The sequence below is a fragment of the Microbacterium hydrocarbonoxydans genome (genome assembly GCF_023715885.1).
Lineage (GTDB): Bacteria > Actinomycetota > Actinomycetes > Actinomycetales > Microbacteriaceae > Microbacterium > Microbacterium hydrocarbonoxydans_C.
Window position 1 is genome coordinate 1 of sequence record NZ_JAMBOY010000006.1, and the last position, 55,922, is coordinate 55,922.

The following is a 55,922-nucleotide window of genomic DNA, read 5'->3' on the forward strand; positions in this document are numbered from 1 at the left end:
TCGAGAGTTCTCCAGCGATGATCTTCAACACCACGACCCGATGCTTCGACGACATGCCCCACTGTCGCCTATGACGCGACTCACGTGTCGCCGATCACGTGTCGCCTATGTCCTGAACCCAGACACCCTCAGGTCCACCATGTGATGAGTCGGGACATATGTCTCAGATGAGTCGCGAGTTATGTCACTCAGCGCGCCGGTTGGCGGCGATTCCGGCCAACTCGTCGGAGAGCACTGCGAATCTCTCGTCGTGCAGCACTGTGGAGACTGCCCCTGCTCGGGGAGAACTCGTTTGGACCGCTGGGCAGCGGTCTCCTGGCGTCGGGAGTGCTCGCCATGACGATCCGCGAAATCCAGGCAGAGCTGTCCCGCCGTCTCCGACTGATCCGTAGGGGTCCGAAACCTCGATCTGCAAGAGGCGTGCCGTCTCAACAGTGGGTTTGCGAGGGTGGCCCGGTCAGCGGCGTGGCACCTCTGAGGTGGAGTACTGCGGACGGGCACGCACCGGTGGGGCTGACGGCCGCACGCCTCTTCTGAAAGACGTGTGAGGCATCAAAGTGGAGGCTCACTAGATCAATCAGGCGCCGTATATGCGGGGCCACGGGAGGCCACCTTCGTTGAGCTACAGGAAGATCGCGCGGGTTGACTTGGCTCTGCTGCCTGAACCGGCAACTATCCGTGCAATAGACCCGGTCACTACACTCTCTTTATCCGTCAACAACAGGGAGACTTCAGTGGCAACCGACCTTCCCTACATGCCTAGTGTCGGCAACGTCGCGTTGATCCTGGAGAAGATCAAGGGAGCGGGCACCCCGCCGAAGTTCACGGTCGAGTTCGTAAAATCGACCTTAGGCTTCACGGCCTCACAGGACAGGTCGTTCCCGCGCATGCTAAAGCAGTTGGGGTTCATCGCCACCGATGGAACTCCGCTACAGCGGTACAACGAGTTCAAAGCGGCTTCGACGGCTGGCCGCGCGATGGCGGATGGCCTGCGCGAGGGTTGGTCGCCGATCTTCATGGCAGACCAGGCCGCACACACCCGATCGGCCACTGAGTTGACCGATATCTTCAAGACCGTCACCGGCCAGGGAGACGCGGTGGCAAAGAAGATGGCATCTACCTTCAAGGCCTTCGCTTCACATGCCGACTGGTCGGTCGCGGCGGGCGCAGCCACCCCTGTGAGCTCTGAGACGAGCGATCCGGATGGCGCGGCGGCATCGAACGGCTCGTCGCGGGCTACGCAGACCGCCGGAATCGCGAGTCTTGCTAGCTCTCTCAGCCTGCATCATGACATCCACCTTCACCTACCCCCCAGCTCCGACGTCGCCGTCTATCGTGCGATCTTCAGGGCACTTCGGGAGGAACTGCAGTGACGCTCGATTCCGCGATTCGTGACTGGCTATTTAAAGGAATGGCCGTGGAGGACCTCCTAGACAGTTTGGAGTCAGAGGGGATCTCCGTCAGAGCAGCCGAAGACCCCGGTGCAGTGCAGCGAGTTCTGCCTCTAGAGGACTTCTCTCCGGCGGTCCGGCGCAGCGCCGTCCAGGCTTTGCCTGCGTATCTTGCGCTTTTTTGTCTCGAGAACTCGATCCGTGAATTGGTCGTCGAACGGATGCAGGACGCGCTCGGGTCGGATTGGTGGGAATCTGGAGCGTCGTCCGAACTCCGGAAAAAGGTCGATCAGCGCCAAGACAAGGAGGGTGCCAACCGTTGGCACATCCGCCGTGGAGCCCAGGAGATCTACTACACCGACTTCGGCGACTTGATTGCGATCATTCGACGCAACTGGGAAGCCTTCGAAGACCTGTTCCCAGATCAGAACTGGGTCATCAATCGACTCACCGAACTCGAGGCGTCTAGGAACATCGTCGCCCACAACAACAACCTCGATGACCGTGAGCTGCTTCGCATCCGAATGTACCTGCAGGACTGGACCCGCCAGGTTGGGTGACCTGCTGCTCTGCGCATGGCGTGAGTGGCACGCCGCCAGAACCGGTTCGCCAGCGGTCTCTAGAAGTGCGTCACTTCGTCGCCCCGAGAACAAGTCCTAACCTGCCAACGATCGCGCCGTCATTCGTCAGAAAGCGGGAGCGATCGGTTTTTCGGCTGCCGCCACCCTTCGGGCACTGGGTCGTCGGCGATGCCCCGGTTGGGCGACGGTAACTGCCGCTCCTCCATGCTTGCCACATAGCGGTGCCATCCGATGCCGCTTTGAAATCGCGCCAGCTGAACCGTTGAAGAACCCTGTCGATCCTGCGCGTCACGTGTGGAGCGACCGCGGAACCAGACGTCCGAGATTCCCTCCGGAAGCACCAGGTCCTGGACGGGCTCAGAGGGGGCGTCACCGCAAGAGTCAGAGAGTCTGTAGAAATAGTGCAATATGTCGTGGCCTCGGCCGAAGAGGAACAGGTGCCTCTCGTCCGCAGCCCGCGCGAGGAGTTTATCGAGATTCTCCTGCGCCCAGTCTTCCGCGAGCATCTCGGTGCAGACCTCTGCGAGTTCACCGAAGCGCGTGGGCACTGATCCGCTCTCGCTCTGCGGTGTACCGTTACGTTTCGCAGTTGCCCATTCACTCATCAGGCTCGTCGCCGGGGGTGAAGTGATCTCGACGATTCCTTGCCGACCTTCACCGCCGGGGTAGATCCAAGCCCCGTCGGGTACCTTGTTGCCAGCGCCCGCGTCCGCAAGCTGGATTTGGATACCGAGCACTTCTTCCATAGCGAGGAAGGCGATCTCTTCTTCTCGGCTTGCCTGGGCACCGACCACGTTGCTCATGCCTTTGAGATTACCCGCGCCCGGCTCGTGACTACGTTTGCTCGACATCCGGGAAGCATGAAGCATCGGGTGTTGGACATGACCCGCGACGTTGCCCCGCCATCGACGCGGGTCGTCTGGCCCGATCGGCTACTCGTGTGGCGACAGCACCAGCTTCCGGCTGCCGAATGTAGCCGTGACTTCGACGGTGCCGCCGAGGGCTTCGACGTAGGACTTCAAAGTGGCGAGCCCGGAGCGATCGAGGTTACCTGCTTCGAGGGCTGAGATGGTGGGCTGGGTGATGGCCATGCGGTCGGCGAGTTCCTTCTGCGTCACGCCCTGCTCTTCGCGGATCTCTCTTAGTCGGTAGGCGCGCTCCTCGGCCTCCATCCGGGCAACATGCTCGGCAACCGCAGCCTGGTCGACGGGGCGCTTAGCGCGCACGTCGCTCCATGCGGTGGTCTTTGTCTTGGTGCTCATCTCACTCCTCCTCACTCGTCAGCCACTCATCGAACCTGTCATCGGCTATCGGGATGTTCTGCTCGTACCACTGCTTCCATCTGCCCGCTTTGTCTCCGGCGATGAGCAGGATGGCCCTGCGTTTCGGATCGAACGCGAACAGAATCCTGATCTCACTGCGCCCTGCCGAACCGGGCCGCAGCTCCTTCATATTGTGATGACGCGAACCCTTGATCCGATCCGCTGTAGGCCGCCCGAGCGTCGGCCCTTCGGACTCCAGCCGAGTGATCGCAGCCGCGATCAGGTTGTAGGTCTCGTCATCCAGCCCCAGGACCCACGACTCCACGTCTTCCCAGAGTCGCACGTCCCAAGACATGCCTTCAGTATAGATCAGGGACGATATCGACTCAAGGCTATGTCTACTGCGGTCGTTTCGACGGGTCATGACGCATCCGAGTCAGAGCATTGCGTCGCTCGGGCCGTCTTCTCCCACGCCGTCATCCGGCTCACCTCGAACCGCTGGGCGATCGACGTTACACTCTCGCCGCTGTCTCGGGACGTGTGAATCGCTTCTATCTGCTTGGTCGTTAGAGGTGTTCGAGTCCGCCTTTTTGGTTCCGTGATCGCTCCGTCGAGCCCCGTGTCAGCTGCAGAGCCCGACAAGCCGAGGCCCCGCTTCGCCAGCTCCCACACGGCTTCCCGCCGTTCGACGTGCTTCCACTCATGTGACTGGAGTCCGCCCTGGTCCACCAGAAGACGTCGAGGTCCCGCGGGACCTCGACCTCTGTCGTTTCCGCACCTCCTCGACTCGGCGGGCTCCCGGCACGTGCCGCACGGATAGCGCCGCACGGCTGCCACGTCAACCCGGCCACGCCCCTCCCCTGCCCTCCGTAGGGTGGGAGGAGAGCATGGACGGACGTCCGTGCGGTGACGTCATGGGAGGCGCACGGATGCCGGAGCTGTCGGTCGATGCGGGGCACCTCCGGACCTCGGTGGTCATCCCGGTCAAGGACGACGCCCCGCTGCTCGCCCGCTGCCTCGACGCGCTCGCCGCGCAGACGGTGGCACCCGACGAGGTGATCGTCGTCGACAACGGCTCGACCGACGACTCGGCCGTCGTCGCACGCGCTGCGGGCGCCCGCGTCATCCCGTGCCCCGTACCCGGCATCCCCGCCGCTGCGTCGACCGGCTACGACGCCGCGCAGGGAGACCTCGTGCTGCGCCTGGACGCCGACTGCGTGCCCGCGCCGACCTGGGTCGCGGAGGTGCGCGACGCCTTCTCGCACGCCGAGCAGGTGGCCGCGTTCACGGGACGCGCGCACTTCACCGACGGCCCGCGCGCCCTCCGCGCACCGCTCGCGCTGCTCTATCTCGGCGCGTACGCGGCGATGACGGGGATGGCGCTGGGGCATCTGCCGCTCTTCGGCTCGAACCTCGCCTTCCGCCGATCGGCCTGGGAGCAGGTGAAAGACGATGTGCACCGCGACGACGCCGAGGTGCACGACGACCTCGACCTCGCCTTCCACCTCGGCGACGCGTTCACGATCGCCCGACTGCCCGGATCGTCGATGGGCATGTCGATGCGACCCCTGACCCAGGGCGCCTTCGGACGTCGCGTGCATCGAGGGTTCCGGAGCGTGATGCTGCACTGGCCCGAGGACTTCCCCCCGCGCCGCTGGCGTCGTCTCGTCGCACGGCGTCGCCGCACCTCGCCTGCGCGTACGTCGGCCGGGATCGCCGCATGACGGCATCCGACCCCGCGATCCCCGCCCGGTCGAGCGATGGACCTGCGGGACCGTCCGATCCCGACGATCTGCACGTGATGACCTTCAATCTTCGTCGGCCGACCAACCGCATCCTGCAGCGGCGGGCGGATCGCTGGAGCACGAGGGCTCCGGCGGTCTCGGCACTGCTTCGTGCGAGCCGTCCCGCTGTGCTCGCACTTCAGGAGGCACTGCCGCACGCGATGCCGACCGTCCGCACGGCTCTGGGCGACGCCTACCGCAGCCTCGGTCGCGGGCGCGGACCCGAGGGGCGCGGCGAGGGCACTCCCCTGCTGTACGACAGCACCCGTCTGACCGTGCGGGCATGGAGGCAGGAAGCCGTGTCCGACGAGCCGGACCGCGCGGGATCTCGGGATCGGGGAACCCCGTTCCCGCGGATCCTCGTGTGGGCGGAGTTCGAGGACCGCCGAACGGGATTGGTGTTCCTCGCGGTGAACACGCACCTCGATCCGCTGTCAGTCCGCTCTCGGGATCGGTCCGTCGACCGCATCCATTCCCTGATCGGCGCCCGGGCGCTGCCGACGATCGTGCTCGGTGACTTCAACGCCGGCCCCCGCTCGAACACCCTGCGGCGGATGCTCCACGACGGGCTGCTCGTCGACGCCTGGACGGCCGCTCAGACCCGGCGCTCGCCGGAGTGGGGCACGCACGCGAACTACCGGCCGCCACGGATCGGGGCGAGACGAATCGACGGGATCCTCACCACGCCTGACATCGACGTCCGATCGACAGCTGTCGACGCTCGGCGCTTCTTCGGCGTCTTCCCGTCCGACCATCTGCCCGTGCACGCCATCCTGCGCATCGGAGGCGCAGCGTGAAGGACGACTTCCTGCGACCGCCGACGACGCTCGGCGAGTGGCTCGCGGACGCCCTCCGTCTCGTCGGCGTGCTCGGAGTGCTCGCCGCCGCGATCTGGCTGAAACCCACGGATGCCGGAATCGCCGCGCTCGCGCTGCCCGCGCTCATGCTTCCTCGGATGCTCGGCCTCGCCGCCTGGTTCGACGTCACGGCGTGTGCGACGGTGCTCGTCGCGGCGTGGAGCAACGTGTTCGACCTCTACCGCACCGTCACGGGCTGGGATCTCGTGCTCCACTTCCTGTGCACCGGAGTGCTGGCGGTCATCGCCGCGGTCATCCTCACGCGCACGAGCGTCGTCCGCCTCGTGACGGCGGTCGACGGGAGCGGGCACACGCTGAGCCGCCGCACGCCGATCGTCCTCCTGCCGCTGCTGGCGCTCGCCATCAGCGCGGTGTGGGAGATGATCGAGTGGCTCGGTTGGAGATACATCAGTGACGACATCTTCGTCACCTATCAGGACACCATCGGCGATATGGTGCTGGGTGGACTCGGCGGCGTCGCGGCCGGCATCCTCCTCGCCCTCGTCCCGGTGGGCCGTCGTACTCGTCCACACATGCTCTCCCCCGACGCCCGGAAGGTCCGACCATGACACTCTCCGACACCGACCTGACCCACCTCCGACGCTGCATCGAACTGGCGCGCGAGGCACTCGACGACGGCGATGAACCGTTCGGATCGGTGCTCGTCTCGGCCACCGGCGAGACCCTGTTCGAGGACCGCAATCATGTCGCTCACGGTGACGCGACGCGCCATCCGGAGTTCGAGATCTCTCGCTGGGCGGCCATGAACCTGGATGCACAGGAGCGCGCCGCAGCGACTGTGTACACGTCCGGCGAGCACTGTCCGATGTGCTCGGCGAGCCACGGATGGGTGGGACTCGGCCGCATCGTCTACGTGGCGTCGTCGCGGCAGCTGAGCGGGTGGCTGCGCGAGTGGGGCGTCGGCCCGTCGCCCGTCGCACCCCTCGCGATCACCGACGTCGTGCCGGCCGCGATCGTCGACGGCCCCGCGCCCGAGCTCGAAGCCGAGATCAGGGAACTGCACCGCCGCCGGTTCGCCTGATCCGAAGAACCGGCGCCGCGCCGCACAGGACGCGGCGCCCGGTGCTTACCGCTCGGGAAGGCGCACCGTCTCGTTCTCGGCGTCGTACTGCTCGCCTGTGACCTTCGACTTCACGAAGCTGAACAGCGAGGCGAGCTTGCCTCCGGGGCTGTCCCAGTACTCGGCGGTCTCCGCCGTGAACTTCAGCAGGCCGACCTCGGGATCGTCGGGTCCGTCGGTGAACCACGCCTCGACGGTCGGGCTCCACAGCTCGTGGATCTTGGCCCGATCCTCGACGAGCTCGGCGTGCCCCGACAGAGAGACCCACGAGTCGTTCGAGCTCAGCGAGACGCCGACCCGATCGTCCGCGCGCAGATCGGTGACGAACGTGGCGCCCTTCGCGACGAGGAACCACAGGTCGCCGTCGAACTCGGCCTCCTGCACCGTGAGCGGGTGGGCGACGAGCCGGTCCTCCGCGTTGCGGGTCGTAAGCATGGCGAAGCGGAAGTCCTTGATGAGCTCCGCAACGCGCTGGGTGGGGGTCTGGTCGGTCATTGGTGTCGTCCTCTCCCGCCGCTTCGATGGCGGCATACGAGAATCGTGCGGCTTCCGCGACCCGCGCGCCAGGGGCTTGCTATCGGCGGCGGGCCTGGATAGAAAGACGGGGCGATCGTTCGTCATTCCGGCGTCGGCGCGGACAGCGGGAGGCGCACGTGATGGGACTGTTCCGACGACCGGAGCCGACGACCGCGGACTCGACGACACCGGACGCGGGGAGCCTCTGGGCCCGAGGATGGGGCTTGGCGGCGACGCGGAGCCTGCAGACCCTGGCGGTGCTCGCGCTCGTGGCGGTCGGCGTACTCGTCATCACGCAGCTGTCACTCGTGTTCATCCCCGTGACGATCGCCCTGATCCTCGCGAGCGCCATCCATCCGCTCGTCGCCCTCATGAGGCGCCGCGGAGTGCCGTCGATCCTCGCGACCTGGATCGCGCTGATCGGCATCATCGTCGTGCTCGGCGGCGTGATCTGGGTGATCGTGCTGACGGTCCGGTCCCAGTGGGACGACCTCGTCGACTCGGCGACCGACGGCATCACACAGGTCACAGCGTGGCTCGACACCCTCCCGTTCGACTTCGCGTCCATCGACCTCGACGAGGTCTGGGCGAGTGCCGGCGACTTCCTCACCAGTGCCTCATTCGGTCGCGGCGCGCTCGCCGGCGTCTCCGCGACCGCGAGCTTCTTCACCGGACTCGCGCTCATGATCGTCGTGCTGTTCTTCTTCCTCAAGGACGGCCCGCGCATCTGGGAGTTCCTGCTGCGCCCCTTCACGGGCGAGAGCTACGAGCGGGCTCGCCGCATCGGCGACAAGACCGTCGACGTGTTCGGCGGGTACGTGCGAGGCACGTCGATCGTCGCCGCGGCGGATGCTCTGGGAATCGGCATCGGCCTGGCGATCCTGCAGATCCCCCTCGCCATCCCCCTGGCGGTCATCGTCTTCCTGACCGCGTTCATCCCGCTCGTCGGAGCGACAGCAGCGGGCATCCTCGCCGCCCTCGTCGCGCTCGTGACCCACGGCCCCGTCGCCGCGTTGATCGTCGTCGGCATCGTCGTGCTCGTGAATCAGCTCGAGGGAAACTTCCTGCAGCCGGTCGTCATGGCCCGCTCGCTCAAGCTGCACGCCCTCGTCATCCTGCTCGCCCTGACCACCGGGACGATTCTCGGCGGAATCGTCGGCGCCGTGCTGTCCGTCCCCATCGCCGCCGTCGCCTGGGGAATCATCACCGTCTGGGATGGGCCGCACACGCCGGCACGACCCTTCCGCAAAAAGCGACCCGAAACGGTCTGACCTCCCCGCCTAGCCCCGCCGGACCGCGCCGTCAACCGACTCCCCTCGCGTCGGATCGCGTCGTACCGTGGCAGCACTCACGACGAGAGGAGCAGGCAATGACCAGCAACCCCCCACCCCCGATCCCTCCGGTTCCGCCGCTCGGCGACGGTGACGAGTCGCCGGAAGAGCCGACACGCGAGGTCGAGGGCGAGCGCGAGCTCGACCCCGATGCGAATCCGGACCTCATCGACAGCGCCGACGCCGACCGCATCGCCGCGGAAGGCGACTGATCCCATCGAGCCGGGCCGGCGGGCGACCGCCCGTCGGCTCAGCTCGCTCCGGCTGACGCGACCTGGCCGCGCCACCACGGCGTCTCGATGAAGCCGCGCTTCATGAACACGAGCTCCATGGCCGCATCCCACCCCTTCACGCCCTTGAGCTGAGCGATCGTCCCGGTGAGGAAGTCGTGCAGCGTCTCAGTGCTCGGGAGGATGATCTCGCAGTAGAGCGAGTTCTCCTCGAGCACGGCGGCGAGGAACCGCACCGAGACGTGCTGCGACAGCGTCTGCGCGACCGAGGCCAGGCGCGACGGCTCGACCCGCAGCATGAGCAGCGTCTCGGCGCTCATGCCGAGGGCGGATGCCGGCACCATCGTCACCGTCGTGAGGCACCCCGCCGATCGCATCCGCTCATACCGCCGACGGACGCTGCTCTCGTTCATGTCGAGCGTGGCCGCGATCGAGAGGAACGATGCACGCCCGTTGTCGCTCAGCTCGCGCACGATCGCTCGATCCGCATCGTCGAAATGCGACGGATCGCACGTATTGGGCGCGGGCATGTACGACTGCGGGTCGGACGTCGCCTCGGCGTGCGAGTCGTACAGCTGACGCCCCCAGTCGAAGCTCACCTTGTAGGTGTGCACCACCAGGTCGCTGCGCCAGCGCTCGACGCCGGGGATGGCCTGCAGATCCGTGAGGACATGGGCGTAGTTCGCGGAGTCCCCGGGGATGACGACCTCGGCGAACACATCGAACTTCCCGGTCACCAGGGTGACGAATCGCACGTACTGCGACCCGATGAGCGCCTCCGCGACCGTGAGCTGCGAACCGGGCGTGCAGTTGATCCGCACGAAGAACGTCTCGACGTGCCCCTCGCTCCCCAGCGTCGGCACGATGCCGACCCGCACGATCCCCTCGGCGAGCAGCTGCTGCCCGCGCCTGGTCACGGTCGACACCGAGGCTCCGGCGAACTCGGCGATCGAGGTCCAGCTCGCCCGTCCGTCCTGCTGCAGGGCGACGACGATGCGCCGGTCGAGGTCGCTGACGTCCCTCACGAGTGGCGCGCTGCTCATGCCGTCGGCGGGTACACCCGGTGCAGGAACGTGCGCACCGTGTCCGTCCACGCCTCTGCCTCCTCGATCTGCGGGGAGTGCCCCGACTTCTCGAACACCACCATCTCGGAGTCCGGGATGAGATCGGCGATCGTCTGGCTACACGATACTGGCGTGATCCAGTCCGTCCGGCCCACGGTGATGAGTGTCGGAACCGAGATCTCGGGCAGGCGCGGCTTCAGGTCGTAGTTGGGCAGGTTCACCGAGAACGCGTAGTTGTGCGCCTCGTAACGGTAGGGCGTCGCCTCGACTTTCCGCTCCACGGCATCCGGATCGTAGTGGAAGTCGTACAGCGGGAGGATCTCGCGCCAGCAGTCCTTGAGGTCTTCGTTGTCGCGGACCTTGCCGACGTCGATGCGGTCGAACTTCTCCATGTCGATGCTCACGCGGTCCGACGCCAGCGCGTTCTCGCGCGCCAGATGCGCGTTGGAGTCGTCGGGCGAGGTGTCGCGCAGCACGACGGCCGCCACGCGGTCGGGGTAGCGCAGGGCGTACTCCATCGCCATGAATCCGCCGTAGGAGCCTCCCGCCATGACGATGCGCTCGGCGCCGATCCACTCGCGCAGGCCGTCGATGTCGGCGGCCCACTGCTCGTGGCTGAACGTGCCGTTGCCCTCGCTCTGGCCGCTCCCGCGGGCGTCGAACACGACCACCCGGTACTCGTCGGCGAGGCGTCCGAAGCTCGCGCGCGGCTCTGCGCGCGAACCGAGGCCGGGGGCGCCGTGATGCGTGATGATCGCGGGGGCGCCCTCCGGGCCGAGCACTTCGACGGCGAGGTGATTGCCGTTGATCTCGACCCACTGGTGATCGGTGGTGGCTGCGGCGAACTCGGGTGAGACCGGCGGTGTGGTTGTCATGCGTCGTCTTCTTCCTGTGAGGGTCGGTGCTTCAGAGCGGGATGGTGCAGTCGTCGAGTCCGCGCGGGAACGTGGTGAGGGGCTCCGCTCCGTCGTCGGTGATGAGCATGCTGTCGCTGATGCGGTACCCCGCGTGCCCCGGTACGTAGATGCCGGGTTCGTTGGAGACGACCATGCCGGCCAGCAGCACCGTCGCATCGCCGTCTTCGAGCCAGGGCGCCTCGTGCATGCCGAGCCCGATGCCGTGCCCCTGACGGTGACGGACGTAGTCGCCGAGGCCCGCGCCGCGGATGACGTCGAGGCAGAGCCTGTTCGCCTCCCTGCCCTCGATACCGGCCCTGATCGTCTCGCGACCGAGCTGCTGCGCGGCGTGGACCGTGTCGTGGTAGCGGCGCTGCTCGGCCGTCGGCTCGCCGAGGACGAAGGTGCGCTCCCCCTCGATGAAGCGCCCGCCGACCGCGCATCCGAGCGACAGCATGAACGTATCGCCCTCGCGCAGCCTGTTGACCGAGGGCAGCCCGTGCGGGAAGGCGGAGTTCGCGCCGGAGTACACCAGCCCGCCGGCGAGCAGCGAGGCCACGACGACGTTGCGGTGCTCGGCGTACATGAGGCGGGTGCCCGCGGCGGTGACGTGCCTCTCCAGCTCGGTCTCGGTCGGGAGGTCTCCCCCGGCGGCCACGGCGTCGACCACCAGCTGCACGCCGGCGTCCAGCATCCGGTCGGTGATCCTGGCCGCCTCCCGGTGCAGCACGACCTCCTCGGGGAACTTCACGTACCGAGCACGGATCGTGAGGTCGGAACCCACGAGCTGGGCCGCTTCGAACGCTGCGCGAGCCGCCGCGAGGCGGACGTAGGGCATGGTCGATGCGAACCCCACGCGCCGCGCGGGTGCGACCGCATCGGCGAGCACCTGGAAGGGTGCCACGATGCCCGGGTACTCGAAGAAGGCGACGAGCTCCGCATGGGCGGACTGCGATTCGGCGTACTCCCGCTCGAGTTCCGGGAGCAGCATCACGGTACGCCCCGACGCCTCGACCCACACCGCGACCGGACGCTCGGACGGGTGGTGGAAGAACCCGGTGAGGTAGGCGATGTCCTCGGGGTGATCGGTGAGGAACGCGTCGAAGCCCTCCTCGGCCATCATCGTGCGGACGCGCTCCTGCGTGCGGTCGAAGAACGCGGGGGCGAGTCTCTGATCGAAGTCGTTCATGTCATCCGTTCCGGTCATCGCTTGAGGTGACGGGGATTGCGGGCGTCGTTGTAGGCGATCGAGAGCAGCGTCGCCGACAGCACGAGGATGAGGATCGCGATCGAGGGGAACAGCGTGAGCCACCACGCGCTGACCATCGCACCGGCCTGCTGGGCCTCGTAGAGGATGCGACCCCACGACCATGTGGTCGGATCGCCCAGGCCGAGGAAGGCCAGTCCGGCAGCCGAGAGGACCGCCCGCGAGGCGGTGACGACGACCGAGACGACGACGACCGGGGTGACCGCGGGGAGGAGGTGGCGGGTGATGATCCAGAAGGGCGAGGTCGTCATGAGGCGCGCCGCGTCGACGTACGGCAGTCCGACGACCGTGAGAGCCTGCGACCGCACGAGACGCGTCACCTCGGGCCAGGAGAACGCCGCGACCACGAGGATGATCGTCGTCGTGCTCGGGCCGACGAGCGCCGCGATGAGGATCATGAGCGGCAGCACGGGCAGCGACAGCGTCATGTCGACGATGACGCTGATGATGCCGTCGAGGCGCCGGAAGTACGCCCCGATGACCGCGATGATCGTGCCGAAGATGATCGCGATGACGGATGCCGCGACGGCGACGAGCACGCTCTGCTGCGTTCCCCAGATGACCTCGGAGTACACGTCGCGACCGAGCGCGTCCGTGCCGAACCAGTGACCGGCGCCCGGCGGACGCAGGACGTCGGGACCGTAACTCGCCGGGTAGGGGGCGATCAGCGGTGCGGCGAGCGCGACGACCACCAGCAGCAGGAGCAGCGCGAGCGAGATCATCCCGAGCGGGTCCCGGCGGAATGCGCGCCACGTGTGCGCGCTCGCCCGTTCGCTGCCGACTGCGGCCGGTTCGGTGAGGGGCGCGCCCTCGGCGGTGGGGAGAAGAGGAGCGGTCATGACGTCTTCACTCTCGGGTCGAGGTAGCCGTAGACGATGTCGGTGATGGTGTTCGCGACCACGACGGTCACGGCGAGCATGAGGAAAGCACCCTGCAGCACGGGGAAGTCGAGCTGCGTGACGGCCTCGTAGATACCGCGGCCGATGCCCGGGTAGGCGAACACCGTCTCGGTGAGCACGGCGCCTCCGACCAGGAAGCCGAGCTGCAGGCCGATCAGGGTCGTGGTGGGCAGCAGGGCGTTGCGCAGCGCGTGCTTCCAGAGGATGCGCCGCCCGCGCAGGCCGTTCGCCTTGGCGAGGAGGATGTAGTCCTCACTGAGGGTCTCGATGAGGGTCGACCGCATCGTCAGCACGTACGACCCCACCTGGATCAGCATGAGCGACACGGCCGGCAGCACGAGATGCTGCGCGACACTGAGGTACCAGTCCATCCCGTACGTGTTGTTCGTGTAGGCCCCGCCGATCGGGAACCAGCCGAGGTTCAGCCCGAACACGAAGAGCAGGAGGATCGCCACGCTCGGCACGAAGAGCGACTGGCCCGTCACCCCGAGCACCTGCACGGCCCGGTCGATGAACCGGCCTTTGAAGGATGCCGCGGCCACGCCGAGCGGGATGCCGATGACGATCGTGAGCACGAGCGCCGTCACGGTGAGCAGCAGCGTCCACGGGAGCCGCTGGAGCAGGACGTCGAGCACAGGGATCGACTGGGTGAAGGAGATCCCCAGGTTGCCCTGCACGAGCTGCCACATGTAGAGGCCGTACTGGATGAGCAGCGGCTGATCCAGGCCGTACTGCTCGAGGATGGTCGCCCGGATCTCGTCCGTCATGTTCGGGCTCGCCAGCGCGAGCGCCGGGTCGCCGGGGAGCAGGCGGAGCAGCAGGAACGTCACGGTCACGGCGAACCAGATCGTGAGCAGGCCTCGCCCTGCGCGGCTGAGAATGAACGATGCTCGGGACACCCGGGCGACCTTCCTCGAGAGTGGGGGTTGTTACTCGACCGGGTGCGCGCTCGCGAGCGAGAGCGGGTTCACGATCGAGAGCAGTTCGCTCGGCTTCGAGATGAAGCCGGCCCATTCGTCGCTGGCTGCGAAGAAGAGGTTCTGCGTGTACATGATGTTGTCGTAGACCTGCTCGTGCACGATCTTGTTCGCCTCGCGCATGATCGAGATCTTCTCGTCCTCGTCGAACGTGACCATGCCCTCCTCGATCAGGGCGTTGAGCTCGGGGTCGTCGACGTGGGTGTAGTTGATCGCTCCTCCGGGGAGGTACGACAGCGCGAAGTTCGTGACGGGGTCGTCCATGATCGCGAAGTTGCCGGCGTAGATGTCGTAGTCGCCCGCGTTGGTCATCGAGAGGTACGTGTTCCGCTCGGTGCCCTGCAGCTCGATCGTGATGCCGGCCTCAGCCGCCGTGTCCTTCACCAGCTGCGCCCACTGGCTCGTCACGCTGTCCTGCAGCGAGTAGATCAGCCGGAAGGAGATGGGGAAGACGCCGTCGGCGTCAGCCGTGTACCCGGCCTCCTCCATGAGCGAGCGCGCCTTCTCCGGATCGAACTCGTACTCCTCCACGGAGTCGTCGTAGTACTTGGCGAGCACGGGCATGAGGGCGCTGGAGCCCGTCGACACCGCTTGGCCCTGCAGCACGACCGTGCGGATCGCCTCGTAGTCGACCGCATGGGCGAGCGCCTGCCGCACCTCGGTCTTCGCGAGGTCGGGCTTCTCCATGTTGTAGACGAGGTGGGCGTATCCGAGGCCCGGGGCTTCGATGACCTGCAGCCCGCTCGCGTTGCTGAGCTGCTCGACCTGCGCCGGCGGCAGCGCGTTCGCGATCACGTCGATCTCACCGCTCTGCAGGGCGAGGATCTCGGTGTTCACGTCGGGGTACACGCGGTAGACCACCTCGGCCGGTCCCGGCACCCCGCCGTCGACGAGCGGGTAGTCCTCGACGCGCTTCAGCGTGTAGTGCTGCCCGACCTGGAAGTCGTCGAGGATGAACGGCCCCATGCCGACCCAGCCGCCGTCGCTTCCGTCGTTCGCGAACTCCGCGATCGACCCCTTCGGCTCGAAGACGTGCTGCGGAACCACGACGCCCCAGAAGCCGATCTCGTCGATGATCGAGGAGTCCGGCTGGGTCAGCGTCAGCTCGACCCGCGTGTCCGACACCGCCGTGGCCGTGTCGAGGTTGCCGAGCTGGCCGTAGAACGTGCCGGGCGCCTGGTCGCGCTTGACCGCGTTCAGCGTCCACGCCACATCCTCGGCGGTCAACGGCTCGCCGTCGCTCCACGTCAGGTCGTCGCGGATCTCGTAGAACCCGGTGGTGTCGTCCACGTAGCCCCAGTCGGTGGCGACGTGCTCCTCCTTCGTCCCGTCCTCGCTGATGCTCAGCAAATGCGGGTACATCAGGTTGGTGATCCACGAGTCCGTGCGGCTGTTGCCGAGCACCGGGTTGAAGTTGACGACGTCCGTCGTAGTGCCGATGCTGAGCGTCTCGTCGCTCGGCCCGGTGCTGGAGGACGACTCCCCCGGCTCCGGAGCGGATGGGGCGCACGCGGTGAGGCTCACGGCGAGTGCCGCGGCCGCACCGAGGGCGAGGTATCTCTTGTGCTTCATCAGACCCAGACCTCCTCGAGTACGCGCATGGTGTTCCCGCCGACGACCGCGCGGATCTCGTCGTCGGAGTAGTCGTGCTTCACGAGCCAGCCGATGATGTTGTAGAAGGCCTCGGCCGGGTTCTCGATCCCGTCGACGTACGGCTGCTTCTCGTACTCGACGTTGGCGTGAGCCTGGCCGAGGGAGAGGTTCGACGAGAACGCGTCGTGCAGTCCGACGTGGTCGCCGAACAGCGTGTCGGGCCCGAAGCTCACGTGCTCCAGGCCGACGAGGTCGACGCAGTACTGGAAGTGGTCCATGACCGACTCCAGCGAGTGCTTCGGATGCTGCGGCGAGATCGTCGTGTGCGGCGCGGCCTCGATGCCGATGACGCCACCGCGCTTCGCGCACTCGATGATCGTCTCGTCGGTCTTCATGCGGTTCGTGGGCCAGAGACCCCGGGCACCGGCGTGTGTGATGAACACGGGCTTCGTCGAGTGCGCGATCACGTCGAGGCACGTCTGGTCGCCCGAGTGGGAGATGTCGATCGCGATGCCGAGCTTGTTCATGCGCTCCACAGCGCGCTCGCCGAAGTAGGTGAGGCCCCCGTCGCCGCGCTCCTTGAGACCGCCGCCGAGCATATTCGCCTCGGAGTACGCGATGCCCATCTGTCGCACGCCGAAGCCGTAGAGCACGTCGAGCCGGTCGACCTCGTTCTCGATCATGGTCGACGCCTCGAGCGCGAAGATGTGCGCGACGCGTCCGGTCTCGGCCGCGTACCGGATGTCCTTGATCGACTCGGCCTTGATGACGAAGTCCTGATGGGCGAGGTCGGCCATGCGCACGCCCAGGTCGAACAGCACGTCCTGGTACTTCCAGCCGGCGTCGCTCGAGATACAGCAGGTGCCGTCCATGCCGTTGTCGAAGACAGCGGTGAGGCCGGAGCGCGCGAGGCCCTGGTATCCGGTGGGTTCGCGGCCCTGGCGGATGTGGTCGCGCAGCTCGCCCATGTCCTCAGGGAAGACCTGCACGTGCTCGTGCAGCGAGATCACGGTCTCCTCGCGCAGCAGGCGCTCGGTGCGCTCCTTTTGCGCGTCGGTCAGCTCGAGGCCCTCGTAGGCGGGGACGCGGCCGATCTGCTTGGCGTAGCGGAACTCGCGGTAGTCCTTGCCCGCTTCGAGGTACTCGTAGGCGGTGTAGCCGTCATAGCGGTCAGCTTGTTCGAGCACGAATGCTCCTTCGTTTCGGTGGTGCGGGATGCCTCTCCCGTCCGACGAAGGGAGATTTCCTCGAATCTCGATGATTTCGGCGCCGGTGTCAACTACTTTGCGAAAATTCGGCTGAGATGTTTCCTGTTCGAAACAATTCGGGTCGGATGTGGTGGCATGATGTGTCCATGGAGAACACGTCTGCACCCGGAGACGGCACCGTGCTCGAGGTCGCCGGACTCACCGTCACGCTCACCGGAGACGGCCGGAGCAACCGCGTCGTCGACGGCATCGACCTCTCGGTGCGCCGCGGCGAGGTCTTCGCACTGCTCGGCGAATCCGGCTCGGGCAAGTCGATGACCGCCCGCGCGATCATGGGGCTCATCGACGAGGGGGAGGTGCACGCCGACACGCTCGCGCTCGGCGGCACCGATCTGCTGACTCTCTCCCCCGAGGAGCATCGACGCCTACGCGGTGTGAGGGTCAGCCTCGTCATGCAGGACGCCCTGTCGGCCCTCAACCCGGTGTTGAGCATCGGCGATCAGCTCGGCGACCTTCTCCGCGCCCATCGCCGCATGTCCCGCCGCGACGCTCGCGCTCGGGCGGTCGAGCTCCTCACTCTCGTCGGCATCCCCGTGCCCGAGAAACGCGTGCACGACTACCCTCACCAGTTCTCCGGAGGACAGCGCCAGCGCATCCTCATCGCCATGGCGATCGCCCTCGATCCCGATCTCATCATCGCCGACGAGCCCACCACGGCGCTCGACGTCACGGTGCAGGCGCAGATCCTCGACCTGCTGCTCTCCCTGCGCGACCGGCTGGGCATGGGCATCCTGCTCATCACGCACGACCTCGGCGTCGTGATGGAGGTGGCGGACAGCGTCGCCGTCATGCGCCACGGCCGCATCGTGGAGTCGGGCAGCGCCGACGACGTGCTCACCGCACCGCAGCATCCGTACACCACGCAGCTGCTCGACTCGATGCCGAAGGACGTGAGCGCCGCCGTCCAGGACGACGCGTCGACGCCGATCCTGCGGGCGACCGCCGTCGAGCGGACCTTCCGTTCGGGCAGCGGTCGTCGTGCGCACCGCGTCGCCGCCGTGGCCGGAGTGGACCTGGAGTTGCGCAGCGGCGAGATCCTCGCGATCGTCGGCGAGTCGGGCAGCGGCAAGTCCACCCTCGCCAGGATGCTGGTGGGCCTGGACTCCCCCGACGCCGGGACCCTCGTGTATCGCGACAGCGACGTCACCCGTGGTCGCCTGCAGGACCGCAAGACGCTGCGCAGGGGTGTGCAGATGGTCTTCCAGGACCCCTACCTGTCCCTGAACCCCCGGATGACGGTGCAGCAGCTCATCGCCGAGCCGCTCGCGGCCACGCGCACCGGCACGGCGGCGAGCCGTCGGGAGCGCGTCGCGGAACTGCTCGAGCTCGTCGGGCTGTCACCGGAGATGGGCTCGCGCTTCCCCCATCAGTTCTCCGGCGGCCAGCGGCAGCGCATCGGCATCGCACGGGCCCTGGCCCTCGATCCAGACGTCCTGGTCTGCGACGAGCCGGTCTCGGCACTGGACGTCTCGATCCGCGCGCAGATCATCGACCTGCTGTGCGATCTGCGCGAGCGCCTCGGAATGTCGATCGTATTCATCGCGCACGACCTGTCACTCGTGCGCCACATCGCCGACCGCGTGGCCGTGATGTACCTCGGCGACATGGTCGAGGTCGGCGACACCGAGACGGTCTACCGCACCCCGACCCACCCGTACACGCAGTCGCTGCTGTCGGCGATCCCTCCGCAGACCAGGGCCGACCGCGGGATGCTGGCGCGGCGGACCCGCCTCAGCGCCTGACGGGCCGACCGGCAATGGTCGCCCACCTGCGCGAAGGCGGGGCACTCAGGTCGCGAGCAGCGGCGGCAGGTGCGGGATGGCGATCGGACGCGTCGCCCGGCTCGAATCCTGCACGCGCGAGACGTCTTCCAGCACGTCGTACGCGGTGGAGTAGCGGATGGCCAGAGGGAGATCGCGCAACCACACGACCTCCACCTCCGTCTCCGCGTACTCGTACACGCACGCCACGACGTAGCGAGGGTCGTTCTCGGCGTACCGCCGGTCGTTGATCACCCATTCCGACGGGGTGATGCGGTTGAGCACGTATCTCGGCTCCGGATCTCCATTCATGTGACAGTCCTCCAAGACTCTCTCCCCGCGGAGATCATCTCCGGCGCGACGAAGAGAACCGAGCCCCTTGACAACCGCGCCGATCGACGGCAGACGGGTCAGCGGGCGGGCCGGACGGTGAGGTCTGTCAGCGCCGCGTCGGACGGCAGGTCGAGAGCGGTGAGGATGGTCGTCGCGACGCTCTCCGGGGTGATGAAGCGCTCGGCGTCGTACTCACGACCCTCCTGCTGGTGCACGCGCTCCTGCATCGGCGTCGCCGTGCGCCCGGGGTAGATCGAGCTCACGAGCACGCCGTGCTCCGCCTCCTCCGCCCGGAGTGCGTCGGCCAGCGCGCGCAGCCCGTGCTTGGATGCCGCGTACGCGCTCCAGCCGGCATGCGCGTGGAGCCCCGCTCCGGAGTTGACGAAGATCACCCGTCCGCGCGAGACCCGCAGCACGGGCAGCAGCAGCCTGGTCAGCTCCGCCGGACCGACGAGGTTCACGGCGAGCTGCTGCTCCCACAGCGAGGGCGGCAGGTCGGCCACGGGTCCGAGGTCGACGACTCCCGCGACGTGGATGAGCGAGTCGATGCGCTCAGGCAGGGGCTGCTTCGAGAATGCCCACGACAGCCGACCGGGCTGCGCGAGATCTCCGACGAGCGCGGTCGCCCCGGGCAGCGCGGCCGTCATCTCACGGGCGCGACCCGCATCTCGCGCGAGCACGACGACGTCGTCCCCTCGCTCCAGGAGACGCTGCGCGACGACGGCGCCGATGCCGGAACCGGCACCCGTCACCAGATGGGTGGGCATGTCAGCTGCGGTCGGCGGGCTCGGCCAGCTCGATCGGGATGACCGGGCAGTCCTTCCAGAGGCGCTCGAGCCCGTAATAGACCCGCTCCTCCTGGTGGAAGACGTGCACGATCAGGTCCCCGAAGTCGAGCAGCACCCAGCGTGCCTCCGCGCGACCCTCTCGGCGCACGCGCTTGTGGCCGGCTTCGATCAGACGATCCTCGATCTCGTCGGCGATCGCGGCGACGTTGCGCTCGCTGTTCCCGGTGACGAGCAGGAAGATGTCGACGAGCGGCAGGGGCTCCGACACGTTCAGGGCGACGAGATCCTCGCCGCCCTTCGAGACGGCGGCCTCCGCTGCGATCTGCAGCATCTCTTCGGCGGTTTCAGGTGATTGCATCAGAAGACATTCGTGGTGATGGCGATCACGACGGCGACCCCGACCGCGAGGGCGAGACCACCCGCCACGATCGCGAGGATGATCATGAGCCGGTTGCCCTTCTCGGGCGCCGGCGGCCGGATGACCTCTCCGGCGGGCTTGATGGTGCTGATCGCCGAGCTGGCGGCGATCGGAGTGGGAGAGGATGCCGGGGGCAGCTCCCCGTCGATGAGGACCGCGTCGACGTCTCTGCCGTCCGTGGTTCCGTGCGCGTGCCCCTGCGATCCGAGTCCCCTCGGCAGCTCGTAGGAGCCGGTGACGAGGATCTCGCCCGTGGAGGCGACGGGGCCGGACAGCGAACCCTCGCCGGGTCCGGGGGTGAAGATCAGGGTGTTCGGTGCGCGGTGCGACCCGGTCGAGTCGCCGACCGTGAGGAGCTCGTCGAACGACGGGGCGAACGGCTTCTGGGGCTCGGGCTCACTGCCGAGCACACCGCTGCCGAACGCCGAGTTCACCGTCGGGCGCTCCCCCTCGGGGACCACGACGTCGTCCGCCTCGTCGACGTCCGCGAGCACGTCGTCCTCCGCATGGTCGTCCTCGTCGCTCTCGGGCTGGGCCTCGACCTCGATCCCGAGCGCGGCGACGGCCGCGGCGGGGTCGTCCTCGTCCTGCTCACCGGCCTCGGCGTGATCGACAGAAGCCTCGTCGGGCTCGACCGATGCGGGCACGAGCGGCACGACGCCCACGGAGTCGACGCTCGTGGCTGCGCTGACGGGGAGGACCGTGAGCTCCTCGTCGACCTCGTCATCATCGTCCGACGACGAATCCCGTGCCCCCGACGGTGTGGGCGGCGCGAAGACGGGCACGGCGGTGACGACGGACTCGTCGTCCGAGGACGCCCGGTCGGGGTCGGCAGCGGAAGCCGCGGCATCCTCATCCGTCGTCTCGCCGGCGGATTCGGTCTGCGCTCCGCCGACCTGCTCCCCGTCGACGACCGGAACGGATGCCGTGCGGATGCGCTCGCGCACCTGACGGCGAGTCAGACGCGTCTCGCCGGTGATCTCGCCGTCGGACTCCGTCTGCTCCGGCGACTCCGTCTGCTCCGGCGACTCCGTCGGCTCCGGTGCCGGAGCGGGCTGGGCGGCGCTCGGCTCAGCACTGGCGGGCGACGTCGCAGCGGCCGCGGCCTCGTCGGGCGTGATGACGGGTGTGGAACCCGTGAGTCGGAGCTCCCTCAGCTGCTTTCGTGTCAGCGGGCCCTGCGCGGGCTGATCCGATGTACTCATGCCTTGCTCCGATACAGATGATGCTTCGCGATGTACTGAACGACTCCGTCGGGAACGAGATACCAGACCGGCTCCCCCTCGCGCACCCGCGCGCGGCAGGCGGTCGACGAGATCGACAGCGCAGGCACCTCCAGCTGGCTGACGTCGTCGCTCGGGAGGCCATCGGTGCTCAGGATGTGACCTGGGCGGGAGACCGCGACGAAGTGGGCCAGCTCCCACAGTTCATCATGGTCCCTCCAACTGAGAATTTGCGCCACGGCATCGGCGCCGGTGATGAAGAAGAGCTCGGCGTCCGGCCTCGCCTTCTTGAGGTCTCGCAGGGTGTCGATCGTGTAGGTGGGCCCCTCGCGATCGATGTCGACGCGGCTGACCGTGAACTGCGGATTGGAAGCCGTCGCGATCACTGTCATCAGGTAGCGATGCTCGCTGGGCGTGACGTCCGACTTCTGCCAGGGGTGACCGGTGGGGACGAAGACGACCTCGTCGAGCCCGAAGGAGTGCGCGACCTCGCTCGCGGCGACGAGGTGTCCGTGGTGGATGGGGTCGAACGTTCCACCCATCACACCGATGCGCGCGGGGCGCGAGGTCGTGTCAGTCATACGGGACTAGTGGCCGTGCCCCGCCTCGTGTCCGTCTTTGCCGTGCCTGGCGGCCCAGGCTTCGGCCTTGGCCGAGTGGCGGTTGGCGACGTTCTTGTAAGACAGGGTGACGAGCGCGAGGAACGCGAACACGATCGCGGCGATCACGCCGAAGATGACGGTCTCGAGAGCGACGTTTCCGTGGTGCTCGGTCTCGGCGGCGGCCATCGCGATCTGTGCGACGAGGTTCATCCTTGCTCCGTTTCGTGGCTGGCGGGTGGGCGCTCGAAGCGCCGCAGCGCCACCTAGTCTAGTCCTCAGCCGCGAGTCTGCCCCGCCCCACGCGCCAGCCACTTCGTGCTGGTCAGCTCGGCGAGTCCCATGGGTCCGCGGGTGTGCAGCTTCTGCGTCGAGATGCCGACCTCGGCGCCGAAGCCGAACTCGCCGCCGTCGGTGAAGCGCGTCGACGTGTTCGCCATCACGACTGCGGAGTCCACCTCGGCCAGGAAGCGCTCGGCGTTGCGGGAGTCGGTCGTGACGATCGACTCCGTGTGGCCCGTGCTGTATCGGCGGATGTGCTCGAGCGCGTCGTCGAGCGTATCGACGACCTTGATCGCGATGTCGAGGCTCAGATACTCGGTGGCCCAGTCCTCCTCGGTCGCGGGGATCACGTTCGAGACGAGACCGGCGACGATGTCGTCACCGTGGATCGCCACGCCCTCGCTCTGCAGGGCACTGGCGACCAGAGGCACGAGACGCGGAGCGGCCTGACGATGCACGAGCACGGTCTCCACCGCGTTGCAGACACTCGGGCGCTGCACCTTCGCGTTCACCACGATGTCTCGCGCCCAGTCGTCCGGAGCACTCTCGTCGAGCACGATGTGCACGTTGCCCGCGCCGGTCTCGATCACCGGCACCGTCGACTCCGTGACCACGGTCTCGATGAGTCCTGCACTGCCTCGCGGCACGAGCACGTCGATGAACCCGCGGCCGTGCATGAGCGCCTTCGCGCCCTCGCGACCGAAGTCGTCGACCGTCTGGATCGCCTCGGGCGTGATGCCGGCCTCGCTCAGGGCGTCGCGCATGACCTCGACGAGCACGGTGTTGGAGTCGCGTGCCGCGCTGCCGCCTCGGAGCACCGCAGCATTGCCGGACCGCAGAGCGAGGGCCGCGATATCGACGGTCACGTTCGGGCGAGCCTCGTAGATGGCGCCGACCACGCCGAAGGGCACGCGCACCTGCTCGAGGGCGACGCCGTTCGGCATCCGATGCCCGCCGACGACACGGCCCACCGGGTCGGGGAGCGCGGCGACCTCGCGCACGGCGGCGGCGAGAGCCGAGACGCGCTTCTCGTCGAGGCGCAGGCGGTCGATCAGGGAGTCGCCGATCCCGTCGGCCTGACCGCGCTCGATGTCGCGGGCGTTCGCGGCGATGATCGTCTCGGCGTTCGCTTCCAGGGCCGAGGCGATCGCTTCGAGCGCACGAGCCTTGTCATCGCTGGTCAGCGCGGCGGTGGCGCGGGACGCCTCCTTGGCGCGCTCGAGGCGCACCTGCGGGGTCTGATCGGTCATCCGCCCAGTCTAGGAGAGCGCCGGCTCGAACCAGGTCCCTATTTCCTCGCCGGTCAGTGCCTGTCCGACGAGATCGGCGCTCGTCACGAGCACGCCGATACCGGATGCCGCGGCAAGGCGTGCGGCCGAGACCTTTGTCGCCGCTCCCCCGGTGCCCACGCTGTTGACGACGGTCGATCCGAATTCGAGTCCGGAGAGGTCGGCGTCCGGCGCGACGACGTCGATCGGCTCGGCTCGGGGATCGGACGGCGGGCGCGTGTACAGGGACTCGATGTCACTCAGCAGCACCAGCGCATCGGCCTGAGTGAGCTGCGCCACCAGCGCGCCGAGCCTGTCGTTGTCGCCGAACCTGATCTCCTGCGTTGCGACCGTGTCGTTCTCGTTCACGATGGGCAGGATGCGGAGACCGAGCAGACGCTCCATCGCACGACGGGCGTTGCTGCGCGAGGTGGGGTTCTCGAGGTCGCCCGTGGTGAGCAGCACCTGGCCGGCGACGATGTCGAAAGGACGAAGCGCCTCCTGGTACCGGTACACGAGGATGTTCTGCCCCACGGCGGCGGCCGCCTGCTGTGTCGCGAGGTCGGTCGGCCTGGCGTCGAGACGCAGGAAGGGGATGCCGGTGGCGATCGCGCCCGAGGAGACGAGGATGACCTCTGCGCCGCGGGCGTGCGCGGCTGCGAGTGCCTCGACCAGCACCGGGATGCGCCAGGACGCCTCACCGCTGATCGACGACGAGCCGACCTTCACGACGATCCGCGCGGCGGTCGCCAGATCCGCCCTGGTGCGAGCTGTCACGCGTCATCCTCGCGCGTCGCGAGACGGCGTTCCTCCGCCTCCGCTCTCGCGACGGCCCTGGCATCCATCCGCTCGTAGTACTGCTCGCGGCGCTCCGAGGTCGTGCGACGGCCGTTCGGGGCGAGACGCGGGTCGGTGCCGCGCGGCGCCGTCATGAGCTCGGCGGCCGACGACATGGTCGGCTCCCAATCGAAGACGATGCTGTCGCCCTCGCCGATGACCACGGTCGAGCCCTGCACCGCACCGAGGCGGAAGAGCTCGTCCTCGACGCCGAGCTTCTCGAGACGATCGGCGAGGTAGCCGACGGCCTCCTCGTTCTGGAAGTCGGTCTGCTGCACCCAGCGCACCGGCTTCTCGCCGATGATGCGGTACACGTTGCCGTAGGTGCCGCCCTCCACGCGGATCGTGAAGTCCTTCTGCGATCCCTTGGGCTTGATCACGACGCGCTCGCGGACCGGAGCGGCAGCGGCCTGATCGGCACGGTGCTGCTCGACGATCTCGCCGAGCGCGAAGGTCAGCGGACGCAGCCCCTCGTGCGAGACCGTGGAGATCTCGAAGACGCGGAACCCGCGGGCCTCGAGGTCGGGACGCACGAGGTCGGCGAGATCGCGCGCCTCGGGGACGTCGACCTTGTTCAGGGCGACGAGCTGCGGCCGCTCGAGGAGCGGCGTCTGCCCCTCGGGGACCTCGTAGGCCGCCAGCTCGGCGAGGATGACGTCCAGGTCGGAGATCGGGTCGCGGCCCGGCTCGAGCGTCGCGCAGTCGAGGACGTGGAGGAGTGCGGAGCACCGCTCGACGTGGCGGAGGAACTCCAGACCCAGGCCGCGGCCCTCGCTCGCTCCCTCGATGAGACCGGGGACGTCGGCGACGGTGTAGCGGAAGTCGCCCTGCTGCACGACGCCGAGGTTGGGGTGCAGCGTGGTGAAGGGGTAGTCGGCGATCTTCGGCCGTGCGGCGGAGATCGCGCCGATCAGGCTCGACTTGCCGGCGGACGGGTAGCCGACGAGTGCGACGTCGGCGACCGTCTTGAGCTCGAGGACCACATCGCCCTCTTGCCCCGGCGTGCCGAGGAGGGCGAAGCCTGGAGCCTTGCGCTTCGGAGTCGCGAGAGCCGCGTTGCCGAGACCGCCCTGACCGCCCTGAGCCACGACGAAGCGCTCCCCCGGCTCGATCATGTCGATCAGCACGTCGCCGGCGGAGTTCTTCACCACGGTGCCGACGGGCACGGGAAGCACCAGGTCCTCGCCCATGAACCCCGCGCGGTGGTCGCCCATGCCGGGGCCGCCGTTGCCGGAGCTGCGGTGCGGAGAGTGGTGGTACGAGAGCAGCGTGCCCGTCTGCGGGTCGGCGACGAGCACGATGTCGCCGCCGTCGCCGCCGTTGCCGCCGTCGGGTCCGCCGAGCGGCTTGAACTTCTCGCGGTGGACGGAGACACAGCCGTTGCCGCCCTTGCCCGCCCGCAGATGCAGCGTCACGGTGTCGACGAAGGTGACCATGTCTCTCTCCCTGAAAAAGCGAATCGGGGCGGGCCGAAGCCCGCCCCGATTCGGATGTCTACTGTCGTGCTGTGATCACTCAGCAGCGGCGACGATGTTGACGACCTTGCGGCCGCCCTTCGCGCCGAACTCGACCGCGCCGGCGGCCAGAGCGAACAGCGTGTCGTCGCCACCGCGGCCGACGTTCACGCCGGGGTGGAAGTGGGTGCCGCGCTGACGGACGATGATCTCGCCGGCGAGGACCTGCTGACCGCCGAAGCGCTTGACGCCCAGTCGCTGTGCGTTGGAGTCACGACCGTTGCGGGTGGAGCTTGCGCCCTTTTTGTGTGCCATGTCCTGGTCTCCTCGGTCTTACTTGATGCCGGTGATCTTGACGCGCGTGAGCTCCTGGCGGTGGCCCTGACGCTTCTTGTAGCCGGTCTTGTTCTTGTACTTCTGGATGACGATCTTCGGACCGCGGAGGTTGCCGAGCACCTCAGCCGTGACCTTGACCTTCGCGAGCTGGTCGGCGTCGGTGGTCACCGTGGCGCCGTCGACGAGCAGCACGGCGGCCAGCTCGATCTTCTCGCCCTGAGCAGCCTGAACACGGTCGAGCTGAACGATCGTGCCGACCTCGACCTTCTCCTGCCGCCCACCGGCGCGCACTACTGCGTAAACCACTTCATACCTGTTTCGTTGGGGAGCGCGGGGCTCCGAGAATCTCACGGGAAGACTGTTGCTTGCATGCGTCGCGGGGCGACGGGTGCGGCTGCAAGACTCTCCGCTCCGACCGTCGAGGACGACGCGGCATGCGCACCAAGGGACTACTTTACCGGATGCCGGACACTGTGGCAAAACGCCGTGGGCTGCGTGTCCGGCTCTAGGCTGGCGGGATGACCATCCTCGTCGACGACCCCGTCTGGCCCGCCCACGGACGACTGTGGGCGCACCTGGTCAGCGACGAGAGCCTCGACGAGCTGCACGCCTTCGCGCGCGCCCAGGAGCTCCCCGGCCGGGCCTTCGACCTCGACCACTACGACGTCCCGGAGGACGCACTGCCACGGCTCATCGCCGCCGGCGCTCAGCACGTCGGCGGCAAGGAGCTCGTCACACGGCTGATCGCGTCAGGACTCCGCGTCCGAGGACGCGACCGGACCCGCTGAGTCGGAGTTCACCGAGACGGGGGTGCCGGTGAGCGCGGCGGTCGTCACGCGGCGGCGTCCCCGACCCTGCCCCGGCGCCTTCGGCTCCGGGAGGGCATCGAGCACCGAGTCGAGCAGCTGCTCGGCCGGCGACTTCGGGCCCTTGCGCTCCGCGCCGCGCTTCTTGCGGGGCTTCTTGGGACGCTCCTGCGGCGCGGCAGGCGCGGCGTCGGGCGCGACCTCGGCCGGCGCGTCCGCGACGGTGTCGGCTGCAGGGGCACGCGTCGACGCGGCGATCTGCGCGAGCGCCGACTTGGCGCCCTCGGGGATGCTGTGCGTCGTCGCGGGCGCAGGGTTCTGACCCTGCCCGTTGCCGTTCCGCTGCCGACGGTTGTTCGACGACGTGCTGCCGTTGCCGTTTCCGTTGCCGTTCGAGCGGTGCTTGACGACGGGGTCGTGGTGCACGATGACACCGCGGCCGGCGCACACCTCGCACGCCTCGCTGAACGTCTCGAGCAGGCCGAGACCGAGCTTCTTGCGCGTCATCTGCACGAGTCCGAGCGAGGTGACCTCGGCGACCTGGTGCTTCGTCCGGTCGCGGCTGAGGCACTCGATGAGCCGACGCAGCACGAGGTCGCGGTTCGACTCGAGCACCATGTCGATGAAGTCGACGACGATGATGCCGCCGATGTCGCGCAGACGAAGCTGGCGGACGATCTCCTCGGCGGCCTCGAGGTTGTTCTTCGTGACGGTCTCCTCGAGGTTCCCACCCGACCCGACGAACTTGCCCGTGTTCACGTCGACGACGGTCATGGCCTCGGTGCGGTCGATCACGAGCGAGCCACCGGACGGCAGCCAGACCTTGCGGTCGAGTGCCTTCTCGATCTGCTCGGTGATGCGGAACGCGTCGAACGGGTCGACCTCGTCCTCGTAGGTCTCGACGCGCTCGAGCAGGTCGGGCGCGACGCTCTCGAGGTACGCGCGGATCGTGCGCTGCGCGTCCTCACCCTGGATCAGCATCTTCGTGAAGTCCTCGTTGAAGACATCACGGACGATCTTGACCAGGAGGTCGGGCTCGGCGTGCAGGAGCGCGGGCGCCTGCTGGCTCTCGACCTGCTTGCGAATGTGCTCCCACTGCGTGGTGAGGCGCTGCACGTCGCGGGTCAACTGCTCCTCCGTGGCGCCTTCGGCCGCCGTACGGACGATGACGCCGGAGGACTCGGGCAGCACCTCCTTGAGGATGCGCTTGAGGCGGGCGCGCTCGTTGTCGGGGAGCTTGCGGCTGATGCCGTTCATGGATCCGCCCGGCACGTACACGAGGTAGCGTCCGGGGAGCGAGATCTGGCTGGTGAGGCGGGCACCCTTGTGCCCGACCGGGTCCTTGGTGACCTGCACGAGGACGCGGTCGCCCGCCTTGAGCGCCAGTTCGATGCGACGCGGCTGGTTGCCGGTCTCGACGCCGTCCCAGTCGACCTCGCCCGAGTAGAGCACGGCGTTGCGGCCGCGGCCGATGTCGACGAAGGCGGCCTCCATGCTCGGCAGGACGTTCTGCACACGACCGAGGTAGACGTTGCCGATCAGCGACGCGTCCTGGTTACGGGCGACGTAGTGCTCGACGAGCACGCCGTCTTCGAGGACGCCGATCTGGGTGCGGCCGTTCTTGGCGCGCACGACCATCTTGCGGTCGACGGACTCGCGACGTGCGAGGAACTCGGCCTCGGTGACCACCGGACGACGACGGCCCGCATCGCGGCCGTCACGACGGCGCTGCTTCTTGGCCTCGAGACGGGTCGATCCCTTGATCGCCTTCGGCTCGGTGATGTACTCGACGACGCGCTGGCGCGGCTGACGGGGCTCGTCGCGCTGGTCGCCCTCGTCCGAGCCGCCGCGGCGGCGGCGACCGCGCCGACCCGAAGACGACTCGTCGCCGTCGCGGTCGAGATCGCGCTCGAATCCGCGGTCGCGTCCTGGCCGCGCCGGAAGCGGCACGATCTCGGGAGCGTAGAAGTGCAAGCGCGTCGAGACCTGGGATACGAAGACCTCGGGGAGCAGTCCCAGCGAGACAGCCGTCACCGGGGCAGGCTTCGCCGGCTCCTCGGGCTCGGACGTCTCCGGCTCGGCGGCCGGATCCTGCTCTGCAGATGGAGCCTCTTCGGCAGCGGGGGCCTCCTCCACGGCGGGAGCTTCGTCGGCCGCAGGAGCCTCTTCAGCGGCAGGAGTCTCTTCAGCCGTAGGAGCCTCGGTAAGAGCTTCTTCCGCAGCAGTTTCAGCGGCGGCGGTCGCGGCATCCATCTCGATGACCGTGTCCTCGGCGGGCGTCTCCTCCGCGGGCGACTCCTCGGGAGTCTCCGCGATCACTGCGGCTGATGCGTCAGCATCCGCAGGGAAGTCGAGGGTAGGGGCGTCATGTTCATTGTTCTCGTCGGCCATCTCTGGCGTACTCCTCGCGCGGTGCACCGGGTGCTCCGCGAATTCTCATGCGGCACCGGGGTGCCGCGAACTCATTCGGTGTGCGACCGGCTCTGGGCTCTGGTCGCGAGGGGCATACGGCCCCGAAGTCTGCGTCGATGCGTGCTACGACGAGGTCGAGCGGTGCATCACAGGCCATTATCGCACCAAGTGGCCGCGAACGCGGCATCGACGGCTTCACCCGCTCCGGAGTTCGATATTCTCCGGTCGCCTCACGCCCGATCCATAGCGACCGCTGTGATAATCCACATATGAGCGAGCAGCGCACCCGCCCCGTCGTCTACGCCGTCTGGCTGATCATCGCGAGCGTCGTCGGCTGGTTCGCCGCCTTCCAGCTCACGATCGACAAGTTCATCCAGCTGGAGAATCCCGACGCGGAACTCAGCTGCAACGTCAGCGTGATGATCCAGTGCGGAAAGAACCTCGGATCCTGGCAGGGAGAGATCTTCGGATTCCCCAATCCCCTGATCGGCCTGAGCCTCTGGATCGCTCCCCTGGTCGTCGGCGTCGCGATCCTCGCCGGTGCCCGATTCCCCCGGTGGTTCTGGGCCGCGTTCGGCGTCGGGGTCACGTTCGCCTTCGGCCTGGTCTGCTGGCTGATCTGGCAGAGCCTCTACGCCCCCAACCTCGGCGTGCTGTGCCCCTGGTGCATGCTGACCTGGTCGGTCACCATCCCGACGTTCTTCGCCACGATGGTGCACCTCACCCGGAACGGCACCTTCACGAGCAACGAGAAGGTCAAGGCGCGCGCCAACAGCCTCATGGCCTGGGTGCCGCTCGCGACCATCCTGGCTTTCGCGATCATCATCCTGCTCGCTCAGCTGCGCGGTCTCGACCTCCTCGGCGAGGTCATCGGCATGATCCTCTGATCCACCGCCGACACGACGAAGCCCGCCGCACCTCGGGTGCGGCGGGCTTCGTCGTGCAACGACTCAGTCGAACCAGATGCCGAGCTCACGGGCTGCGGACTCCGGGCTGTCGGAGCCGTGCACGAGGTTCTGCTGCACCTTGAGGCCCCAGTCGCGTCCGAAGTCGCCGCGGATCGTCCCGGGGGCTGCGGTGGTCGGGTCGGTCGTACCTGCGAGCGAACGGAAGCCCTCGATCACCCGATTCCCGGCGAGGCGGATCGCGACGGACGGGCCGGAGAGCATGAACTCGAGCAGCGGCTCGTAGAACGGCTTGCCCTCGTGCTCGGCGTAGTGGGCGGCAAGGAGGTCGCGGTCGGGCTCGACGAGGCGGATGTCGACGAGCGCGTAGCCCTTCGCTTCGATACGCGCCAGGATCGCCCCGGTGAGTCCGCGGGCGACGCCGTCGGGCTTGACGAGGACGAGGGTTTCTTCGGTGGCCATGTCATTCGCTCTCTGTGTGAGTCTCGGTGGCGGATCCGTCGGGGCGTCGTGCGTCCAGTCGGGCCCCTCCGATCGTCGCATACGCCCACATGCCGCCGAAAATCAGGACGACGAGCAGGATGGCCGGGACGAGGATCGCCGATAGCGCAATGACAGCCTGGATGACCCACCCCGCAGTGATGGCCCACGGCTTCGTGATCATGCCCGCCACCGCGATGCACGCGAGTCCGACGACGCCTCCTCCGACGATCCCCCACCACTGCGGGATGCCGGGTGGCAGTGTCTTGAGGCCGAAGATCGTGAGTCCCGCGAGGAACACCACGATCGACTCGAAGCCGAGCACGATCGGAGCGAGCTTCTGCACGAGGGTACGCGGTGGCCGCGGCGGGCGCTGCCTGCGTGCCGGAGCGGAGTCCGCGCTCACGCGCGCCACCCCGACTTCCAGTCCTCCTCCTCGGAGAGGGCGATCGCCTCGCCGGCGAGCACGACGGACCCGGCGATGAGGACCGCTCGTCGGTCGGACGACGCGGCCCACTCGCGCGCCGCGTCCGCGGCATCCGCCAGCGACTCGTGAACGGTCGCGCGGCGTCCGGTCGCCTCGACGAGATCGGCGATGGCGTCGGCATCGCTGGCGCGATCCGACTCCGGGGCGGTCGCGAAGACGTGGGCTGCCGCCGGGGCGAGTTCGGCGACGATGCCCGCGGCATCCTTGTCGGCGAGGATGCCGAGCACGACGCCCCATTCGTCGAAGTCGAAGCTGTCGCCCATCGCCTGCACGAGCGCGCGGGCACCGTGCGGATTGTGGGCGCCGTCGACGATCACGGTCGGCGAGATGCCGAGCAGCTGGAGCCTTCCAGGCGATGTCGCACCCTGCAGCCCTTCAGCGACGATGTCGTCGGCGATGCGCTGCTGAGCGCCACCGATCAGCGACTCCACCGCCGCGACGGCAAGGGCGGCGTTGTGCCCCTGATGCGCACCGTACTGCGGCAGGTATTCCTCGACGTAGTCCCCCGCGAGGCCGCGGATCGTGATGAGCTGTCCCCCGACCGCGAGGTTCTGCTCGACGAGACCGAAGTCCGCGCCCTCGAACGCGATCGACGCGCCGTGCTCCGCCGCCACACGGCGCAGCACCTCGGCCGCGTCCTCGGACTGCTCGGCCGAGACGACGGCCGCGCCGTCCTTGATGATGCCCGCTTTGACCGTCGCGATCTCGGCGATCGTGTTCCCGAGCCGATCGGCGTGGTCGATGTCGATCGGGGCGAAGACAGCGACGTCGCCGTCGGCCGTGTTCGTCGAATCCCACTCGCCTCCCATGCCGACCTCGAGCACGAGCACGTCGACCGGCGCATCGGCCACGGCGACGAAGGCGAGCACGGTGAGCAGCTCGAAGAACGTCAGCGGCTCCTCGCCCGCGGCCTCGAGCTCGGCGTCTACGATGCCCACAAAAGGCTCGATCTCGTCCCAGGCATCCGCCACCGCCTCGTCGGCGATGGGCTCGCCGTCGATCATGATGCGCTCGGTGAACCGCTCCAGATGAGGACTCGTGAAGAGCCCGGTGCGCAGCCCGTGGGCGCGCAGCAGACTCTCGATCATGCGAGCGGTCGACGTCTTGCCGTTGGTCCCGGTGATGTGCACGACCCGGTAGGTGCGCTGCGGATCGTCGAGCAGCTCGAGCACGCGAGCAGTGCGCTCCTTGCGCGGCTGCACCCAGCGTTCGCCGGCCCGGCTCAGCAGGGTCTCGTAGACGGCATCCGCCCGATCACGAGCACTCATGCGTTCGCCCCCTCACGCACCGCTGACGTGGCGTCGATCGTGACGATGATCGGGCCCTTCGCCGAGCCGAGCGCTCGCGCGCCCGTCCGGAAGACGCCGTCACCCGGACTCTCGACCCCGTCGACCACGGCATCGAGGCCGTCGGTCGCCTGCGCCGCGAAGGCGATCGCGAGGGTCTCGCGGGAGATCAGCTCGGCGTGCGCGGTGAGCGCCGCCGCGTCCTCGGGCGTCGCATTGAGGGCGAGCACGATGCGGTCGCTCACGTCGAGACCCGCGTTCTTCCGAGCCTCTTGGACGACGCGGATCGCGTCACGAGCGAGACCCTCGGCCTCGAGCTCGGGGGTGGTCTGCGTGTCGAGCAGCACGAACCCGCCGCCCGGTACGAGTGCCAGAGCCTCACCGTCGGGACGCCCCGAGGTCTCCAGCACGAGCTCGTACTCCGAGGGCTCCAGCGCGATACCGCCCGCGGTCACGACGCCGTCGACCTCCGACCAGTCACCGGCCTTGGCGGCCTTGATCACGGTCTGGACGTTCTTGCCGAGACGCGGGCCCGCCGCACGGGCGTTGACGCTGAGGCGGTGGCTGATGCCGTAGTCCGCGGCCGTCGTGTCGGTCTGCGCCACGAGCTCGACGGACTTCACGTTGAGCTCCTCGCGGAGGATGTCCTCGAATTGACCGAGCGTGTCGGCCAGCGGCGACACGACCGTGAGGCGCGCGAGCGGCAGCCGGACGCGGAGTTTCTCCTTCTTGCGCAGGGCGTTGCCGACGCTCGACAGCTCGCGCACGGCATCCATCGCGTCGCGGATGTCGTCGGCAGCGGGGAAGGCGTCGGCATCCGGCCAGTCCTGCAGATGCACGCTGCGACCGCCGGTGAGCCCCTGCCACACGCGCTCGCTCACGAGCGGCACGAGCGGAGCGGCCACGCGACAGAGCGTCTCGAGCACCGTGTACAGCGTGTCGAACGCCTCCGTGGACGTGCCCTCCCAGAACCGGTCGCGCGAGCGGCGGATGTACCAGTTGGTGAGAACCTCGGCGAAGTCGCGCAGGCGCGCGGACGCCGTGGTCGAGTCGAGTCCCTCCAGGTCGGAGCGCACGTCGCGCACGAGCTCGCCGAGCCGGGCGAGGATGTAGCGGTCGAGCACATCCGCGGAGTCCGTGCGCCACGACGCCTCGTACCCCCCGTCCCTCGCCGCGTTGGCGTAGGTCGCGAAGAAGTACCAGGAGCTCCACAGCGGCAGGAGGAACTCGCGCACTCCCGCACGGATGCCCTCCTCGGTGACCGCGAGGTTGCCGCCGCGCAGGACCGAGCTCGACATGAGGAACCAGCGCATCGCGTCGGAGCCGTCGCGGTCGAGCACCTCCGACACGTCGGGGTAGTTGCGCAGCGACTTCGACATCTTGTAGCCGTCGCTGCCGAGCACGATACCGTGGCAGCTCACGCCGGTGAACGCCGGGCGATCGAACAGCGCGGTCGACAGCACGTGCATCACGTAGAACCAGCCGCGAGTCTGCCCGATGTACTCGACGATGAAGTCGGCGGGTGCGTGCGAGTCGAACCACTCCTGGTTCTCGAACGGGTAGTGCACCTGCGCGTAGGGCATCGACCCCGAGTCGAACCACACGTCGAAGACGTCCTCGATGCGGCGCATCGTGCTCTTGCCGGTGGGGTCGTCGGGGTTCGGCCGCGTCAGGTCGTCGATGTACGGGCGGTGCAGGTCGACCTCACCCTCCGGGTTGCGCGGCAGCGCACCGAAGTCGCGCTCCAGCTCTTCGAGCGAGCCGTAGGTGTCGACGCGCGGGTACTCGGGGTCGTCGCTCTTCCACACCGGGATGGGCGAGCCCCAGTAGCGGTTGCGGCTGATCGACCAGTCGCGCGCGCCCTCGAGCCACTTGCCGAACTGCCCGTACTTCACGTTCTCCGGCACCCAGGTGATCCGCTCGTTGTTCGCGAGCATGTCGTCCTTGATCTCGGTCACGCGGATGAACCAGCTCGACACCGCCTTGTAGATCAGGGGGTTCCGGCAGCGCCAGCAGTGCGGGTAGGAGTGCACGTAGCTCTGCTCGCGGAGGAGGCGACCTTCTCCGCGCAGCAGGCGGATCAGGGGCGTGTTGGCGTCCATCCACAGCATCCCCGCGACATCGGTCACGTTCGGCAGGAACTTGCCGCCATCGTCGAGCGACAGGATCGTCGGGATGCCGGCGGCGCCGGCGACGCGCTGGTCGTCTTCACCGTAGGCGGGGGCCTGGTGCACGATGCCGGTGCCGTCGCTGGTCGTGACGTAGTCGTCGACGAGGATGCGCCAGGCGTTCTCGGTGCCGTACGTCTCCGCATCCGCGTAGTAGTCGAAGAGGCGGTCGTACGTGACGCCCTGCAGCTCCGAGCCGCGCAGGGTCTGATCGACCGCGGCGAGCGCGTCGTCGGCACTCTCGTAGCCGAGGTCCTTCGCGTAGCCGGCGAGCAGCTCGCGCGCGAGGAGATAGCGGTGAGCCGACGCCTCGACAGCGGCGTCCTCGCTCCCCGCGACGGCGTGCACGTCGGCGGCGCCGCCGGGACCGGCGGGGAGCACCACGTACTCGATGTCGGGCCCCACGGCGAGCGCCAGGTTGGTCGGGAGGGTCCAGGGCGTGGTCGTCCAGGCGAGGGCGCGCACGGCGGTCAGACCCAGAGCCTCGGCCTTCGCGCCGGTCAGCGGGAACGTGACCGTCACCGACGGGTCCTGGCGGTTCTGGTAGACGTCGTCGTCCATGCGCAGCTCGTGCGCCGACAGCGGCGTCTCATCGCGCCAGCAGTACGGCAGCACCCGGTAGCCCTCGTAGGCGAGGCCCTTGTCGTAGAGGGTCTTGAACGCCCAGAGGACGCTCTCCATGTACCCCAGGTCGAGCGTCTTGTATCCGCGATCGAAGTCGACCCAGCGCGCCTGGCGGGTGACGTAGTCCTGCCATTCGTGCGTGTACTTCAGCACCGAGGAGCGCGCCTTCTCGTTGAAGACGTCGATGCCCATGGCCTCGATCTCGCTCTTCTCGGTGATGCCGAGCTGCTTCATCGCCTCCAGCTCGGCGGGCAGGCCGTGCGTGTCCCAGCCGAAGACGCGGTCGACCTTCTTGCCGAGCATGGTCTGGAACCGCGGGAAGAGGTCCTTGGCGTATCCCGTCAGCAGGTGACCGTAGTGCGGCAGACCGTTGGCGAACGGCGGGCCGTCGTAGAACACCCACTCGTCTGCGCCCTCGCGCTGCTCGATCGAGGCGCGGAACGTGTCGTCCTGCTTCCAGACGTCGAGCACCTCGCGCTCGATCTCGGGGAAGCGCGGGCTCGGGGCGACGGAGGCAGCCTGGTCAGCGGCCGGGCCGAAGGAGGATCGCGGGTAGGTCATGTCGTCTCGCAGGAGTCGTGGCGGATGCTGCTGCGAGGACGACCCTCCGGATTCACTCTCCGGATGGACCGCGGTACCACCCCGCGTGCCGCGCCTCACGGCGGGACCACTCTCACTGCGGCTGTGACGGGCCTGCCCCGCTCGGTTCTACTGGGCCCCTCCTGTGCGGGCGGAGCCGTTCTTCCGAGAGCTCCCCGGTGATGGCCGGATCGGTGCTCGTGATTCCATTGTACGTGTGGCCCGGCGCCTCCGGCATCCGCGCTGCCTCTCGCATTTCGAACCGCGATGGGTGCGACGCGTGCGCCTCGCACGGTGTTGTGCGCTTCCGACGGTGAGTCGTGCCGCATCCGACCTTCTGGAGCGCACATCTCCGCCGAACCCGCCTGCCTACCTCGCACGATGCAGTCCCTGCGCCACTGCGCGCATGACGAGATCCTGGACCGTCGGCCAGTCGAACATGATCTGCGCGTACGAAAGTCGGATCACGTGGTACCCCATGAGACGCAGATCCGCGTCGTGCCGGATGTCCTCGGTGCGCTGCGGCCCGACGTGGTGGGCTCCGTCGATCTGGATGACGAGACGATCTCCGATCAGTGTGTCGACGCGGTGTCCGGCTATCCAGATCTGGATGCGGAGGGGCTCGCGGAGCCATCGCAGGCGGATCCGAAGGTACGTTTCGAGCCCGGCATCCGCGAACGGGGTCGCGTGCGCGAGCACAGCTCGAGCGGCGGGCTTCCACACGTGGTTCTGTAGCGCATCGAGGGTGACGAGCGACTTGTTCAGCGCCGACTCCCACGTCGCAAGGGCCTGCTCGAATGGTTCGCACTCCGCTATGTGGGCGAGCACGTTCTCGATCGGGTCGACCAGCTGATCAGGGTCCCGGGGCACCAGCGGGTTCCCCCAGTGCAGACGGGCGTCGATCGGGAGGCGCCTGGTCGAGTGTGGCGGCACTGCGAAATGGGGCGGCCCAGACACGTCATGGACCCAGAGGCCGAGCAGGCTCGCCTGTGTGCGGCAGGTGAGGACGACCCCGAAGCGCGCCGCGGCGGTCAGGGTGCGCTCCGCAGCCGGATCGGCGAGCCATCCGCGACGCGGCCTGACGACGAGGCCGCGTCGCACCGCATCGTCCACGCATCGACGCGAGAAACCCCTCTCGCCTACCCATTGCGCCCGCACGACGCCGCCCCGACTCGCCATAGCGTCGATTAGTTCTTCGGCACTCCGCATCCGCTGAGTGTCCACGACGTGTGCCCGCCCGCGACTCGAACGACCCGTCCGGTGCACAGTCGGTGGAGCACAGCATCCATATCGCATCGGTGGAGGAGGAGTCGCGCGCGCATCTTCAGAGGAGTTGAGCGCGTCGCGCGGTCGTGCAGTCCGCACCGATCCTCGTGAGGCGCACATCTCCGCGGGGGACGAACGCACCACGCACGTGCACATTCGCGGCACGACAAGGTCGGCGCCCCGGCCTACGCTCGAGGCATGGCTCGCACATCCGACGCCCTCGTCGCCCCTCGCGTCTCCCCTCCCGACCTCCCGCCGCAGCTCGACGACGCCCGGCCGGCTCGCGGGGCCGACCTGTTCACGGCACGGCTCGACCTCGACGGCACGGTCGACCTCGCGCACTCGTCGCTCGAGCAGTGCACGATCAGCGCGGATGCCGACAGCATCGACCTCACGGGAGCGACCCTCATCGACGTCGGGATGACGGGCGCCCGCATCGCCTCGCTGCGAATGCGGGATGCGAACGTGCGTCGCGTCAGGATCACGGGCGGGCGGCTCGGCACCCTCGACCTCAGCGGAGCGCGGATCGACGAGCTCGAACTGCGCGGGGTGCGGATCGACTATCTGAACCTCGGCGCGGCGAAGGCCACCGACGTCGAGATCGCCGAGTGCGGCGTCCGCACGTTCGACATGCCGCAGGCCGAGCTCACCCGCGTCCGCTTCGCCGACACGCGCAGCGACGAGGTGGACCCGCGTGGTCTTCGCGCGACGCACGTCGACCTGCGCGGGCTCGACGCCGGCGCCTTCCTCGACGCGAACAGCCTGCGCGGCACGACACTGTCGTCGTTCCAGGTGCAACAGCTGGCCCCGGTCCTCGCGGCGAGCATCGGCATCCGCGTCATCGACTGACCGGACCGCCCGCCTCGAGCAGCTCCTTCGTGAACGGATGCTGCGGCGCAGCGAACACCGCCCCCACCGACCCCTGCTCGACGATCGCCCCGTCCCGCATGACGATCACCTCGTCGGCCACGGCGCCGACCACATCGAGGTCGTGCGACACGAAGATCATGGTGAGGGCGCGCTCGCGCTGCAATCGGAGCAAGAGGCGGAGGACCCGTTCGCGCACCGACGGGTCGAGCGCAGAGACGGGTTCGTCGAGGACGAGCACCTGCGGGTCCGCGGCGAGCGCGCGGGCGATGGCAGCGCGCTGACGTTGTCCGCCGGAGAGAGCGTGCGGTCGGCGACGCGCGAGGCTCGCGTCGAGATCGACCTCGCGTAGCAGCTCGTCCACGCGGCGGGCGCGCTCGGGCCGAGGAACCCCGCCGGCGGCCAGCGCCTCGCGCAGCGAGCGTCCGATGCTCCACCGAGGATCGAACGCTCCGAGCGGATTCTGGTGCACGAGCTGCACACGCCGGGGTGTCGACCACTCCAGGGCACCCTCGTCGGGACGCTCGACCCCGACGATCATGCGGGCGAGGGTCGTCTTTCCCGATCCCGATTCGCCCACCACGCCGAGCGTGCGACCCTCCGCCACGGTGAACGACGCATCGTCGACCGCCGGCACGCCGCTGAACGCCTTCGAGACCCCGCTCGCGACCAGCACAGGAGGCGCGACAGCCGCAGCACTCCTCCGCGGATCGTGGATCGTGGCGGCGATCAACCGGCGCGTGTAGTCGTGCTGCGGGTTCTCCAAGACCTCGGCGACGGGGCCGGACTCCACGACTGCTCCTCCGCGCATGACCAGCACCCGGTCTGCCACCCGGCGCACGGCGGCGAAGTCGTGGCTGATGAAGACGACCGCCGTTCCGGCATCCGCGATGTCGCGCAGCAGGCCGAGGATCCTCGCCTGCACCGTGGCGTCCAGCGCCGTGGTCGGCTCGTCGGCGATGAGCACTGCCGGGTCGGCCGCGAGCGCCGAGGCGATCAGAGCGCGCTGCCTCAGCCCGCCGGACAGCTCGTGCGGGTACTGCCGCGCGCGGCGTTCGGCGTCCGGCATCCACACCCGCTGCAGCAGATCTCGCACGCGGGTCTGTGCTCGATGCCGCCCGCCCGCGAGACCGTGCAGGCGCAACGGCTCCGCGACCGCATCCCCGATCCGCTGCAGCGGGTCGAGGGAGACGAGGGCGTCCTGCGAAACGAGGGCGATGCGTCGGCCGCGCAGGCCCCGCCACCCTCGTTCGCTCAGTGCCCGTACGTCGGCGCCGTCGATCGTCAGCCTCTCCATGCGCACGCGGGCGTTCGTCGGCGTGAGCCCGAGCAGCGCGCGAGCCGTGAGCGACTTGCCCGCTCCGGATTCCCCGACGATGGCGACGCACTCCCCCGCCTCGACGAGCAGCGAGAATCCGTTCACGACAGACTGGGCGCCGAAATCGATGCGGAGTCCCTGCACATCCAGCACAGCGGTCACGTCGTCCGCCCTTCGGCTCGCGCGCGGAGAGTGCGCCCGACGATCGTCGCGGCGACCACCGTCACGGTGACGGCGATCCCCGGGAACACGGCGATCCACCACGCCTGCCCGAGCACGTTGCGTCCTCCGGCGAGCATGAGACCCCACTCGGGCGTCGGCTCTGACGGCCCGAGACCCAGGAAGCTCAGCCCGGCCGCCGCGAGGATGCTGGATCCGATGCCGATCGTGGCGAGCACACTCAGCGATCCCAGGACGCCCGGCGCGACGTGACGCACGAACGCCCGAACCGGCGTGACCCCGAGGATGCGCGCAGCCTCGACATGCTCCATCCCGCGCAGCACCCGGGTCTGCACACGGGCGAGACGGATGTACACGGGCACCGCGGCGAGGGTCACCGCGATGGCGATGTTGACCGCCCCTGGTCCGAGCACGGCGATGACGACGAGCGCGACGAGGAACTCCGGGAACGCCATGAGCACGTCGTTCACACGCATGAGACCCGCGTCGACGGCTCGCGGTGCGACACCGGCGAGCGCTCCGACGACGAGTCCGGCGACGAGCGCGATCGCCGTCGCGAGCAGACCGATGCCGATCGAGCGTCCCGCCCCGTAGACCACCCGGGAGTATACGTCGCGGCCGCTCTGGTCCGTGCCGAACAGGTGCTCGGCGCTGGGCGCCTGCAGCGCCGCGCGTACATCGGTCTGCAGCGGGTCGTGCGTCGACAGCAGCCCGGGGAACAGCGCGGCGAACGCCAGCGCGGCGAGGACGGCGACCGCGCACCACAGCAGCACGGTCTGGGCGCGCCTCATCGGAGCACCGCCGTCGACGTGCGCCGCGTGGGACGCGAGTGCTGCGTGCGCAGCCGAGGGTCGAGGAGCGGATGCAGCAGCTCGACGATCAGGTTCACGACGACGAACACGACGGCGCTGAGCAGGATGATGCCGGTGATCACGGGCAGATCCCTGTTGCTGATCGCCGCGAGCGTGACCCGCCCGAGTCCCGATCGCGCGAACACGGTCTCGACGAGCACCGCACCGCCGAGAACGGAACCCGTGAGGTAGGCGGCGAGGGTGATCGCTCCGGCCGCACCGTGGCGCAGTCCGTGCCGCAGGGTGAACCATCCGGCGCTCGCGCCCCGGGCACGGACGGTCTCGGCGAACGGCATCCGCTCCGCCTGGGTGAGCCCGTCGCGGAGGACCTGGCTGAGCAGCGCCGCGACCGGGAGTGCCAGGGTGACCGCCGGCAGCACGATCGTCGCCGGGTTGCGCGCACCGGAGACGGGGAACCAGCCGAGGCCGAACGCGAACACGCTCAGCAGCACGAGGCCGATCCAGAACACCGGGGACGACAGGATGACGAGTTCGACGCCGGCGGCGATCGAACGCCCCACTCGGCCGCGCACGAGCACCGTGACGACGAGCGCCAGGATCACCGCGATGAGCAGCGCCAGCGCCGACAGTTGCAGCGTGGCGCCGAGCTGACGCCCGATGACCTCGGTCACGGGCATACGCAGCTGGTACGACTCCCCGAGGTCACCCCGGGCGAGCTGGCCGATGAAGGAGAGGTATTGCTCGAACGGGGGACGGTCGAGTCCGAATTCCGCGCGGATACCGTCCTTCACGGCCTCGCTCACCTGGGCCTGCGGTCCGAGCATGACCGACACCGGATCCCCGGGGATCACCCGGAACGCCAGGAACGCGAGGGTGGCGGCTCCCCAGAGCACCACCACGACGGATGCCGCGAGCCCCGCGATCCGGAACAGCGCAGCCTTCACGTTCGTCCCGCTCCGATCGCTCAGCGACCGATCCCGGTCAGTCGACGCTCACATCGTAGAACAGGGGCCGTCCGTACAGGTCGTACTGCAGGCCGCTCACGCGCTCGCCGACGGCGGTGATCGCCGACGGCACGTACAGCGGCACGATCGCCTGATGCGTCGCGTTCCACTGCTGCAGCTGCATGTACAGCGTGTCGCGCTGGCCCTGGTCGCTGGTGGCGACAGCCCGCTCGAGCAGCCCGTCGACCTCGGGGTCGGAGACCTGAGAGGCGTTCTGGAACCCGTCGGTGTGCAGGTGGTTGCGCAGCAGGTCGGGGTCGACGCCCGAGAAGCCCCAGTCGGTCAGGTCGAAGGTCTTGGGTCCGTACTGCTCGTTGTACGCGCCGGGCTCCAGGACCTCGCGGACGACATCGATGCCGATCGCCTTGAGGTCCGACTGGATCGCGTTGGCGAGAGCCGCACGGTCGTCGGGCACGGGCGTGTAGGCGATCCAGCGCACCGAGAGCGGCTGACCGTCCTTCATGCGGATGCCGTCGGCGTCGCGCTCCGTCCATCCGGCCTCGTCGAGCAGCGCGTTCGCCGCCTCGGGGTCGTAGGGCCAGCTGTCCTCCAGCGCGGCGTCGTAGCCCGGCGTGGTCGGGCCGAGGATGCTCCACGCCCGCGGGAACTGACCGAAGAAGATCTCCTCTACCGCGGCGTCGATGTCGATACCCTTCGCGAAGGCCTGACGCACCTTCTCATCGGCGAAGACCCCGTACTTCTCGTTGAGGTACAGCGAATAGGGCAGGCCGGGGTACTCGACCGAGTCGACAGTGATCGCGTCGCCGAGATCTCCGGCGAGGTTCGGCGGGATGTTGCTGGCGATGTCGGCCTCGCCGCTCTGCACCACCCCGGTGCGCACCGACGCTTCCGGCTGGATCTCGACGCGCAGGGTCTCGACCTCGGGTGCCTTCTCGCCGTGCGGACCCCAGGCGTAGTCGTCGTTGCGGGTGTACACGATCTCCTGATCGGGCGTGTACTCGGTGAGCTCGTATGGGCCGGTGCCCACCGTGATGCCGGGGCCACCCGCCTTGAGCTGGCCCGCGGATTCCTCGAGCACGGCCGGCGAGTAGAACCCGAGCTGCGGTGTGCTGGCCGCCTGGAGGAACGGGGCGTACGGCTGCGTGAACGACACTTTGACGGTGTGCTCGTCGATGACCTCGGTGCCCTCGTAGAAGTCGGCGCCGAGCATGCTCGCGGCCTGGGCGGACTCCGTCTCGGGGTCGACGATGCGGTCGAAGTTCGCCTTGACCGCCTCCGCGTCGAAGGGCTCGCCGTCGGTGAAGGTCACGTCGTCACGGAGAGTGAAGGTGTACTCGGTGCTGTCGTCCGACACCGTCCACTCGGTTGCGAGCCAGGGTGTGAACGATCCGTCCTCCTCCTGGAAGACGAGGGAGTCCAGCACCGCGCGCTGCACCATCCCCGACACGTCGAGCTGGCTCACCTGCGGGTCCATGTGCCCGGCCGCCAGGTTCGCGCCCTCGATCGACCAGACGAGCTCGGCACCGGCGGAGTCGGACGAACCGGCGGAGCACGCACTGAACGCCAGTGCGGAGACGGCGGCGAGCGCCACGACGGGGAGAACGCGACGCGCGGGGTGTGCAGGCATGACTATTCCTCGGAAGAACGGGTCGGGATGAATCCAGTCTAGGGCGGATTCTTGGACTCGGTCGATGTGGCCGTCGGGCTCGTGCACGACCGCGGTCGGTACACTGGAGCCACACCCCACACTCAGGCACGCTCACACAGTGCCGCATACATCGCTCGAGGAGACCTCCATGTCCGAGTCCGCACTCTCTCAGATCCCTGACAAGCCCGTACTCGAAGGCCTCGAAGCGAAGTGGGGCGACGCATGGTCCGAGCAGGGCACCTACCTGTTCGACCGCATCCGCGCCGCCCAGTCCGGCCGCGAGGGCGTCTACTCGATCGACACTCCCCCGCCGACCGCGTCCGGCAGCCTCCACATCGGCCATGTGTTCTCGTACACCCACACCGACGTGAAGGCCCGCTACGAGCGCATGCGCGGCAAGACGGTGTTCTACCCGATGGGCTGGGACGACAACGGCCTGCCGACCGAGCGCCGCGTGCAGAACTACTACGGCGTGCGTTGCGACCCGTCGCTCCCGTACGACGCGGAGTTCACTCCCCCGTTCGAGGGCGGCGACAACAAGTCGAGCCGCGCCGCCGACCAGGTGCCGATCAGCCGCCGCAACTTCATCGAGCTGTGCGAGCGCCTGACGGTCGAGGACGAGAAGCAGTTCGAGGCGCTGTTCCGCCAGCTCGGCCTCAGCGTCGACTGGACCCAGACGTACCGCACCATCTCCGACGACACGATCCGTCAGAGCCAGCTCGCGTTCCTCCGCAACCTCGAGCGCGGCGAGGCCTATCAGTCCCTCGCGCCCACACTGTGGGACATCGACTTCCGCTCCGCGATCGCGCAGGCAGAGCTCGAGGACCGCGACCAGCAGGCCGCGTACCACACGATCGATTTCCCCTTCGCCGACGGCTCGGGCTCGATCACGATCGAGACCACCCGTCCCGAGCTGCTCCCCGCGTGCATCGCGATCGTGACGCACCCGGAGGGTCCGCACAAGCACCTGATCGGCACGAAGGTGCGCACACCGTTCTTCGGTGCCGAGATCGAGATCCACGGCCACCACCTCGCCCAGCCCGACAAGGGCACGGGCGCCGCGATGGTCTGCACCTTCGGCGACGTGACCGACATCATCTGGTGGCGCGAGCTGCGCACCGCCGACGGTCGCGACCTGCCCAACATGACGACGATCGGTCTCGACGGACGCTTCCTTCCGACCGCCCCGTCGATCGTGGCGAACGCCGAGGCGGCCGACTGGTACGCCGCCGAGCTCGCCGGCAAGACCGTGTTCTCCGCGCGCAAGGCGATCGTCGAGAAGCTGCAGGAGACCGGCGACATGACCGCCGTCGGCAAGCCCTTCAACCACGCCGTGAAGTTCTTCGAGAAGGGCGACCGCCCGCTCGAGATCGTGTCCACGCGTCAGTGGTACATCCGCAACGGTGCCCGCGACAGCGAACTCCGCGACGAGCTGCTCGCGCACGGCAAAGACGTTGCCTTCCACCCCGACTTCATGCGCGTGCGCTACGAGAACTGGGTCGGCGGCCTCACGGGCGACTGGCTCGTGTCGCGTCAGCGGTTCTTCGGTGTGCCGATCCCGCTCTGGTACGGCCTCGACGAGAACGGCGAGCGCGACTACGACCGTGTGCTCACACCCGATCACGCCGCACTGCCGATCGACCCGACCACCGATGTGCCCGCGGGCTACTCCGAGGACCAGCGCGGCGTACCCGGCGGGTTCGACGCCGAAGCCGACATCCTCGACACGTGGGCCACGTCGTCGCTGACGCCCCAGCTCGCCGGAGGATGGCAGCGCGATGAGGAGCTGTGGCAGCTCACCGCGCCGTTCGACCTGCGCCCGCAGGGGCAGGACATCATCCGCACCTGGCTGTTCTCGACCATGCTGCGCTCGACCCTCGAAGACGGCCGCTCGCCGTGGCGCAACGCCGCGATCTCGGGCTTCATCGTCGACCCCGACCGCAAGAAGATGTCGAAGTCCAAGGGCAACGTGGTGACTCCGGCCGACATCCTCGACGCCCACGGATCGGATGCCGTGCGCTACTGGGCCGCGTCGAGCCGCCTCGGCATGGACGCGGCGTTCGACCCGCAGAACCCGACGCAGGTGAAGATCGGCCGCAGGCTGGCGATCAAGGTGCTCAACGCCGCGAAGTTCGTGCTCTCGTTCCCCGTGCCGGAGGGCGCGCAGGTGACGCATGCCCTGGACGCGTCGATGCTGACGGCGCTCGACGCCGTCGTGGTAGAGGCGACCAAGGCGTTCGAGAACTACGACCAGGCCAAGGCCCTCGAGGTCACCGAGGCCTTCTTCTGGACCTTCTGCGACGACTACCTCGAGCTCGTCAAGGAGCGCGCCTACGACCAGACGAACGTCGGCCAGGCCTCGGCCGCGCTCGCGCTGCGCCTCGCCCTGTCGACACTGCTGCGCCTGCTGGCGCCGGTCATCTCCTTCGCGACCGAGGAGGTCTGGTCGTGGTTCGAAGAGGGATCCGTTCACACGGCATCCTGGCCCGAGCCCCTGTCCATCGACGGCGACACCGCGGTGCTCTCCGCGGCGAGCGAGGCTCTGATCGGCATCCGCCGGGCGAAGACCGAGGCGAAGGCCTCGCAGAAGACACCGGTCTCGCGCGCCGAGATCGCGGCGCCGGCGGCCAAGCTCGAGGCGCTGCGCGCCGCGGCCGACGACCTGCGCGCGGTCGGACGCATCGCCGAACTCGAGTTCACGGAAGCGGCGGAGTTCGCCGTCGCGATCGAGCTTGCTGCGGCCGATGAGGCATGATGCAGCTGGGCACCCGCTGGTCGACCGGGGCGGAACCGCCGGCGTCCGTCCCCTCGATGCTCCACCCCGCGATCGCCGAGGTGGAGTCGAAGGGACTCACGGGTCAGTGGACCCTCACCTGGCTCGAGGGCCGGGCGATCGCCGAGCTCGACGCCGGCTGGGAGGTCGTCCAGACCGCATCCGGCGACGTCGTCGCCCGCCCGTTCGAGGACTGAGCCTGGCCGGGTCGCCCGCACCACCCGCGGGTCGTTGAGCGAGGGAGCGCAGCGACCGAGACGAAACGCGCTGCACTCCGGTCGGCTCAGCGCCGCGGCACGCCCATCTGCGCGAGCAGGTGCTCGACGGCTCGCGGGTCGTGCCGTCGGGCCTGCTGCTCGCGGAGGATGTCGAGGGCGATCTCCCGGCGCTCCGCGCGCGCCGCGATCCGGCGCTCGACGAACGCCTCGAGGTGCCGGGCGAGGGTGAGGATGCGTCGCTCGACGAGAGTCGGCGCCGTCAGGCGCAGGGCTGCGCTGGTCATGATTCCTCCGTCCGTGCGGCGGTCGGCAGGTCGAACAGCTCCGTGCGGAGCGTCACTCGGCGTACCTCCGGTCCGGTCTGGCCCTGATAGCGGTCGACGACGCGATCCACGACCGCGCCCAGTTCAGCTTTGAGCTCTGCCATCTGATCGGCAGTCAGGTCGAGGTAGGTCGTCATGATGACGCCCGCGTCGCGCCACTCCTCGGGAATCTCCGCCTCCGACCGATTGAGATAGGCCATGAGGGTCTCGTGACGCAGCCGGAAGAACTCCGAGGTGACGATCTGCGCCGAGGCGCGGTTCGACGGGGTCATGGTGTCATCAGGACCCGGCAGATTGATCCGTCCCTTCGGGCGCTCCCACCACCGTTCCCGGGCGGTGCCTCGACCTTCGACCTCGCGGATCAGGTCATGCGCGGCGAGGGCTCGCAAGTGGTAGCTCATGGAGCCCGAGGTCTCCCCGACGAGCGCGGCGAGCGTGCTGGCGGTCTGCGGACCGCGCTCGCTCAGGAGATCGAAGATGCGCACCCGCAGTGGATGCGCGAGCGCCTTGAGCGCGCCGGCATCCAGGCTGCGGGACTCTCTCTTGTCGGCCATGCATGCAAAGATACTCTTGCAAAACTATCTTTGCAAGCATTTCTTTGCAAATGGATCTTTGCGACTGGTCAGCTCACGGCTGCACGCGCGGCGACGAACGCCGAGACGCACTGCTCGACCTGCTCAGGGGTGTGGGCTGCCGACAGCTGCACGCGGATTCGCGCGAGCCCGCGCGGCACCACCGGGAAGCTGAACGCCGTCACGTACACACCCTGGCGCTGCATCTCGGCGGCGATGCGCGCGGTGAGGGCGGCGTCGCCGAACATCACCGGGATGATGGGGTGCTCCCCCGGCAGGAGGTCGAAACCCTCCTCCGTCATCCGCTCGCGGAAGAGGGCCGCGTTCTCTCGCAGCCGAGCCCGCAGATCGGCCGATCCCTCGACGAGGTCGAGAGCCGTGAGCGTACCGGCGACGATCGACGGCGCCAGCGTGTTCGAGAACAGGTATGGGCGCGAACGCTGGCGCAGCAGCGCGACGACGTCGGCGTGCGAGGCGACGTAGCCGCCGGACGCGCCGCCGAGAGCCTTGCCGAACGTACCGGTGTATATGTCGACGCGGTCCGCGACTCCGCACAGCTCGGGCGTGCCTCGACCGTTCTCCCCCACGAAGCCGACCGCGTGGGAGTCGTCGACGAAGACGAGCGCGTCGTACCGCTCCGCGAGGTCGCAGATCTCGGCGAGCGGTGCGATGTACCCGTCCATCGAGAACACGCCGTCCGTGACGACGACACGGAAGCGGGCATCGGATGCCGCCTTCAGCTGCTCCTCGAGATCGGCCATGTCGCGGTTCCGATAGCGCAGGCGGCGGGCCTTCGACAGCCGGATGCCGTCGATGATCGACGCGTGGTTCAGCTCGTCGGAGATGATCGCGTCCTCCGCGGAGAACAGCGTCTCGAAGACTCCGCCGTTGGCGTCGAAGCAGGAGGAGTAGAGGATCGCGTCATCCGTGCCGAGGAAGCCCGCCAGGCGGCGCTCGAGCTCGAGGTGCTGCTCCTGAGTACCGCAGATGAAGCGCACGCTCGCGAGACCGTAGCCCCATTCGTCGAGCGCCGACTTCGCGGCGTCCAGGATCCGCGGGTCGTCGGCGAGACCGAGGTAGTTGTTGGCGCAGAAGTTGAGAACCTCCTCCCCGTCCGCGGTGATCTCGGCCCGCTGCGGACCGCGGATTCCGCGCTCGCGCTTCGTGAGGCCGGCCTCGTCGATCCCGGCGAGCTCCGCCGCCACATGCTTCCCGAAGGTCCCGTACATCACAGCTCCGTCCAATCGAGGATGATCTTTCCCGTGCCGGCGGACTCCGCCGCCGCGAAACCGCGCTCCCAGTCTCTCGCCGGGAGCACATCGGCGATGACGCGGCCGATCGACTCGCGCAGCGTCGCGCTCGTCTGCAGCATCGCGCCCATGGCGTTCCATGTCTCGAACATCTCGCGGCCGTAGATGCCCTTGATCGTGAGCATGTGGGTGACGAGCTTGCCCCAGTCGATGCCGAAACCGTCGCTGGGAAGGCCCAGCATCGCGATGCGTCCTCCATGGTTCATGTTCTCGATCATGGCCGGAAGCGCGGAGGGAGCCCCGCTCATCTCGAAGCCGATGTCGAATCCCTCGCGCATGCCGAGGGTGTGCTGGGCGTCGCGGATGTCGCGCTGCGAGACGTCGACGACCTCGTCCGCGCCCATGAGGGTCGCCATCTCGAGCCGTGGCGCACTCACATCGGTGGCAGTGATGAACCGCGCTCCGGCGTGCCGGGCCACCGCGATCGCCATGAGGCCGATCGGCCCGCATCCGGTGACCAGCAGGTCCTCGCCGACAAGCGGATAGGTGAGGGCCGTGTGCACCGCGTTGCCGAGCGGGTCGAAGATCGCGCCGAGCTCGGGCGTGACGTCGGCGTGATGCACCCACACGTTCGTCGCCGGCAGCGCGAGGTACTCGGCGAACGCTCCGTCGCGCTGCAGACCGAGGCCGATCGTGCGGATGCACATCTGCCGTCGACCCGCCCGGCAGTTGCGACAGGTACCGCACACGATGTGCCCCTCACCCGAGACGCGGTCGCCCACCGCGATGTCGTGCACGAGCGGTCCGACCTCGACGACCTCTCCGTAGAACTCGTGACCGGGGATCAGCGGGGCGTCGATCGCCGATGCGGCCCAGTCGTCCCACCGGTGTATATGCAGGTCGGTGCCGCAGATACCGGTGCGAAGCACGCGGATGACCACCTGGTCGGGCGCGGCGACGGGATCCGGTCTCTCGACGAGTTCCAGGCCGGCGGCGCGTTCACCCTTGAACAGAGCTCTCATGTATCGATCACATCGCGGCGGACGATTTAGAACAAGACGACATCTCTGCATAGTCCGTGTAGCGCTCACTAAGCTATGGATGTGGAGATCCACCAGCTGCAGATTCTGCGTGAACTCGGCGCCCTCGGCAGCGTCGCCGCGGTCGCCGATGCCCTGTCGGTGACACCGTCCGCCGTGTCGCAGCATCTCGCCGCCCTGCAGCGCGGCTTCCGCACTCCCCTCACCCGGAGGGAGGGTCGGCGTCTCGCACTCACGGCCGCCGGGCAGGTGCTCGCTGCCGCGGGCGCCGAGGCGATCGATGCGATCGCGGCGGCGCGCACCTCGATCGACGACTTCGAGAGCGACCCCGCCGGAATCGTCACGGTGAGTGGATTCCACAGCGTCGGTCAAGCCCTCTTCGGCGAACTGTTCCGCGAGCTCGGCGATGACGCACCCACGGTCGAGCTCACGGATGAGGACGTCGCGCAGAGCGAGTTCCCCGGTCTCACGGCTCGCTACGATCTCGTGCTCGCCCACCGCATGGAGCACTCCGCCCCGTGGCCCTCGCAGGGGATGCGCAGCATGACGCTCGTGAAGGAGCCTCTCGACGTCGCGGTCGCGGCAGCGCACCCGCTCGCCCACCGCTCGCGCGTGACGCCGCTCGACGTGGTCGACGGCCCCTGGGTGACGAGCCGAGCCGGCTACTCCCCCGACGACGTCCTCGCGGCAGTGGCGGCGGTGGCCGGTCGACCCGTCGAGATCCGGCACCGCATCAACGACTACGGCGCCGTCGCCGCGGTCATCGCCGCAGGAGGGGTCATCGGCATGCTGCCCCGCTACACCTCCCGCACGGTCGACGACCACGACATCGTGAGGCTGCCGCTGCGCGGAGTGTCGACGCATCGCCTCATCGACGTGCTCGCCCGTCCGGAGAATCTGCGCCGCCGCTCCGTACGTCTGGTCGTCGAGGCCCTCGAGCGCGCGATGGCTAGGCTCAGAGGATGACCGACGCCCCCAACCCGCTGCTGCAGCCGTCGACTCTCCCGTACGGACTCCCCGACTACACCCGCATCCGCCCGGAGCACTATCTCCCGGCGTTCCGCGCCGCGTTCGACGAGCACCGCCGGGAAGTCTCCCGCATCACGATGGTGCGCTCGATGCCGACGTTCGAGAACACCATCGAGGCACTGGAGCGCTCAGGCGAGCTGCTCGAGCGCGTCTCGCACGCGTTCTACACCGTGAGCTCAGCCGACGCGACACCCGAGATCCAGGCCGTCGACGAGCAGCTGGCCCCCCTGATGGCCGCTCACCACGACGCCGTGACGCTCGACGGCGCACTGTACTGGCGCGTGCAGCAGGTCCACTCGCAGCTCGACGACCTCGACCTCGACGCGGAGCAGCGGTACCTCGTGGAACGCCACTACCGCGAGATGACGCACGCCGGTGCGGCGCTCGACGACGAGGCGAAGGCACGACTGACCCTCCTGAACCAGCAGCTCTCGACGCTCAGCAACACCTTCGAGCGGAATCTGCTCAATGACACCAACGACCTGGCCGTCGTGTTCGAGACCGAGGACGAGCTCGCGGGACTCGGCGCGGGCGAACTCTCCGCGGCGGCGCGCTCCGCCGCGGAGCGCGGTGTCGACGGCTACGTGGTCTCGCTGCCCCTCTTCACCGGCCACCCGTATCTGTCGCAGCTGAAGAATCGCGAGTCGCGCCGGCGCATCATGGAGGCGTCCCGGAGCAGGGCGTCGCGGGGCAACGCGAACGACAATCGATCCGTGCTCATCGAGATCGCCCGGCTGCGCGCGGAGCGCGCGGCGCTGCTGGGGTACCCCTCGCACGCCGCGTACGTCACGGCCGACGAGACCGCCGGCACACCGGAGGCCGTCGAGCGGATGCTGCGCGAGCTCGCCGCACCGTCGGCGCGTAACGCGTCCACCGAACGGGCCGCGCTGCAGGAGATCGTCGACGAGCTCGAACCGGAGCCCTTCCCCGTCGAAGCCCATGACTGGGCGTTCTACACCGAGAAGGTGCGCGCGGCGCGCTACGACATCGACACGGCGGCTCTTCGGCCGTGGTTCGAGGCCGAGCGGGTGCTGCACGACGGCGTGTTCTTCGCTGCCACCCAGCTGTACGGCGTGACGTTCGCGGAGCGCGCCGACCTCGTGGCGTACCACCCGGGCGCCCGAGTGTTCGAGGTGCGCAATGACGACGGCTCGGAGCTCGGGCTGTACGTCCTCGACCTGTACACGCGCGACTCGAAACGGGGCGGCGCATGGATGAACCCGATCGTGAGCCAGTCACGACTCCGCGGCACGCGTCCGGTCGTCGTCAACAATCTCAACGTCCCCCAGCCCGCGGACGGCGAGCCGACTCTGCTCACGCTCGACGAGGTCACCACCCTGTTCCACGAGTTCGGTCACGCCCTGCACGGATTGTTCGCTGTGGTCACGTACCCGCACTTCGCCGGGACCAATGTCTTCCGCGACTTCGTGGAGTTCCCCAGCCAGGTGAACGAGATGTGGATCCTGTGGCCCGAGGTCCTCGACAACTACGCCCGTCATCACGTCACGGGAGAGCCCCTGGATGCCGCGGTCATCGAACGTCTGCGCTCCGCCGAGACGTTCGATCAGGGGCACGCCACGAGCGAGTACCTCGCCGCCGCATGGCTCGACCAGGCGTGGCACCGGATCGGCCCGGACGAGAGCGTGACCGACGCGGCGGCGTTCGAGGCATCGGCCCTGTCTGAGATCGGCCTCGACGACCCCGCCGTCCCCACCCGGTACTCGTCCGCGTACTTCGCCCACGTCTTCTCCGGCGGATACAGCGCCGGGTACTACTCATACATCTGGAGCGAGGTGCTCGACGCCGACACCGTCGACTGGTTCCGAGAGAACGGCGGCCTGACCAGGGAGAACGGCGACAGGTTCCGACAGCGGCTTCTCGGCGTGGGCGGGTCGAAGGATCCGCTCGAGGCCTACCGGGACTTTCGGGGACGGGATGCCGAGATCGCCCCGCTCCTCAAGCGCCGCGGGTTGACGCCCTGAGTCAACTGTGTCAGCCCAGCGTTCGCACCTCGATGGGGTCCTCGATCACGCCGTCTCCCCCGCGGCGGACGCGGAAGGCCGTACGCCCCGCCCGCTCGGCGACGGCATCGGTCAGCACTCCATCGCGGAACACGAGCGCGGTGAAGTCGTCGGCGGCGTATCCGCCCGCGAGGTCCCCGCGGCGCACCCAGTCGAGGTACTGATCCCGCCGACCCGGTTCGCCGAGATAGTGCGGGCAGGCGCTGCCCTCGATGAACCCCAGTCCGTCGCGCAGCGGAGCGAGCGGTCCGAACGAGTCGGTCGAGCTCTGGTCGAACCAGCAGTTCATCCCCGCGCTGATCCCTGCCAGGATCGTTCCGTTCTTCGCGGCCTCGCGGAGGATGGCGGGGAGCCCGTGCAGACCCCAGACGGCGAGCAGGTTCGCGGTCGACCCACCGCCGACGTAGATCACGTCTTGATCCAGCAGGACCCGCGGATCGCGGTACCCGTGCGGCGGAGTGGCGAACAACGACAGCACCGAGGTCTCGGCACGACCCGCGAACGCGTCGGCGAAGCGGCGGCTGTAGTCGGACGAGTCCCCGCTGGCTGTCGGCACGAGGCACACCCGTGGCCGGTCCACACCTGTCAGATCCAGGAGGTGGTCGTCGAGAGCGGAGCCTCCCTCATCCGACATCGAGAACCCGCCGCCCCCGAGCGCGACGACGGTTCCGAGAGCTGCAGGTTGCCGGGTCGTCATCGTCCGGCCGCCGTGGTCTCCCGAGCGATCCAGTCTCTGGCCTTGAACCAGGTCAGCTGGTGGTAGCTCTGACGCAGCTGCTCACCCAGTGTCTCCATCGGCAGGATCTGCACCGAGATCGTCTCGTTCTCGTCGGGCTCCGGGTCGCCGACGACACGGCATCCTCGAGCGAGGAAGTGGTGGACTCGGTTCGTCTGGTGTCCGAAGTTCGCCCACGTCGCACCGAGGTCGACGATCTCGGCGGAGGCGTAGCCGGTCTCCTCGCGCAGCTCCCGTGCGGCCGCTGCAGCCGGGGTCTCGCCGACTGCGACCCCGCCGCCGATCGTGCCCAGTGCGATCACCCCTCCGCCGTGACGGTACTCGTCGACGACGATCGCCTGGCCGTCGCGATCGAGCGCCAGGACCGACACCCAGTCGGGATACTCGAGCACGTAGTACGGCGCGATCGACCGACCGCCGCTCGCACGGCAGTCATCGGCCCGGAGGCGGATCCAATCGTCCTCGACGAGCACGCGTCGGGAGAGGACCTCCCACGGCTCCGGTCGCACGATCAGGCGCTCTTGCGCTTGCGCTCCATGACGATGGTGGGCGGCGCGCCCTCTTCGACGGCCGCGCGGGTGACGATGACCTTGGCGACGTCTTCGGCCGAGGGGATCTCGAACATGATCGGCCCGAGCACGTCTTCGAGGATGGCGCGCAGCCCGCGGGCGCCTGTCTTGCGCTCGACCGCGAGGTCGGCGATCGACCGGAGGGCATCATCCTCGAACTCGAGCTCGACGCCGTCGAGCTCGAACATACGCTGGTACTGCTTGACCAGGGCGTTGCGCGGGCCGGTGAGGATGTCGATGAGAGCATCCTGGTCGAGCGGCGACACGTTCGTCACGACGGGGAGACGACCGATGAACTCGGGGATCAGGCCAAACTTGTGCAGGTCTTCCGGCAGCACCTCGCTGAACAGGTCGAGATCCTTGCCCTTGTCGTGCAGCGGAGCGCCGAAGCCGATGCCATGCTTGCCGACGCGCGCCGAGACGATGTCCTCGAGTCCGGCGAAGGCTCCCGCGACGATGAACAGCACGTTCGAGGTGTCGATCTGCAGGAACTCCTGGTGCGGGTGCTTGCGACCGCCCTGAGGCGGGACCGACGCGACCGTTCCCTCGATGATCTTGAGAAGCGCCTGTTGCACGCCCTCACCAGACACGTCGCGCGTGATCGACGGATTCTCGGCCTTGCGGGCGATCTTGTCGACCTCGTCGATGTAAATGATGCCCTGCTCAGCGCGCTTGACGTCGTAGTCGGCTGCCTGGATGAGCTTGAGGAGGATGTTCTCGACGTCTTCGCCGACGTAACCGGCCTCCGTGAGCGCGGTGGCATCGGCGACCGCGAACGGCACGTTCAGACGCTTCGCCAGCGTCTGCGCCAGGTACGTCTTGCCGCAGCCCGTCGGCCCGATGAGCAGGATGTTGCTCTTGGCGATCTCGACGCTCTCGGCCTTCTGCTCTGCCGGCTGCAGCGTGCCGTGCGCGCGGATGCGCTTGTAGTGGTTGTAGACCGCTACGGCCAGGGCCTTCTTGGCGGGCTCCTGTCCGACGACGTACTCCTCGAGGAAGGAGAAGATCTCGCGGGGCTTCGGCAGTTCGAAGTCCGCGGTGCCCTCTGCGGACGATTCCGCCATGCGCTCCTCGATGATCTCGTTGCACAGCTCGACGCATTCGTCGCAGATGTACACACCGGGGCCAGCGATGAGCTGCTGCACCTGCTTCTGGCTCTTCCCGCAGAACGAGCACTTGAACAGGTCAGCGCTTTCACCGATACGGGCCATGCGCGTCCTCCTCGAGGGATCCAGAGATCGTCTACTGAGCCTAACCGGTGCATCCGACACAGGGACGCATTGGCGCGTGCCCGGGGCTCCGCGAGTTCGGACGCCGCTCCGTCGGCGCAGAGCGGATGCGGCATCTGTCACTCGACGCCCCTGCTGATCGCCGAAGCCCCTGCTTATTCGCGTGAATCAGCAGGGGCTTCGGCAGCAGACAGGGGCGTCGGCTCGCGAGCGGGCGTCAGACCATGCTCTTGGTGTGCCAGACCGTCTTCACCTCGGTGAACGCGGCGATCCGCTCGGGCGAGGCGGCGACAGCTCCGGGCGCCAGGACGCGCTTCAGCGTCTCGGCGGCGGCGATCTGCATGTCGACCCAGTCCAGATCCCCGGCTCCGGCGAGATCGAGCGCGTTGACGTCCTGGTGCGAGGCGAGCCACGGCGCGATCTCGGCCGGCGATCCCGTGAGCACGTTCACGACGCCACCGGGCACGTCACTCGTCGCGAGCACCTCCGCGAGGCTGATGGCCGAGAGCGGATGCCGCTCGCTGGCGACCACGACCACGGTGTTCCCGGCGACCAGCGCCGGGGCGACGACCGACACGAGGCCGAGCAGCGCGGAATCCTGCGGAGCGACGATCGCGACGACGCCGGTGGGCTCGGGCACCGAGATGTTGAAGTACGGACCTGAGACCGGGTTCGCGTTGCCGGCGACCTGCGCGTACTTGTCGCACCAGCCCGCGTACCAGACCCACAGGTCGATCGCCTCGTCAACCTGGGCGGACGCCGCCGACGACGAGAGCCCCTCCTGGGCCGAGATCTCGTCGATGAACTGCGCGCGACGACCCTCGAGCACCTCGGCGACACGGTAGAGCACCTGGCCGCGGTTGTACGCGGTCGCGCCCGACCAGCCCTTCACCGCGGCGCGCGCGGCGACGACGGCATCCCTGGCGTCCTTCCGCGACCCCTTCGCCGCGTTGGCGAGGAACGCGCCCTTCGCCGAGAGAACCTCGTAGGTGCGTCCGGACTCGCTGCGCGGGAACGCCCCGCCGATCGCGAGCTTGTACGTCTTCGGAACACTGAGTCGCTTG

General features: G+C 68.4%; 56 protein-coding genes (1 of these 56 running past the window's edge). 16 read left to right on the forward strand and 40 right to left on the reverse strand.

The annotated features are described in order from the left end of the window. Positions 1-734 precede the first annotated feature (734 nt). Positions 735-1,373 (forward strand): DUF5343 domain-containing protein, encoded by a 639-nt coding sequence (locus M3195_RS14575; RefSeq protein WP_251588668.1) that lies wholly within the window; start codon positions 735-737, stop codon positions 1,371-1,373. Further along, positions 1,370-1,951 carry a Swt1 family HEPN domain-containing protein gene (locus M3195_RS14580; protein ID WP_251588669.1) on the forward strand — a complete coding sequence of 194 codons (582 nt, stop codon included), beginning with the start codon at positions 1,370-1,372 and terminating at the stop codon, positions 1,949-1,951. Before M3195_RS14575 ends, M3195_RS14580 begins: the two co-directional genes overlap by 4 nt. A 119-nt stretch (positions 1,952-2,070) precedes the next feature. On the opposite strand, the gene M3195_RS14585 is transcribed toward M3195_RS14580, so the two are convergent. The 3 genes from M3195_RS14585 to M3195_RS14595 all read right to left on the reverse strand — a co-directional run bounded on the left by M3195_RS14585 (position 2,071) and on the right by M3195_RS14595 (position 3,589). Then, positions 2,071-2,775 carry a hypothetical protein gene (locus tag M3195_RS14585; protein WP_251588670.1) on the reverse strand — a complete coding sequence of 235 codons (705 nt, stop codon included), beginning with the start codon at positions 2,773-2,775 and terminating at the stop codon, positions 2,071-2,073. 129 nt (positions 2,776-2,904) lie between these two features. After that, positions 2,905-3,234: a helix-turn-helix domain-containing protein gene (locus M3195_RS14590; RefSeq protein ID WP_251588671.1), complete on the reverse strand. Its 330-nt coding sequence runs from the start codon at positions 3,232-3,234 to the stop codon at positions 2,905-2,907. Position 3,235: 1 nt separating this feature from the next. Next, a complete protein-coding gene (locus M3195_RS14595; protein ID WP_251588672.1) occupies positions 3,236-3,589 on the reverse strand; it encodes a type II toxin-antitoxin system RelE/ParE family toxin in 354 nt (117 codons plus the stop codon). Positions 3,590-4,121: 532 nt separating this feature from the next. Between M3195_RS14595 and M3195_RS14600 the strand changes: the two genes are divergently transcribed. Genes M3195_RS14600 through M3195_RS14615 form a run of 4 tightly spaced genes read left to right on the forward strand, consistent with a single transcriptional unit; the run spans position 4,122 to position 6,917 of the window. Further along, entirely contained in the window at positions 4,122-4,958 is an 837-nt protein-coding gene (locus M3195_RS14600; RefSeq protein ID WP_308211598.1) for a glycosyltransferase family 2 protein, read from the forward strand. Continuing rightward, positions 4,955-5,815: an endonuclease/exonuclease/phosphatase family protein gene (locus M3195_RS14605; RefSeq protein ID WP_251588673.1), complete on the forward strand. Its 861-nt coding sequence runs from the start codon at positions 4,955-4,957 to the stop codon at positions 5,813-5,815. Before M3195_RS14600 ends, M3195_RS14605 begins: the two co-directional genes overlap by 4 nt. Further along, entirely contained in the window at positions 5,812-6,444 is a 633-nt protein-coding gene (locus tag M3195_RS14610; protein ID WP_251588675.1) for a hypothetical protein, read from the forward strand. The genes M3195_RS14605 and M3195_RS14610 overlap by 4 nt, the downstream gene beginning before the upstream one ends. Next, positions 6,441-6,917, forward strand: a complete 477-nt coding sequence (locus M3195_RS14615; protein WP_251588676.1) for a nucleoside deaminase — start codon at positions 6,441-6,443, stop codon at positions 6,915-6,917. Before M3195_RS14610 ends, M3195_RS14615 begins: the two co-directional genes overlap by 4 nt. Positions 6,918-6,962: 45 nt before the next feature. Here the strand turns inward: M3195_RS14615 and M3195_RS14620 are convergent, their stop codons facing one another. Continuing rightward, positions 6,963-7,451, reverse strand: coding sequence for a pyridoxamine 5'-phosphate oxidase family protein (locus M3195_RS14620; protein ID WP_251588677.1), 489 nt, complete (start codon positions 7,449-7,451; stop codon positions 6,963-6,965). 161 nt (positions 7,452-7,612) lie between these two features. Between M3195_RS14620 and M3195_RS14625 the strand changes: the two genes are divergently transcribed. Both M3195_RS14625 and M3195_RS14630 read left to right on the forward strand, forming a co-directional pair. Then, positions 7,613-8,743: an AI-2E family transporter gene (locus M3195_RS14625; RefSeq protein WP_251588678.1), complete on the forward strand. Its 1,131-nt coding sequence runs from the start codon at positions 7,613-7,615 to the stop codon at positions 8,741-8,743. 98 nt (positions 8,744-8,841) lie between these two features. After that, positions 8,842-9,015 (forward strand): hypothetical protein, encoded by a 174-nt coding sequence (locus tag M3195_RS14630; protein ID WP_251588679.1) that lies wholly within the window; start codon positions 8,842-8,844, stop codon positions 9,013-9,015. 38 nt (positions 9,016-9,053) lie between these two features. On the opposite strand, the gene M3195_RS14635 is transcribed toward M3195_RS14630, so the two are convergent. Genes M3195_RS14635 through M3195_RS14665 form a run of 7 tightly spaced genes read right to left on the reverse strand, consistent with a single transcriptional unit; the run spans position 9,054 to position 16,916 of the window. Continuing rightward, entirely contained in the window at positions 9,054-10,076 is a 1,023-nt protein-coding gene (locus M3195_RS14635; protein WP_251588680.1) for an Lrp/AsnC family transcriptional regulator, read from the reverse strand. Continuing rightward, positions 10,073-10,972: an alpha/beta fold hydrolase gene (locus tag M3195_RS14640; protein WP_251588681.1), complete on the reverse strand. Its 900-nt coding sequence runs from the start codon at positions 10,970-10,972 to the stop codon at positions 10,073-10,075. The genes M3195_RS14635 and M3195_RS14640 overlap by 4 nt, the downstream gene beginning before the upstream one ends. 31 nt (positions 10,973-11,003) lie before the next feature. Then, a complete protein-coding gene (locus M3195_RS14645) occupies positions 11,004-12,200 on the reverse strand; it encodes a M24 family metallopeptidase (protein WP_251588683.1) in 1,197 nt (398 codons plus the stop codon). Continuing rightward, the gene (locus M3195_RS14650; RefSeq protein WP_251588685.1) at positions 12,197-13,099 is read right to left on the reverse strand and encodes an ABC transporter permease; all 903 of its coding nucleotides are present in this window, start codon (positions 13,097-13,099) and stop codon (positions 12,197-12,199) included. Before M3195_RS14650 ends, M3195_RS14645 begins: the two co-directional genes overlap by 4 nt. Further along, a complete protein-coding gene (locus M3195_RS14655; protein ID WP_251588686.1) occupies positions 13,096-14,058 on the reverse strand; it encodes an ABC transporter permease in 963 nt (320 codons plus the stop codon). The genes M3195_RS14650 and M3195_RS14655 overlap by 4 nt, the downstream gene beginning before the upstream one ends. A gap of 30 nt (positions 14,059-14,088) precedes the next feature. Then, positions 14,089-15,708 (reverse strand): ABC transporter substrate-binding protein, encoded by a 1,620-nt coding sequence (locus M3195_RS14660; RefSeq protein WP_251588688.1) that lies wholly within the window; start codon positions 15,706-15,708, stop codon positions 14,089-14,091. Next, positions 15,708-16,916: a dipeptidase gene (locus tag M3195_RS14665; protein ID WP_251588690.1), complete on the reverse strand. Its 1,209-nt coding sequence runs from the start codon at positions 16,914-16,916 to the stop codon at positions 15,708-15,710. The genes M3195_RS14660 and M3195_RS14665 overlap by 1 nt, the downstream gene beginning before the upstream one ends. A 167-nt stretch (positions 16,917-17,083) precedes the next feature. Here M3195_RS14665 and M3195_RS14670 point away from each other — a divergent pair, with 167 nt between their 5' ends. After that, on the forward strand, positions 17,084-18,739 hold the full coding sequence (locus M3195_RS14670; protein WP_251588691.1) for a dipeptide ABC transporter ATP-binding protein: 1,656 nt from the start codon (positions 17,084-17,086) through the stop codon (positions 18,737-18,739). Between the two features lie 45 nt (positions 18,740-18,784). Here the strand turns inward: M3195_RS14670 and M3195_RS14675 are convergent, their stop codons facing one another. The 11 genes from M3195_RS14675 to rplU all read right to left on the reverse strand — a co-directional run bounded on the left by M3195_RS14675 (position 18,785) and on the right by rplU (position 26,601). Continuing rightward, positions 18,785-19,069: a hypothetical protein gene (locus M3195_RS14675; protein WP_096715580.1), complete on the reverse strand. Its 285-nt coding sequence runs from the start codon at positions 19,067-19,069 to the stop codon at positions 18,785-18,787. Between the two features lie 98 nt (positions 19,070-19,167). Then, complete coding sequence (locus tag M3195_RS14680) at positions 19,168-19,857, reverse strand: SDR family oxidoreductase (protein WP_251588692.1); 690 nt, start codon at positions 19,855-19,857, stop codon at positions 19,168-19,170. A 1-nt stretch (position 19,858) separates the two neighbouring features. Continuing rightward, positions 19,859-20,236 (reverse strand): ribosome silencing factor, encoded by a 378-nt coding sequence (gene rsfS / locus M3195_RS14685; RefSeq protein WP_251588693.1) that lies wholly within the window; start codon positions 20,234-20,236, stop codon positions 19,859-19,861. Then, the gene (locus tag M3195_RS14690) at positions 20,236-21,501 is read right to left on the reverse strand and encodes a hypothetical protein (RefSeq protein ID WP_251588694.1); all 1,266 of its coding nucleotides are present in this window, start codon (positions 21,499-21,501) and stop codon (positions 20,236-20,238) included. The genes rsfS and M3195_RS14690 overlap by 1 nt, the downstream gene beginning before the upstream one ends. After that, a complete protein-coding gene (gene nadD / locus M3195_RS14695) occupies positions 21,498-22,100 on the reverse strand; it encodes a nicotinate-nucleotide adenylyltransferase (RefSeq protein ID WP_096715584.1) in 603 nt (200 codons plus the stop codon). The genes M3195_RS14690 and nadD overlap by 4 nt, the downstream gene beginning before the upstream one ends. Positions 22,101-22,106: 6 nt before the next feature. Next, positions 22,107-22,331, reverse strand: a complete 225-nt coding sequence (locus M3195_RS14700) for a hypothetical protein (RefSeq protein WP_096715585.1) — start codon at positions 22,329-22,331, stop codon at positions 22,107-22,109. 65 nt (positions 22,332-22,396) lie between these two features. Beyond that, positions 22,397-23,650 (reverse strand): glutamate-5-semialdehyde dehydrogenase, encoded by a 1,254-nt coding sequence (locus M3195_RS14705; RefSeq protein WP_251588695.1) that lies wholly within the window; start codon positions 23,648-23,650, stop codon positions 22,397-22,399. 9 nt (positions 23,651-23,659) lie between these two features. Further along, positions 23,660-24,445: a glutamate 5-kinase gene (gene proB, locus M3195_RS14710; protein ID WP_251588696.1), complete on the reverse strand. Its 786-nt coding sequence runs from the start codon at positions 24,443-24,445 to the stop codon at positions 23,660-23,662. Beyond that, positions 24,442-25,941 carry a GTPase ObgE gene (obgE, locus tag M3195_RS14715; RefSeq protein ID WP_251588697.1) on the reverse strand — a complete coding sequence of 500 codons (1,500 nt, stop codon included), beginning with the start codon at positions 25,939-25,941 and terminating at the stop codon, positions 24,442-24,444. The genes proB and obgE overlap by 4 nt, the downstream gene beginning before the upstream one ends. A 75-nt stretch (positions 25,942-26,016) precedes the next feature. Continuing rightward, positions 26,017-26,274 (reverse strand): 50S ribosomal protein L27, encoded by a 258-nt coding sequence (gene rpmA / locus M3195_RS14720; RefSeq protein WP_017202370.1) that lies wholly within the window; start codon positions 26,272-26,274, stop codon positions 26,017-26,019. 18 nt (positions 26,275-26,292) lie between these two features. After that, positions 26,293-26,601, reverse strand: a complete 309-nt coding sequence (rplU, locus tag M3195_RS14725; protein WP_179297631.1) for a 50S ribosomal protein L21 — start codon at positions 26,599-26,601, stop codon at positions 26,293-26,295. A 212-nt stretch (positions 26,602-26,813) separates the two neighbouring features. On the opposite strand from rplU, the gene M3195_RS14730 reads away from it, so the two are divergent. Further along, positions 26,814-27,083 carry a DUF4031 domain-containing protein gene (locus M3195_RS14730; protein ID WP_251588699.1) on the forward strand — a complete coding sequence of 90 codons (270 nt, stop codon included), beginning with the start codon at positions 26,814-26,816 and terminating at the stop codon, positions 27,081-27,083. Here the strand turns inward: M3195_RS14730 and M3195_RS14735 are convergent. After that, complete coding sequence (locus M3195_RS14735; protein ID WP_374209331.1) at positions 27,045-29,492, reverse strand: Rne/Rng family ribonuclease; 2,448 nt, start codon at positions 29,490-29,492, stop codon at positions 27,045-27,047. The two genes, M3195_RS14730 and M3195_RS14735, sit on opposite strands and share 39 nt — an antisense overlap. Positions 29,493-29,782: 290 nt before the next feature. Here M3195_RS14735 and M3195_RS14740 point away from each other — a divergent pair, with 290 nt between their 5' ends. Next, on the forward strand, positions 29,783-30,400 hold the full coding sequence (locus M3195_RS14740; RefSeq protein WP_251588700.1) for a vitamin K epoxide reductase family protein: 618 nt from the start codon (positions 29,783-29,785) through the stop codon (positions 30,398-30,400). A gap of 63 nt (positions 30,401-30,463) precedes the next feature. Here the strand turns inward: M3195_RS14740 and ndk are convergent, their stop codons facing one another. From ndk to M3195_RS14765, 5 genes are all read right to left on the reverse strand, one after another. Next, positions 30,464-30,880: a nucleoside-diphosphate kinase gene (gene ndk, locus M3195_RS14745; RefSeq protein WP_067120383.1), complete on the reverse strand. Its 417-nt coding sequence runs from the start codon at positions 30,878-30,880 to the stop codon at positions 30,464-30,466. A 1-nt stretch (position 30,881) separates the two neighbouring features. Beyond that, positions 30,882-31,304, reverse strand: a complete 423-nt coding sequence (locus tag M3195_RS14750) for a DUF4233 domain-containing protein (protein WP_251588702.1) — start codon at positions 31,302-31,304, stop codon at positions 30,882-30,884. After that, positions 31,301-32,653 carry a bifunctional folylpolyglutamate synthase/dihydrofolate synthase gene (locus M3195_RS14755; RefSeq protein WP_251588704.1) on the reverse strand — a complete coding sequence of 451 codons (1,353 nt, stop codon included), beginning with the start codon at positions 32,651-32,653 and terminating at the stop codon, positions 31,301-31,303. The genes M3195_RS14750 and M3195_RS14755 overlap by 4 nt, the downstream gene beginning before the upstream one ends. Then, positions 32,650-36,024, reverse strand: a complete 3,375-nt coding sequence (gene ileS / locus M3195_RS14760; protein WP_251588706.1) for an isoleucine--tRNA ligase — start codon at positions 36,022-36,024, stop codon at positions 32,650-32,652. Before ileS ends, M3195_RS14755 begins: the two co-directional genes overlap by 4 nt. Before the next feature lie 387 nt (positions 36,025-36,411). After that, entirely contained in the window at positions 36,412-37,155 is a 744-nt protein-coding gene (locus M3195_RS14765) for an endonuclease domain-containing protein (RefSeq protein ID WP_251588708.1), read from the reverse strand. 351 nt (positions 37,156-37,506) lie between these two features. Between M3195_RS14765 and M3195_RS14770 the strand changes: the two genes are divergently transcribed. After that, positions 37,507-38,157 carry a pentapeptide repeat-containing protein gene (locus M3195_RS14770; protein ID WP_251588710.1) on the forward strand — a complete coding sequence of 217 codons (651 nt, stop codon included), beginning with the start codon at positions 37,507-37,509 and terminating at the stop codon, positions 38,155-38,157. Here the strand turns inward: M3195_RS14770 and M3195_RS14775 are convergent. Genes M3195_RS14775 through M3195_RS14790 form a run of 4 tightly spaced genes read right to left on the reverse strand, consistent with a single transcriptional unit; the run spans position 38,147 to position 43,077 of the window. Beyond that, positions 38,147-39,655, reverse strand: coding sequence for a dipeptide ABC transporter ATP-binding protein (locus M3195_RS14775; protein WP_251588712.1), 1,509 nt, complete (start codon positions 39,653-39,655; stop codon positions 38,147-38,149). The genes M3195_RS14770 and M3195_RS14775 overlap by 11 nt on opposite strands. Then, positions 39,652-40,464 (reverse strand): ABC transporter permease, encoded by an 813-nt coding sequence (locus M3195_RS14780; protein ID WP_251588714.1) that lies wholly within the window; start codon positions 40,462-40,464, stop codon positions 39,652-39,654. The genes M3195_RS14775 and M3195_RS14780 overlap by 4 nt, the downstream gene beginning before the upstream one ends. After that, complete coding sequence (locus tag M3195_RS14785; RefSeq protein WP_251588715.1) at positions 40,461-41,429, reverse strand: ABC transporter permease; 969 nt, start codon at positions 41,427-41,429, stop codon at positions 40,461-40,463. Before M3195_RS14785 ends, M3195_RS14780 begins: the two co-directional genes overlap by 4 nt. A gap of 37 nt (positions 41,430-41,466) precedes the next feature. Beyond that, the gene (locus M3195_RS14790; RefSeq protein ID WP_251588716.1) at positions 41,467-43,077 is read right to left on the reverse strand and encodes an ABC transporter substrate-binding protein; all 1,611 of its coding nucleotides are present in this window, start codon (positions 43,075-43,077) and stop codon (positions 41,467-41,469) included. A 169-nt stretch (positions 43,078-43,246) separates the two neighbouring features. Here M3195_RS14790 and valS point away from each other — a divergent pair, with 169 nt between their 5' ends. Both valS and M3195_RS14800 read left to right on the forward strand, forming a co-directional pair. Continuing rightward, the gene (valS, locus tag M3195_RS14795; protein ID WP_251588717.1) at positions 43,247-45,853 is read left to right on the forward strand and encodes a valine--tRNA ligase; all 2,607 of its coding nucleotides are present in this window, start codon (positions 43,247-43,249) and stop codon (positions 45,851-45,853) included. After that, entirely contained in the window at positions 45,853-46,068 is a 216-nt protein-coding gene (locus M3195_RS14800) for a hypothetical protein (protein ID WP_251588718.1), read from the forward strand. Before valS ends, M3195_RS14800 begins: the two co-directional genes overlap by 1 nt. Positions 46,069-46,154: 86 nt before the next feature. Here the strand turns inward: M3195_RS14800 and M3195_RS14805 are convergent, their stop codons facing one another. The 4 genes from M3195_RS14805 to tdh all read right to left on the reverse strand — a co-directional run bounded on the left by M3195_RS14805 (position 46,155) and on the right by tdh (position 49,256). Then, positions 46,155-46,373 carry a hypothetical protein gene (locus tag M3195_RS14805; protein WP_251588720.1) on the reverse strand — a complete coding sequence of 73 codons (219 nt, stop codon included), beginning with the start codon at positions 46,371-46,373 and terminating at the stop codon, positions 46,155-46,157. Continuing rightward, the gene (locus M3195_RS14810; protein ID WP_251588722.1) at positions 46,370-46,966 is read right to left on the reverse strand and encodes an ArsR/SmtB family transcription factor; all 597 of its coding nucleotides are present in this window, start codon (positions 46,964-46,966) and stop codon (positions 46,370-46,372) included. The genes M3195_RS14805 and M3195_RS14810 overlap by 4 nt, the downstream gene beginning before the upstream one ends. A 68-nt stretch (positions 46,967-47,034) precedes the next feature. Further along, positions 47,035-48,213 carry a glycine C-acetyltransferase gene (locus tag M3195_RS14815; protein ID WP_251588725.1) on the reverse strand — a complete coding sequence of 393 codons (1,179 nt, stop codon included), beginning with the start codon at positions 48,211-48,213 and terminating at the stop codon, positions 47,035-47,037. Beyond that, the gene (gene tdh, locus M3195_RS14820; protein ID WP_251588727.1) at positions 48,213-49,256 is read right to left on the reverse strand and encodes an L-threonine 3-dehydrogenase; all 1,044 of its coding nucleotides are present in this window, start codon (positions 49,254-49,256) and stop codon (positions 48,213-48,215) included. The genes M3195_RS14815 and tdh overlap by 1 nt, the downstream gene beginning before the upstream one ends. An 81-nt stretch (positions 49,257-49,337) precedes the next feature. Here tdh and M3195_RS14825 point away from each other — a divergent pair, with 81 nt between their 5' ends. Next, positions 49,338-50,240 (forward strand): LysR family transcriptional regulator, encoded by a 903-nt coding sequence (locus M3195_RS14825; RefSeq protein ID WP_251588729.1) that lies wholly within the window; start codon positions 49,338-49,340, stop codon positions 50,238-50,240. After that, a complete protein-coding gene (locus M3195_RS14830; RefSeq protein ID WP_251588730.1) occupies positions 50,237-52,285 on the forward strand; it encodes a M3 family metallopeptidase in 2,049 nt (682 codons plus the stop codon). The genes M3195_RS14825 and M3195_RS14830 overlap by 4 nt, the downstream gene beginning before the upstream one ends. A gap of 10 nt (positions 52,286-52,295) precedes the next feature. On the opposite strand, the gene M3195_RS14835 is transcribed toward M3195_RS14830, so the two are convergent. The 4 genes from M3195_RS14835 to M3195_RS14850 form a co-directional block, all read right to left on the reverse strand. Beyond that, complete coding sequence (locus M3195_RS14835; RefSeq protein WP_251588732.1) at positions 52,296-53,021, reverse strand: Type 1 glutamine amidotransferase-like domain-containing protein; 726 nt, start codon at positions 53,019-53,021, stop codon at positions 52,296-52,298. Next, a complete protein-coding gene (locus M3195_RS14840; protein ID WP_251588734.1) occupies positions 53,018-53,569 on the reverse strand; it encodes an NUDIX hydrolase in 552 nt (183 codons plus the stop codon). The genes M3195_RS14835 and M3195_RS14840 overlap by 4 nt, the downstream gene beginning before the upstream one ends. Before the next feature lie 2 nt (positions 53,570-53,571). Then, a complete protein-coding gene (gene clpX, locus M3195_RS14845; protein ID WP_096715609.1) occupies positions 53,572-54,840 on the reverse strand; it encodes an ATP-dependent Clp protease ATP-binding subunit ClpX in 1,269 nt (422 codons plus the stop codon). Between the two features lie 235 nt (positions 54,841-55,075). Further along, on the reverse strand, positions 55,076-55,922 hold the 3' portion of the coding sequence (locus tag M3195_RS14850) for an aldehyde dehydrogenase family protein (RefSeq protein WP_251588736.1). Its footprint extends 5 nt past the window's final position; the window shows 847 of its 852 coding nt (coding positions 6-852); its start codon lies beyond the right edge, outside the window; it ends in the stop codon at positions 55,076-55,078.

Coding starts and splice junctions, on each gene's coding strand:
- M3195_RS14605 (WP_251588673.1), top strand. CDS start 4,955: ATGACGGCATCCGACCCCGCGATCCCCGCCCGGTCGAGCGATGGACCT.
- M3195_RS14805 (WP_251588720.1), bottom strand. CDS start 46,373: ATGACCAGCGCAGCCCTGCGCCTGACGGCGCCGACTCTCGTCGAGCGA.
- M3195_RS14630 (WP_251588679.1), top strand. CDS start 8,842: ATGACCAGCAACCCCCCACCCCCGATCCCTCCGGTTCCGCCGCTCGGC.
- nadD (WP_096715584.1), bottom strand. CDS start 22,100: ATGACTGACACGACCTCGCGCCCCGCGCGCATCGGTGTGATGGGTGGA.
- ileS (WP_251588706.1), bottom strand. CDS start 36,024: ATGACCTACCCGCGATCCTCCTTCGGCCCGGCCGCTGACCAGGCTGCC.
- M3195_RS14815 (WP_251588725.1), bottom strand. CDS start 48,213: ATGTACGGGACCTTCGGGAAGCATGTGGCGGCGGAGCTCGCCGGGATC.
- valS (WP_251588717.1), top strand. CDS start 43,247: ATGTCCGAGTCCGCACTCTCTCAGATCCCTGACAAGCCCGTACTCGAA.
- M3195_RS14810 (WP_251588722.1), bottom strand. CDS start 46,966: ATGGCCGACAAGAGAGAGTCCCGCAGCCTGGATGCCGGCGCGCTCAAG.
- M3195_RS14835 (WP_251588732.1), bottom strand. CDS start 53,021: ATGACGACCCGGCAACCTGCAGCTCTCGGAACCGTCGTCGCGCTCGGG.
- M3195_RS14770 (WP_251588710.1), top strand. CDS start 37,507: ATGGCTCGCACATCCGACGCCCTCGTCGCCCCTCGCGTCTCCCCTCCC.
- rpmA (WP_017202370.1), bottom strand. CDS start 26,274: ATGGCACACAAAAAGGGCGCAAGCTCCACCCGCAACGGTCGTGACTCC.
- M3195_RS14800 (WP_251588718.1), top strand. CDS start 45,853: ATGCAGCTGGGCACCCGCTGGTCGACCGGGGCGGAACCGCCGGCGTCC.
- M3195_RS14830 (WP_251588730.1), top strand. CDS start 50,237: ATGACCGACGCCCCCAACCCGCTGCTGCAGCCGTCGACTCTCCCGTAC.
- M3195_RS14690 (WP_251588694.1), bottom strand. CDS start 21,501: ATGAGTACATCGGATCAGCCCGCGCAGGGCCCGCTGACACGAAAGCAG.
- M3195_RS14670 (WP_251588691.1), top strand. CDS start 17,084: ATGGAGAACACGTCTGCACCCGGAGACGGCACCGTGCTCGAGGTCGCC.
- M3195_RS14645 (WP_251588683.1), bottom strand. CDS start 12,200: ATGACCGGAACGGATGACATGAACGACTTCGATCAGAGACTCGCCCCC.
- M3195_RS14755 (WP_251588704.1), bottom strand. CDS start 32,653: ATGAGTGCTCGTGATCGGGCGGATGCCGTCTACGAGACCCTGCTGAGC.
- ndk (WP_067120383.1), bottom strand. CDS start 30,880: ATGGCCACCGAAGAAACCCTCGTCCTCGTCAAGCCCGACGGCGTCGCC.
- M3195_RS14735 (WP_374209331.1), bottom strand. CDS start 29,492: ATGGCCGACGAGAACAATGAACATGACGCCCCTACCCTCGACTTCCCT.
- M3195_RS14790 (WP_251588716.1), bottom strand. CDS start 43,077: ATGCCTGCACACCCCGCGCGTCGCGTTCTCCCCGTCGTGGCGCTCGCC.
- M3195_RS14740 (WP_251588700.1), top strand. CDS start 29,783: ATGAGCGAGCAGCGCACCCGCCCCGTCGTCTACGCCGTCTGGCTGATC.
- M3195_RS14595 (WP_251588672.1), bottom strand. CDS start 3,589: ATGTCTTGGGACGTGCGACTCTGGGAAGACGTGGAGTCGTGGGTCCTG.
- M3195_RS14680 (WP_251588692.1), bottom strand. CDS start 19,857: ATGCCCACCCATCTGGTGACGGGTGCCGGTTCCGGCATCGGCGCCGTC.
- M3195_RS14620 (WP_251588677.1), bottom strand. CDS start 7,451: ATGACCGACCAGACCCCCACCCAGCGCGTTGCGGAGCTCATCAAGGAC.
- M3195_RS14600 (WP_308211598.1), top strand. CDS start 4,122: ATGGACGGACGTCCGTGCGGTGACGTCATGGGAGGCGCACGGATGCCG.
- clpX (WP_096715609.1), bottom strand. CDS start 54,840: ATGGCCCGTATCGGTGAAAGCGCTGACCTGTTCAAGTGCTCGTTCTGC.
- M3195_RS14700 (WP_096715585.1), bottom strand. CDS start 22,331: ATGAACCTCGTCGCACAGATCGCGATGGCCGCCGCCGAGACCGAGCAC.
- M3195_RS14675 (WP_096715580.1), bottom strand. CDS start 19,069: ATGAATGGAGATCCGGAGCCGAGATACGTGCTCAACCGCATCACCCCG.
- M3195_RS14730 (WP_251588699.1), top strand. CDS start 26,814: ATGACCATCCTCGTCGACGACCCCGTCTGGCCCGCCCACGGACGACTG.
- M3195_RS14705 (WP_251588695.1), bottom strand. CDS start 23,650: ATGACCGATCAGACCCCGCAGGTGCGCCTCGAGCGCGCCAAGGAGGCG.
- M3195_RS14640 (WP_251588681.1), bottom strand. CDS start 10,972: ATGACAACCACACCGCCGGTCTCACCCGAGTTCGCCGCAGCCACCACC.
- M3195_RS14635 (WP_251588680.1), bottom strand. CDS start 10,076: ATGAGCAGCGCGCCACTCGTGAGGGACGTCAGCGACCTCGACCGGCGC.
- M3195_RS14660 (WP_251588688.1), bottom strand. CDS start 15,708: ATGAAGCACAAGAGATACCTCGCCCTCGGTGCGGCCGCGGCACTCGCC.
- M3195_RS14650 (WP_251588685.1), bottom strand. CDS start 13,099: ATGACCGCTCCTCTTCTCCCCACCGCCGAGGGCGCGCCCCTCACCGAA.
- tdh (WP_251588727.1), bottom strand. CDS start 49,256: ATGAGAGCTCTGTTCAAGGGTGAACGCGCCGCCGGCCTGGAACTCGTC.
- M3195_RS14780 (WP_251588714.1), bottom strand. CDS start 40,464: ATGAGGCGCGCCCAGACCGTGCTGCTGTGGTGCGCGGTCGCCGTCCTC.
- obgE (WP_251588697.1), bottom strand. CDS start 25,941: ATGGTCACCTTCGTCGACACCGTGACGCTGCATCTGCGGGCGGGCAAG.
- M3195_RS14590 (WP_251588671.1), bottom strand. CDS start 3,234: ATGAGCACCAAGACAAAGACCACCGCATGGAGCGACGTGCGCGCTAAG.
- rsfS (WP_251588693.1), bottom strand. CDS start 20,236: ATGCAATCACCTGAAACCGCCGAAGAGATGCTGCAGATCGCAGCGGAG.
- M3195_RS14615 (WP_251588676.1), top strand. CDS start 6,441: ATGACACTCTCCGACACCGACCTGACCCACCTCCGACGCTGCATCGAA.
- M3195_RS14625 (WP_251588678.1), top strand. CDS start 7,613: ATGGGACTGTTCCGACGACCGGAGCCGACGACCGCGGACTCGACGACA.
- M3195_RS14585 (WP_251588670.1), bottom strand. CDS start 2,775: ATGAGCAACGTGGTCGGTGCCCAGGCAAGCCGAGAAGAAGAGATCGCC.